General features: G+C 48.1%; 58 protein-coding genes, 1 pseudogene and 1 riboswitch (2 of these 60 cut by a window edge). Of the genes and pseudogenes, 36 read left to right on the top strand and 23 right to left on the bottom strand.

Annotation, left to right across the window (positions count from 1 at the left end):
- Nucleotides 1-289 carry the beginning of a DUF421 domain-containing protein gene (locus ACH32G_RS03915; RefSeq protein ID WP_016938292.1) on the bottom strand. It extends 425 nt beyond the left edge of the window, so the window shows 289 of its 714 coding nt (coding positions 1-289); its start codon is at nucleotides 287-289; the stop codon falls past the left edge of the window.
- A 141-nt stretch (nucleotides 290-430) separates the two neighbouring features.
- On the opposite strand from ACH32G_RS03915, the gene addB reads away from it, so the two are divergent.
- The 5 genes from addB (at nucleotide 431) to ACH32G_RS03890 (ending at nucleotide 12565) form a co-directional block, all read left to right on the top strand.
- Nucleotides 431-3931, top strand: a complete 3501-nt coding sequence (gene addB / locus ACH32G_RS03910; RefSeq protein ID WP_448814012.1) for a helicase-exonuclease AddAB subunit AddB — start codon at nucleotides 431-433, stop codon at nucleotides 3929-3931.
- Entirely contained in the window at nucleotides 3918-7622 is a 3705-nt protein-coding gene (gene addA / locus ACH32G_RS03905) for a helicase-exonuclease AddAB subunit AddA (protein WP_448814278.1), read from the top strand. Before addB ends, addA begins: the two co-directional genes overlap by 14 nt.
- 65 nt (nucleotides 7623-7687) lie before the next feature.
- Complete coding sequence (gene sbcD / locus ACH32G_RS03900) at nucleotides 7688-8860, top strand: exonuclease subunit SbcD (protein WP_415272621.1); 1173 nt, start codon at nucleotides 7688-7690, stop codon at nucleotides 8858-8860.
- On the top strand, nucleotides 8857-12249 hold the full coding sequence (gene sbcC, locus ACH32G_RS03895) for an exonuclease subunit SbcC (protein ID WP_448814011.1): 3393 nt from the start codon (nucleotides 8857-8859) through the stop codon (nucleotides 12247-12249). The genes sbcD and sbcC overlap by 4 nt, the downstream gene beginning before the upstream one ends.
- 16 nt (nucleotides 12250-12265) lie before the next feature.
- Entirely contained in the window at nucleotides 12266-12565 is a 300-nt protein-coding gene (locus ACH32G_RS03890; protein ID WP_188153886.1) for an HNH endonuclease, read from the top strand.
- A 38-nt stretch (nucleotides 12566-12603) separates the two neighbouring features.
- Here ACH32G_RS03890 and ACH32G_RS03885 read toward each other — a convergent pair whose 3' ends face one another.
- The 7 genes from ACH32G_RS03885 to ACH32G_RS03855 all read right to left on the bottom strand — a co-directional run bounded on the left by ACH32G_RS03885 (nucleotide 12604) and on the right by ACH32G_RS03855 (nucleotide 14933).
- Nucleotides 12604-12822: a spore germination protein gene (locus tag ACH32G_RS03885; protein ID WP_013351765.1), complete on the bottom strand. Its 219-nt coding sequence runs from the start codon at nucleotides 12820-12822 to the stop codon at nucleotides 12604-12606.
- 39 nt (nucleotides 12823-12861) lie between these two features.
- Entirely contained in the window at nucleotides 12862-13257 is a 396-nt protein-coding gene (locus ACH32G_RS03880; RefSeq protein ID WP_047476744.1) for a spore germination protein GerPE, read from the bottom strand.
- Entirely contained in the window at nucleotides 13257-13433 is a 177-nt protein-coding gene (locus ACH32G_RS03875; protein WP_016938285.1) for a hypothetical protein, read from the bottom strand. The genes ACH32G_RS03880 and ACH32G_RS03875 overlap by 1 nt, the downstream gene beginning before the upstream one ends.
- The gene (gerPC, locus tag ACH32G_RS03870; protein ID WP_016938284.1) at nucleotides 13430-14047 is read right to left on the bottom strand and encodes a spore germination protein GerPC; all 618 of its coding nucleotides are present in this window, start codon (nucleotides 14045-14047) and stop codon (nucleotides 13430-13432) included. The genes ACH32G_RS03875 and gerPC overlap by 4 nt, the downstream gene beginning before the upstream one ends.
- Before the next feature lie 34 nt (nucleotides 14048-14081).
- Complete coding sequence (locus ACH32G_RS03865; protein WP_198698660.1) at nucleotides 14082-14321, bottom strand: spore germination protein GerPB; 240 nt, start codon at nucleotides 14319-14321, stop codon at nucleotides 14082-14084.
- Nucleotides 14322-14333: 12 nt separating this feature from the next.
- Nucleotides 14334-14555 carry a spore germination protein gene (locus ACH32G_RS03860; protein ID WP_003155135.1) on the bottom strand — a complete coding sequence of 74 codons (222 nt, stop codon included), beginning with the start codon at nucleotides 14553-14555 and terminating at the stop codon, nucleotides 14334-14336.
- Between the two features lie 159 nt (nucleotides 14556-14714).
- Nucleotides 14715-14933, bottom strand: coding sequence for an aspartyl-phosphate phosphatase Spo0E family protein (locus tag ACH32G_RS03855; protein ID WP_016938281.1), 219 nt, complete (start codon nucleotides 14931-14933; stop codon nucleotides 14715-14717).
- 216 nt (nucleotides 14934-15149) lie between these two features.
- On the opposite strand from ACH32G_RS03855, the gene ACH32G_RS03850 reads away from it, so the two are divergent.
- Nucleotides 15150-16055 (top strand): fumarylacetoacetate hydrolase family protein, encoded by a 906-nt coding sequence (locus tag ACH32G_RS03850; protein ID WP_016938280.1) that lies wholly within the window; start codon nucleotides 15150-15152, stop codon nucleotides 16053-16055.
- Nucleotides 16056-16148: 93 nt separating this feature from the next.
- Nucleotides 16149-16505 (top strand): YisL family protein, encoded by a 357-nt coding sequence (locus ACH32G_RS03845; protein WP_016938279.1) that lies wholly within the window; start codon nucleotides 16149-16151, stop codon nucleotides 16503-16505.
- A 242-nt stretch (nucleotides 16506-16747) separates the two neighbouring features.
- On the opposite strand, the gene ACH32G_RS03840 is transcribed toward ACH32G_RS03845, so the two are convergent.
- Nucleotides 16748-17290 carry a DUF2777 family protein gene (locus ACH32G_RS03840; protein WP_095241032.1) on the bottom strand — a complete coding sequence of 181 codons (543 nt, stop codon included), beginning with the start codon at nucleotides 17288-17290 and terminating at the stop codon, nucleotides 16748-16750.
- Between the two features lie 175 nt (nucleotides 17291-17465).
- Here ACH32G_RS03840 and asnB point away from each other — a divergent pair, with 175 nt between their 5' ends.
- Both asnB and ACH32G_RS03830 read left to right on the top strand, forming a co-directional pair.
- Complete coding sequence (gene asnB / locus ACH32G_RS03835; protein WP_198698663.1) at nucleotides 17466-19307, top strand: asparagine synthase (glutamine-hydrolyzing); 1842 nt, start codon at nucleotides 17466-17468, stop codon at nucleotides 19305-19307.
- Between the two features lie 84 nt (nucleotides 19308-19391).
- The gene (locus tag ACH32G_RS03830) at nucleotides 19392-20135 is read left to right on the top strand and encodes a squalene/phytoene synthase family protein (protein WP_016938276.1); all 744 of its coding nucleotides are present in this window, start codon (nucleotides 19392-19394) and stop codon (nucleotides 20133-20135) included.
- Nucleotides 20136-20172: 37 nt separating this feature from the next.
- Here ACH32G_RS03830 and ACH32G_RS03825 read toward each other — a convergent pair whose 3' ends face one another.
- On the bottom strand, nucleotides 20173-21540 hold the full coding sequence (locus ACH32G_RS03825) for an MATE family efflux transporter (RefSeq protein WP_448814010.1): 1368 nt from the start codon (nucleotides 21538-21540) through the stop codon (nucleotides 20173-20175).
- 122 nt (nucleotides 21541-21662) lie between these two features.
- Between ACH32G_RS03825 and ACH32G_RS03820 the strand changes: the two genes are divergently transcribed.
- Nucleotides 21663-22526 (top strand): AraC family transcriptional regulator, encoded by an 864-nt coding sequence (locus tag ACH32G_RS03820; protein WP_099745127.1) that lies wholly within the window; start codon nucleotides 21663-21665, stop codon nucleotides 22524-22526.
- Between the two features lie 187 nt (nucleotides 22527-22713).
- Here the strand turns inward: ACH32G_RS03820 and ACH32G_RS03815 are convergent, their stop codons facing one another.
- The 5 genes and pseudogenes from ACH32G_RS03815 to ACH32G_RS03795 form a co-directional block, all read right to left on the bottom strand.
- Nucleotides 22714-23208, bottom strand: a complete 495-nt coding sequence (locus tag ACH32G_RS03815; protein ID WP_099745128.1) for a DinB family protein — start codon at nucleotides 23206-23208, stop codon at nucleotides 22714-22716.
- Nucleotides 23209-23361: 153 nt separating this feature from the next.
- Nucleotides 23362-23988 carry a pentapeptide repeat-containing protein gene (locus ACH32G_RS03810; protein WP_448814009.1) on the bottom strand — a complete coding sequence of 209 codons (627 nt, stop codon included), beginning with the start codon at nucleotides 23986-23988 and terminating at the stop codon, nucleotides 23362-23364.
- A gap of 183 nt (nucleotides 23989-24171) precedes the next feature.
- Nucleotides 24172-24300: pseudogene (locus ACH32G_RS03805) on the bottom strand (GNAT family N-acetyltransferase); the annotation flags it as partial.
- A gap of 78 nt (nucleotides 24301-24378) precedes the next feature.
- Nucleotides 24379-26220, bottom strand: a complete 1842-nt coding sequence (locus ACH32G_RS03800; protein WP_448814008.1) for a bifunctional homocysteine S-methyltransferase/methylenetetrahydrofolate reductase — start codon at nucleotides 26218-26220, stop codon at nucleotides 24379-24381.
- 89 nt (nucleotides 26221-26309) lie between these two features.
- A riboswitch (SAM riboswitch) is annotated at nucleotides 26310-26431 on the bottom strand.
- Between the two features lie 100 nt (nucleotides 26432-26531).
- Nucleotides 26532-27023: a YajQ family cyclic di-GMP-binding protein gene (locus tag ACH32G_RS03795; protein WP_012117263.1), complete on the bottom strand. Its 492-nt coding sequence runs from the start codon at nucleotides 27021-27023 to the stop codon at nucleotides 26532-26534.
- A 99-nt stretch (nucleotides 27024-27122) separates the two neighbouring features.
- On the opposite strand from ACH32G_RS03795, the gene ACH32G_RS03790 reads away from it, so the two are divergent.
- The gene (locus tag ACH32G_RS03790) at nucleotides 27123-28019 is read left to right on the top strand and encodes a CvfB family protein (protein ID WP_201025258.1); all 897 of its coding nucleotides are present in this window, start codon (nucleotides 27123-27125) and stop codon (nucleotides 28017-28019) included.
- 168 nt (nucleotides 28020-28187) lie between these two features.
- Here ACH32G_RS03790 and ACH32G_RS03785 read toward each other — a convergent pair whose 3' ends face one another.
- Nucleotides 28188-28310 carry a DUF3941 domain-containing protein gene (locus ACH32G_RS03785; RefSeq protein WP_414831457.1) on the bottom strand — a complete coding sequence of 41 codons (123 nt, stop codon included), beginning with the start codon at nucleotides 28308-28310 and terminating at the stop codon, nucleotides 28188-28190.
- Nucleotides 28311-28359: 49 nt separating this feature from the next.
- On the bottom strand, nucleotides 28360-29211 hold the full coding sequence (locus ACH32G_RS03780) for a DegV family protein (RefSeq protein ID WP_448814007.1): 852 nt from the start codon (nucleotides 29209-29211) through the stop codon (nucleotides 28360-28362).
- Between the two features lie 125 nt (nucleotides 29212-29336).
- On the opposite strand from ACH32G_RS03780, the gene ACH32G_RS03775 reads away from it, so the two are divergent.
- Nucleotides 29337-30179, top strand: coding sequence for a YitT family protein (locus tag ACH32G_RS03775; protein WP_003155101.1), 843 nt, complete (start codon nucleotides 29337-29339; stop codon nucleotides 30177-30179).
- A gap of 14 nt (nucleotides 30180-30193) precedes the next feature.
- Nucleotides 30194-30655 (top strand): BsuPI-related putative proteinase inhibitor, encoded by a 462-nt coding sequence (locus ACH32G_RS03770; RefSeq protein ID WP_016938266.1) that lies wholly within the window; start codon nucleotides 30194-30196, stop codon nucleotides 30653-30655.
- 36 nt (nucleotides 30656-30691) lie between these two features.
- Here the strand turns inward: ACH32G_RS03770 and ACH32G_RS03765 are convergent, their stop codons facing one another.
- The 3 genes from ACH32G_RS03765 to ACH32G_RS03755 form a co-directional block, all read right to left on the bottom strand.
- Nucleotides 30692-30889 (bottom strand): DUF3813 domain-containing protein, encoded by a 198-nt coding sequence (locus ACH32G_RS03765; protein WP_013351795.1) that lies wholly within the window; start codon nucleotides 30887-30889, stop codon nucleotides 30692-30694.
- A complete protein-coding gene (locus ACH32G_RS03760; protein WP_016938265.1) occupies nucleotides 30889-31038 on the bottom strand; it encodes a hypothetical protein in 150 nt (49 codons plus the stop codon). The genes ACH32G_RS03765 and ACH32G_RS03760 overlap by 1 nt, the downstream gene beginning before the upstream one ends.
- Before the next feature lie 85 nt (nucleotides 31039-31123).
- Nucleotides 31124-31936, bottom strand: coding sequence for a Cof-type HAD-IIB family hydrolase (locus tag ACH32G_RS03755; protein ID WP_448814006.1), 813 nt, complete (start codon nucleotides 31934-31936; stop codon nucleotides 31124-31126).
- Between the two features lie 120 nt (nucleotides 31937-32056).
- On the opposite strand from ACH32G_RS03755, the gene ACH32G_RS03750 reads away from it, so the two are divergent.
- The gene (locus ACH32G_RS03750) at nucleotides 32057-32824 is read left to right on the top strand and encodes a prolyl oligopeptidase family serine peptidase (protein WP_448814005.1); all 768 of its coding nucleotides are present in this window, start codon (nucleotides 32057-32059) and stop codon (nucleotides 32822-32824) included.
- Nucleotides 32825-32886: 62 nt separating this feature from the next.
- A complete protein-coding gene (locus tag ACH32G_RS03745; protein ID WP_003155088.1) occupies nucleotides 32887-33195 on the top strand; it encodes a metal-sulfur cluster assembly factor in 309 nt (102 codons plus the stop codon).
- An 83-nt stretch (nucleotides 33196-33278) separates the two neighbouring features.
- On the opposite strand, the gene fosM is transcribed toward ACH32G_RS03745, so the two are convergent.
- The gene (gene fosM, locus ACH32G_RS03740) at nucleotides 33279-33701 is read right to left on the bottom strand and encodes a FosM family fosfomycin resistance protein (RefSeq protein ID WP_016938262.1); all 423 of its coding nucleotides are present in this window, start codon (nucleotides 33699-33701) and stop codon (nucleotides 33279-33281) included.
- Nucleotides 33702-33920: 219 nt separating this feature from the next.
- On the opposite strand from fosM, the gene ACH32G_RS03735 reads away from it, so the two are divergent.
- The 10 genes from ACH32G_RS03735 to ACH32G_RS03690 all read left to right on the top strand — a co-directional run bounded on the left by ACH32G_RS03735 (nucleotide 33921) and on the right by ACH32G_RS03690 (nucleotide 45681).
- Nucleotides 33921-35357 (top strand): FAD-binding protein, encoded by a 1437-nt coding sequence (locus ACH32G_RS03735; protein ID WP_448814004.1) that lies wholly within the window; start codon nucleotides 33921-33923, stop codon nucleotides 35355-35357.
- On the top strand, nucleotides 35354-35896 hold the full coding sequence (locus tag ACH32G_RS03730) for an MFS transporter (protein WP_448814003.1): 543 nt from the start codon (nucleotides 35354-35356) through the stop codon (nucleotides 35894-35896). Before ACH32G_RS03735 ends, ACH32G_RS03730 begins: the two co-directional genes overlap by 4 nt.
- A 132-nt stretch (nucleotides 35897-36028) precedes the next feature.
- Nucleotides 36029-37066, top strand: a complete 1038-nt coding sequence (argC, locus tag ACH32G_RS03725) for an N-acetyl-gamma-glutamyl-phosphate reductase (RefSeq protein ID WP_448814002.1) — start codon at nucleotides 36029-36031, stop codon at nucleotides 37064-37066.
- A gap of 22 nt (nucleotides 37067-37088) precedes the next feature.
- Nucleotides 37089-38306 (top strand): bifunctional ornithine acetyltransferase/N-acetylglutamate synthase, encoded by a 1218-nt coding sequence (gene argJ / locus ACH32G_RS03720; RefSeq protein ID WP_016938258.1) that lies wholly within the window; start codon nucleotides 37089-37091, stop codon nucleotides 38304-38306.
- A 14-nt stretch (nucleotides 38307-38320) separates the two neighbouring features.
- A complete protein-coding gene (argB, locus tag ACH32G_RS03715) occupies nucleotides 38321-39097 on the top strand; it encodes an acetylglutamate kinase (RefSeq protein WP_099745134.1) in 777 nt (258 codons plus the stop codon).
- Entirely contained in the window at nucleotides 39094-40251 is a 1158-nt protein-coding gene (locus tag ACH32G_RS03710) for an acetylornithine transaminase (RefSeq protein ID WP_448814001.1), read from the top strand. Before argB ends, ACH32G_RS03710 begins: the two co-directional genes overlap by 4 nt.
- 68 nt (nucleotides 40252-40319) lie before the next feature.
- The gene (locus ACH32G_RS03705) at nucleotides 40320-41378 is read left to right on the top strand and encodes a carbamoyl phosphate synthase small subunit (protein ID WP_415272634.1); all 1059 of its coding nucleotides are present in this window, start codon (nucleotides 40320-40322) and stop codon (nucleotides 41376-41378) included.
- Nucleotides 41371-44463, top strand: coding sequence for a carbamoyl phosphate synthase large subunit (locus tag ACH32G_RS03700; protein ID WP_448814000.1), 3093 nt, complete (start codon nucleotides 41371-41373; stop codon nucleotides 44461-44463). Before ACH32G_RS03705 ends, ACH32G_RS03700 begins: the two co-directional genes overlap by 8 nt.
- Complete coding sequence (argF, locus tag ACH32G_RS03695) at nucleotides 44454-45425, top strand: ornithine carbamoyltransferase (RefSeq protein WP_415305101.1); 972 nt, start codon at nucleotides 44454-44456, stop codon at nucleotides 45423-45425. Before ACH32G_RS03700 ends, argF begins: the two co-directional genes overlap by 10 nt.
- Before the next feature lie 76 nt (nucleotides 45426-45501).
- The gene (locus tag ACH32G_RS03690; protein ID WP_016938252.1) at nucleotides 45502-45681 is read left to right on the top strand and encodes a YjzC family protein; all 180 of its coding nucleotides are present in this window, start codon (nucleotides 45502-45504) and stop codon (nucleotides 45679-45681) included.
- A gap of 36 nt (nucleotides 45682-45717) precedes the next feature.
- Here the strand turns inward: ACH32G_RS03690 and ACH32G_RS03685 are convergent, their stop codons facing one another.
- Nucleotides 45718-45903 carry a YjzD family protein gene (locus tag ACH32G_RS03685; RefSeq protein ID WP_016938251.1) on the bottom strand — a complete coding sequence of 62 codons (186 nt, stop codon included), beginning with the start codon at nucleotides 45901-45903 and terminating at the stop codon, nucleotides 45718-45720.
- Between the two features lie 261 nt (nucleotides 45904-46164).
- Between ACH32G_RS03685 and ACH32G_RS03680 the strand changes: the two genes are divergently transcribed.
- The 4 genes from ACH32G_RS03680 (at nucleotide 46165) to ACH32G_RS03665 (ending at nucleotide 48794) form a co-directional block, all read left to right on the top strand.
- Nucleotides 46165-46899, top strand: coding sequence for a hypothetical protein (locus ACH32G_RS03680; protein ID WP_342007578.1), 735 nt, complete (start codon nucleotides 46165-46167; stop codon nucleotides 46897-46899).
- A gap of 82 nt (nucleotides 46900-46981) precedes the next feature.
- The gene (locus ACH32G_RS03675) at nucleotides 46982-47548 is read left to right on the top strand and encodes a hypothetical protein (protein ID WP_415305102.1); all 567 of its coding nucleotides are present in this window, start codon (nucleotides 46982-46984) and stop codon (nucleotides 47546-47548) included.
- 88 nt (nucleotides 47549-47636) lie between these two features.
- Complete coding sequence (locus ACH32G_RS03670) at nucleotides 47637-48590, top strand: BMP family ABC transporter substrate-binding protein (RefSeq protein WP_045925324.1); 954 nt, start codon at nucleotides 47637-47639, stop codon at nucleotides 48588-48590.
- A 12-nt stretch (nucleotides 48591-48602) separates the two neighbouring features.
- Nucleotides 48603-48794 carry a ComZ family protein gene (locus ACH32G_RS03665; RefSeq protein WP_003155061.1) on the top strand — a complete coding sequence of 64 codons (192 nt, stop codon included), beginning with the start codon at nucleotides 48603-48605 and terminating at the stop codon, nucleotides 48792-48794.
- 29 nt (nucleotides 48795-48823) lie between these two features.
- On the opposite strand, the gene ACH32G_RS03660 is transcribed toward ACH32G_RS03665, so the two are convergent.
- Nucleotides 48824-49051: a hypothetical protein gene (locus ACH32G_RS03660; RefSeq protein WP_016938247.1), complete on the bottom strand. Its 228-nt coding sequence runs from the start codon at nucleotides 49049-49051 to the stop codon at nucleotides 48824-48826.
- 165 nt (nucleotides 49052-49216) lie between these two features.
- Between ACH32G_RS03660 and ACH32G_RS03655 the strand changes: the two genes are divergently transcribed.
- From ACH32G_RS03655 to ACH32G_RS03625, 7 genes are all read left to right on the top strand, one after another.
- The gene (locus ACH32G_RS03655) at nucleotides 49217-50155 is read left to right on the top strand and encodes a beta-ketoacyl-ACP synthase III (protein ID WP_016938246.1); all 939 of its coding nucleotides are present in this window, start codon (nucleotides 49217-49219) and stop codon (nucleotides 50153-50155) included.
- 23 nt (nucleotides 50156-50178) lie between these two features.
- Nucleotides 50179-51417 carry a beta-ketoacyl-ACP synthase II gene (gene fabF / locus ACH32G_RS03650; RefSeq protein WP_029575326.1) on the top strand — a complete coding sequence of 413 codons (1239 nt, stop codon included), beginning with the start codon at nucleotides 50179-50181 and terminating at the stop codon, nucleotides 51415-51417.
- Between the two features lie 85 nt (nucleotides 51418-51502).
- On the top strand, nucleotides 51503-52288 hold the full coding sequence (locus ACH32G_RS03645) for a DUF2268 domain-containing protein (RefSeq protein ID WP_016938244.1): 786 nt from the start codon (nucleotides 51503-51505) through the stop codon (nucleotides 52286-52288).
- Nucleotides 52289-52460: 172 nt separating this feature from the next.
- Nucleotides 52461-53447, top strand: coding sequence for an ABC transporter ATP-binding protein (locus ACH32G_RS03640; protein ID WP_016938243.1), 987 nt, complete (start codon nucleotides 52461-52463; stop codon nucleotides 53445-53447).
- Nucleotides 53444-54433: an ABC transporter ATP-binding protein gene (locus ACH32G_RS03635; RefSeq protein WP_016938242.1), complete on the top strand. Its 990-nt coding sequence runs from the start codon at nucleotides 53444-53446 to the stop codon at nucleotides 54431-54433. The genes ACH32G_RS03640 and ACH32G_RS03635 overlap by 4 nt, the downstream gene beginning before the upstream one ends.
- Before the next feature lie 77 nt (nucleotides 54434-54510).
- A complete protein-coding gene (locus ACH32G_RS03630; protein ID WP_045925326.1) occupies nucleotides 54511-56139 on the top strand; it encodes a peptide-binding protein in 1629 nt (542 codons plus the stop codon).
- Between the two features lie 66 nt (nucleotides 56140-56205).
- Nucleotides 56206-57045: the 5' portion of an ABC transporter permease gene (locus ACH32G_RS03625; RefSeq protein ID WP_016938240.1), read on the top strand. It continues 111 nt past the right edge of the window; only the first 840 of its 951 coding nucleotides appear in the window; its start codon is at nucleotides 56206-56208; the stop codon falls past the right edge of the window.

Here is a 57045-nt window from a genome sequence, read left to right as displayed (position 1 = left end):
TGGTCGGTTTGCCCGCAAAGAAACCCCTGGCAGTTCTGTTTTTCATAGAAAGATATGCGACAAGATAAATGATGACCACGAAAATCGTGTAAGCACTGACAGTAAAATGAATCGGCAGTTTTGTATTAAACGACAGATTGGCTGTGATGGCGCCGAGCGAGATGGCCGCAATGAAATCAAAAAGCGTCATCTGTGATATGGTTTGTTTTCCGAGTATCCGGGCGCCGATAAACAAAATGCTGAACGACAGAATCGTTCGCACAATCACTTCGAGATATTCTGACATCATATTTAATCCTTTTTGTCTTTAATTTGGTCAAAAACGATATGTTTTAAAACAGTCATCCCGTTTTTACCAGCAGATGAGATTGGTCATTTTCGTCAACTTTCGATAAAATGTAGAAAGATAAAAAGAGAGGGGTCTTCTAATTTGGGTGTTGAGTTTTTAGTAGGCAGATCGGGGAGTGGGAAAACGAGGCTGATTATCGACAGCATTCAAGATGAACTGCGCCGGGAGCCGTTCGGGAAACCGATCATTTTTCTAGTCCCGGATCAAATGACGTTTTTAATGGAATATGAGCTTGCTAAAACGCCGGATATCGGCGGCATGATACGCGCTCAAGTGTTCAGTTTTTCGCGTTTGGCGTGGCGCGTGCTTCAGCATACCGGAGGCATGAACCGTCCGTTTGTGACGACGACGGGTGTGCAGATGCTGTTGAGGAAGCTGATTGAAGAGCATAAGCACGATTTTAAAGTGTATCAAAAAGCGAGTGACAAAACCGGGTTCACTGAGCAGGTGGAACGGATGCTGACAGAGTTTAAGCGTTACTGTATTGAGCCTGAAGACGTCCGCCGCATGGCGGAAAGCGGAACGGCGTCAGAATATCGCGGGGAGCGGATGCTGTCTGAAAAACTTCATGACTTAGGCATTTTATATCAGCAGATGGAAAGAAGCCTCGCCGGCCACTATCTGCATTCAGAGGATTATTTGACGCTGCTCGCCCAGCAGCTTCCATTAGCGGATGTTGTAAAAGGCGCCAGAGTTTACGTCGACGGCTTCTATCAATTTACACCGCAGGAATTAAGGGTGCTGGAGCAGCTGATCATGCATGCTGAACATGTCACATTCTCGCTGACGGCGGACAGCCCTTCGGGAGAACAGGCACCGGATGAGCTCGATCTGTTCAGAATGACGGGAAGCACATACTATAAGCTTTATCAGACAGCAAAAGAATTGAATGCCGATATTTCCTGCAAGGAACTGCATGGCACGAAACGGCATCAGCATGTGCCGGAGCTTGCCTGTTTAGAATCGCAGTACGATGTGCGTCCCGCCGCGGCGTATACCGGCAGGCAGGAAGCGTTTACCGTCATACAGGCACAAAACAGAAGAGCCGAGCTTGAGGGTATTGCCCGGGAAATTCAATCACTTGTCCGGGACGGAGGATACCGGTACAGAGATATGGCGATTCTCATCCGCCAGCCGGAAGATTATAAAGATTTGCTGAAGGAAGTGTTTGCAGATTACGGGCTTCCTTATTTTATTGACGGAAAAGCTTCTATGCAGCATCACCCGCTTATAGAATTCATCCGTTCAAGTTTGGATGTCGTGAAGGGGAACTGGAGATATGAAGCGGTGTTCCGCTGTGCGAAAACCGAACTGTTATTCCCGCTTGATCAGCCGGTGCAGAAAATAAGAGAGCAGGTCGATCAGCTTGAAAACTATTGTATCGCCTACGGAATTAAAGGGGAGCGCTGGACGAACGGCGAGCGGTTTGTATACAGGCGCTTCGTATCGCTCGATGAGGATTTCGCGCAGACGGATCAGGAAATAGAGATGGAGCAAATGCTGAATGAGACGAGAGAATGGATGGCCGCGCCCCTCGTCCGGCTTCAAAACCGGATGAAAAAAGCGAAAACGGTTCAAAGCATGGCGGAAGCTCTTTATCTCTTTTTGGAAGACACCGATGTTCCCCTGAAGCTGGACCGGAAAAGGCAGCAGGCCGAAGAGGCCGGAAACATGATTGAAGCGCAGCAGCACAGCCAGGCATGGGATGCCGTTATCCAGCTTCTCGAGGAGTTTGCCGGCATGATGGGTGAAGATGAAATGTCTTTGGCGCTGTTCCAGCAAATGCTTGAAACGGGAACGGAATCACTTCATTTTTCTTTAATTCCCCCTGCGCTTGACCAAGTGTTTGTAGGGAATATGGACCTGTCAAGAACGTACGGCACGTCCTGCACGTTTGTCATCGGGGCCAATGACGGCGTTCTTCCGGCGCGCCCGGATGAAAACGGCGTGCTGTCCGATGATGACCGGGAGTGGCTGAGAGCGGTCGGAGTGGAGCTGTCTTCCGCGGGGCGTGAGCGCCTGCTTGATGAGCATTTTCTCATCTATATGGCGCTGTCAAGTCCGTCTGACCGTCTGTATGTGTCATACCCGATTGCCGATGCGGAAGGAAAAACGCTCCTGCCGTCAATTGTTGTAAACAGGCTTGGCGAGCTGTTTCCCGACCATCAGGAAAAACTGTCGGCTGCTGATCCCGAGCAGGTAAGCGAAGAAGAGCAGCTTCAGTATCTCGTCAATAAACAGGTGGCGCAGACGTATACGGCAAGCCAGCTCAGGCTGTGGACAAGAGAGTATGAAATCAGTGATGTATGGTGGAGCGCATACAATGTGCTGATGAAAGAGCCTGATCACCGGCGCGCGAAAAAGCTGTTTTCAAGCCTGTTTTTCCGCAATGAGGCGAAGCGTCTTGAACGTCCTGTTTCGCGCCAGCTTTACGGCGAGCACATTAAAGGAAGCGTCTCCCGGATGGAGGCGTTTAATGCCTGCCAGTTTTCTCATTTTGCCTCTCACGGGCTTCAATTAAAAGAGCGGCAGTTTTTCAAGCTGGAAGCGCCGGATATCGGACAGCTGTTTCACTCCAGCCTCAAGCTGATTTCAGACCGGCTTCGTGAGCAGAAGCTGGAATGGCGCGATCTGACGAAAGATCAGTGCCGGAATTTCTCCTATGAAGCGGTGGAACGGCTTGCGCCAAGGCTGCAAAAAGAAATTCTGCTCAGTTCAAACAGACACTTTTATGTGAAGGAAAAACTGCAGAAGATCGTCACGCGTGTCTCAGGCATATTAAGCGAGCATGCGAAGGCGAGCGGTTTCGTCCCGATCGGCCTTGAACTCGGCTTCGGGGGAAACGGTCCGCTGCCTCCGCTCACTTTCACGCTGAAAAACGGCTGTACGATGGAACTCGTCGGCCGGATCGACCGCGTGGATAAAGCGGAAAGTTCAAAAGGCCTGCTGCTTAGAATCGTGGATTACAAATCAAGCGACAAGGGGCTTGATCTGGCTGAGGTATATTACGGGCTCGCTCTGCAAATGCTCACGTACCTTGACTTATCGATTACACATTCAGCGGATTGGCTCGGCATGAAAGCGACACCCGCAGGCGTTTTGTATTTCCATATCCATGATCCGATGATTCAGGCCAGTCTGCCGATGGGGCTTGATGAAATCGAGCAGGAAATTTTCAAGAAATTTAAAATGAAAGGCCTTCTCCTCGGTGACCGGGAGGCAATCAGCCTGATGGACACGACTTTGGAGGAAGGACGTTCAAATATCATTAATGCCGGTTTGAAAAAGGACGGTTCTTTAAGATCCGATTCAGCCGCAGTCAGCGAACAGGATTTTCATCTCCTGACAGACCATGTGCGGCGGACATTTGAACAGGCGGGCGAAGCGATAACGGACGGGCTTGTGTCCATTACCCCGTATAAGCTGAAAGATAAGACGCCTTGTACGTACTGTGCGTTTAAATCGGTGTGCCAGTTTGATGAGTCTCTTAAGGAAAATGAATACCGCAGCCTGAAAGCGGAAAAAGACGGCACCATACTGGATTGGCTGAAAAAGGAGGCGGATGATGATGCAAATTCCTAAACCGAAAGACAGCATATGGACGGATGACCAATGGAGCGCCATCGTTTCTTCCGGCCGCGATATTCTGGTCGCTGCCGCAGCCGGATCAGGTAAAACCGCCGTGCTCGTGGAACGGATGATCAGAAAGATAACCGCGGAGGAAGATCCGGTTGATGTTGACAGGCTCCTTGTGGTGACCTTTACAAACGCCTCAGCAGCGGAAATGAAGCATCGGATCGCTGAAGCATTAGAAAAAGAGCTCGCCAAAAATCCGGGATCTCTCCATATCAGACGGCAGCTCTCTCTATTAAATCGGGCGAGCATTTCGACGCTGCACTCTTTCTGTCTGCAGGTGCTTAAAAAATATTATTATATGATTGATCTTGACCCGGGCTTTCGGATGGCTGATCAGACGGAAGGCGAATTGCTCGGAGACGAAGTCCTTGATGAGCTGTTTGAGGATGAATACGCAAAAGGGAGTCAGGCGTTTTTTGAGCTTGTGGACAGATATACGACGGACAGGCATGATTTGGATCTTCAAGATCTCGTCAAGCGGGTGTACGAGTATTCACGGTCTCATCCTGATCCTGAAGCGTGGCTGAAAAGCTTTGTCCGCCTATATGATGTGACGGAAGAAAGCAAAATGGAAGAGCTGCCGTTTTACGAGTATGTGAGAGAAGATGCTGAAATGGCGCTCTTCGGGGCAAAGCAAAAGCTTGAAAAGGCGCTTGAACTGACAAAAGCGCCCGGCGGGCCGGCGCCGCGCGCTGATAATTTTCTGGATGATCTTCAGCAGATAGAAGAGCTGATCAGCTGCCGGCATGACTTTGAGGCGCTGTATGAACGGGTTCCCGCGGTCACATTTAAGCGGGCTAAGGCGGTAAAAGGTGATGAATTTGACAAGGCGCTTTTGGATGAAGCGACCGATTTGCGAAACGGCGCGAAAAAACTGATCGAAAAATTAAAGACCGATTACTTTACAAGAAGCCCGCAAGATCATTTAAAGAGTTTAACAGACATGAAGCCTGTCATTGAAACGCTCGTTCAGCTCGTGATTTCGTACGGAAAACGATTTGAAGCGGCGAAACAAGAAAAATCAATCATTGATTTCTCAGATTTGGAACATTACTGTCTGGCGATTTTAACTGCGGCTGATGAAGACGGCCGGCGGGTGCCGAGTGAAGCGGCAGTTTATTATCAAGAGCAGTTCCATGAGGTTCTGGTTGATGAATATCAAGATACCAATCTTGTGCAGGAATCTATTCTGCAACTTGTGAAAAGCGGGAATGAAGAGGCGGGAAATCTGTTTATGGTAGGCGACGTCAAACAATCGATCTACCGTTTCAGACTTGCCGAGCCGCTGCTGTTTCTCGGGAAATATAAAAGGTTTACAGAAAGCGGGGAAGGCGCGGGACAGAAAATTGACCTGAACCGAAACTTCCGCAGCCGCTCCGATATTTTGGACAGTACGAATTTCTTGTTTAAGCAGCTGATGGGCGGCAAAATCGGCGAAGTGGACTACGATGAACAGGCGGCATTGAAGCTCGGTGCGTCGTATCCGCCGAATGACGCGGCGGAAACGGAACTGCTGCTGATTGACAGTGCTGATGATGCAGACAGCTCCGAGGATGCCGAAGATTTTGAAACCGTGCATTGGGAAGCAAAAGCGATAGCCGGGGAGATCCGGAAGCTTGTCTCATCTCCGTTTAAGGTCTATGACGGCAAAACCAAAACACACCGGAATATCCAGTACCGGGATATCGTGATTTTGCTGCGTTCCATGCCATGGGCGCCGCAATTGATGGAAGAACTGAAAAACCAGGGCATTCCGGTGTACGCCAATTTGACGTCAGGTTATTTTGAAGCCGTGGAGGTGGCTGCGGCGCTTTCGGTCTTAAAGGTGATTGACAACCCGTATCAGGATATTCCGCTTGCTTCCGTACTGCGCTCGCCCATTGTCGGCTGTGACGAAAATGAACTTGCGCTGATACGCCTGGAAAAGAAAAAAGCGCCGTTTTATGAAGCGCTGAAAGCATATATAGCGAACGGTGACAGACATGACGAGCTGTATCAAAAGCTGAGAACATTTTATGACAATCTGCAAAAGTGGCGGTCATTCTCGACGAATCATTCGGTAGCTGAGCTGATTTGGGAAGTATACCGCGATACCGGATATTTTGATTATGCAGGCGGCATGCCTGGCGGAAAGCAGCGCCAGGCCAATCTGCGCGTCTTCTATGACCGGGCGCGCTCGTACGAAGCGACGGCGTTCCGCGGGTTATTCCGCTTTTTGCGGTTCATTGAACGGATGCAGGAGCGCGGCGATGATCTGGGGACGGCGCGGGCGCTCAGCGAGCAGGAGGATGTCGTTCGGCTGATGACGATCCACAGCAGCAAAGGACTTGAATTCCCCGTCGTTTTCACCGCCGGACTCGGCAGAAGTTTTAATATGATGGATCTCAACAAATCATACCTGCTTGATAAAGAGCTCGGTTTCGGAACAAAGTATATTCATCCGGAACTCAGAATCAGCTATCCGACTCTCCCGCTTGTGGCGATGAAGAAAAAAATGCGCAGAGAGCTCTTATCAGAAGAATTGCGCGTGTTATATGTGGCGCTGACAAGAGCGAAGGAAAAGCTGTTTCTCATCGGTTCCTGCAAAAACCGGGAAAAACAGCTGGCCAAATGGCAGGCGCAAGCGGACAGGGCCGATTGGCTTCTCTCTGAATTCGACCGCTATCAGGCGGCATCTTATTTGGACTTTATCGGGCCGGCGCTTATCCGCCACCGTGACATGGAGGCGCACAGGCCGCCGGGTCTTTCGGCTCCGGAGGATATCGCGCACGACCCGTCCCGTTTTCACATCCGGATGCTGCAGCAAAGTGAACTGCTGGAAGATAACCCAAAAGAACGTGCTGAAGAAAAGAACAAACGTCTCAAGGCGATTCAGCAGGGCGAGCCGATTCCTGATTCGTTTTCATTTGATGATCAGGCGCGCCGTCTCCTTCAATGGGAATACCCGTACCGAGAGCTGACGGCTATCAGAACGAAGCAGTCAGTTTCTGAGCTGAAGAGAAAGCAAGAATACGAGGATGAATACAGCGGCCGCTCCCTCATCAAACCGTCAGGGGACACTCTTTTATACAAGCGTCCCAGTTTTATGATGAAAAAGGGGCTGACGGCCGCGGAAAAAGGGACGGCGATGCATACGGTGATGCAGCACATACCGCTGACGCACGTTCCGACTGCCGAAGAAGCGGAGCGGACGGTTCGGACGCTTCACGAAAAAGAGCTGCTGACAGAAGAGCAGCGGGACGCTATTGATATCGACGACATTATACAGTTTTTCGAAACTGAAATCGGGAAAGACCTTCTCGGGGCGCGGCGGATTGATCGGGAGGTGCCGTTCAGTATGGCGCTTCCGGCCGGCGAAGTGTACAAGGAAGCAAAAACGGCCGGTGAACCGCTGCTCGTGCAGGGGATTATTGACTGCCTCTACGAAACGGCGGACGGACTCTATTTGCTGGACTATAAAACGGATCGGATAGAGGGGAAATTCCGGAACGGATTTGAAGGCGCGGCCCCGATCCTGCAAAAAAGGTATGAAACACAAATCGAATTGTATACAAAAGCGATTGAACAAATTACAAAAACGAAAGTGAAAGGGCGTGCGCTCTATTTCTTCGATGGAGGTCACGTTCTTACACTGTAATAAGATCCGAAGCTCCTTTTTGGAGCGGATCTTTTTTTCTATCAGAAAAGTGAGGTGAATGCGGTATGCGCATTTTACATACAGCTGACTGGCATCTCGGCAAAACGCTTGAAGGCAGAAGCCGGCTGAGTGAGCAGGCCGAGGTATTGGAAGAGCTGAATACCATTGTCAAAGAAGAAAACATTGATGCGGTCATTATGGCAGGAGATGTATTTGATACGGTCAATCCGCCTGCGCTCGCTGAACAATTGTATTATGAAAGTCTTTCCGCGCTTTCTGACGGCGGAAAACGCCCGGTTGTCGTCATTGCCGGAAACCATGACAATCCTGACAGGCTGGCGGCGGCTTCTCCGCTAACAGATGAGCGGGGCATTCATTTAATCGGCTATCCGCGGACAGAACCGGTGCATATTGAGGTGCCGTCGGCGGACGAGCTGTTAGCCGTAGCTGCGCTGGCCTATCCGTCAGAAGCGAGATTAAACGAAGTGCTGTCTGATACGTTTGAGGAAAAGCTTCTTCGCGATCATTACGATGTGAAAATCAGAGAGGCGTTTGCCCGCATGTGCGGTCTGTGCCGGGATGATGCCGTGAAAGTCGCGGCGAGCCATATTTATGTCGCGGGAGGAAATCAGACCGATTCAGAGCGTCCGATTGAAGTCGGGGGCGCCTACACGGTCGCCGCTGAAAGCCTGCCGGCTGATGCGGCTTATGTGGCCCTCGGCCATCTCCACCGTCCGCAAACGATTAAGCGCGCCAAAACGGCTGCCCGCTATTCCGGCTCTCCGCTGGCATACAGCTTTTCAGAAGCCGGTTATGCCAAATCGGTGACGGTGGTAGAAGCGAAGCCTGGCGGAGAAGCGAAGTGGGAAGAGATTTTTCTGTCCTCGGGTAAACCGCTCGTCAAATGGAAAGCGCAGGGGCTGAGCGAGGTTCACGGCTGGCTTGATGAAGGGCGTGACCGGAATGCCTGGATCGATCTTGATATCCATTTGACGGATCAGCTTTCTCTTGAGGAAATTCACCGGCTGCGAAAGGCGCATCCCGGCTTTATCCATATCAGGCCGGTTTTTGAAGAAAAAGAGACAGGCAATGACCGGATTGAAGTGAAGCACATATCAATTGAGGACCGATTTAAGAAGTTTTATGAAAAACAAACAGGCGGCGCCGTGCCGGATGAGGAGATGATCAAGCTGTTTTTAGAGCTTGCGTCAGCAGATGATGAGGAGGATGCGACATGAAGCCGATTCTGTTAACGATAAAAGGGCTTCACAGCTTCAGAGAGGAACAGACGATTGATTTTGCCGGACTGTCCGGAGCAGGCGTGTTCGGAATTTTCGGCCCGACGGGAAGCGGGAAGTCGTCGATCCTTGATGCTATGACACTCGCTTTATACGGAAAGGTGGAGCGTGCCGCAAATAATACGCACGGCATCCTGAACCATGCCGAAGATCAGCTCGCCGTCTCTTTTACATTCGCGCTTCAATCAGGCCACCGGGTGTCCTATAAGGTCGAGCGCGTTTTTAAGAGAACGGATGAAACGAAAGTGAAAACCGCCCTCTGCCGCTTAATTGAAATCAAAGACGAACAAACCGTGCTTGCTGATAAAGCGAATGAAGTGAACAAAAAGGTGGAAGAGCTTCTTGGCCTGACCATTGACGACTTTACAAGAGCCGTCGTGCTGCCGCAAGGAAAGTTTGCCGAGTTTCTGTCGCTTAAAGGCGCGGAAAGAAGACATATGCTGCAGCGTCTTTTTAATCTGGAACAGTACGGGGACAGGCTTGTCAAAAAACTGCGGAAGCGCGCGCAGGAAGCGGCGGCGAAAAAAAATGAAATGCTTGCCGAACAATCCGGCCTCGGAGACGCGGGAGAAGATGCGCTGAAGCAGGCGGAACAGCAGTTTCACGAAGCGAACGAACGGCTTGAAGCAGCTGAGAAGAAACGGGTCCGGGCAAAAGAGCGTTTTGAAAGTCACCAGGAGATTTGGAACCTGCAGACAGAAAGAGATGAATATGAGCGCCGCCGGGAAAAGCTTGAGGAAAGGCGCCCGTATATCACGGATTTGACTGAGCGTCTTAAAGAGGCGGAAACCGCTCTCGTCCTTGAGCCGTATGCAGAACGCTATTCGGAAGCCGTACGCCGGCAGCAGCGCGCCGAACAGGAGCACGAACTGGCCAAACGGAAATCAGAGGCGGAAACCGCTTCATTTACCCGGCAAAATGAAGCCTATGAAGCGTGGCGGGTTCATAAGGCTGAACAAGAGCCGAAGCTTGTCAAGGAAGAAGAATTGTATCAAAGATTGTCAGCCGTTGAACAAAAGCTGCTTGAAGCAAAAAAAGAAGCGGAAAAAACAAAGGCGGAGCACCGCAAAAAAGAGGAAGAATACGAAGCCGCCTCGAAACAGCTGAACGCAGTGAAAGACCGCCTGATCCGCGGCCAAAACAGGCAGAATGAGCTGAAAGAAGAGCTGAAGGCAGTTCAGGTGACCGCTGATGAACGGAAAAAATGCCAGACCGCCGCACAGCTGTCAGCCGGCTTTCAGCAGACACAGGAACAGATCACGAAAGAACGGGCCAATCTGACAACGCAGATGAAGAACATGGAGAAGCTGAACGGAGAAAGCGAGGCGCTCAGCGCAAAAGCGAAAACGGAAGAAGAAGACATTACGCGCGCTTATCAAACGCTTCAAACCGTTTACCATATGGTCTGTGAAACGGAACGTTCACTAAAAGCCGCAGCCGAACGGGCCGGCAAAACGCAAGCCGACCTGCGCAAGCGCTCAGAGGAAGCGAGAACGGCTGCATTAACAAAAGAATTATCGGAAAAACTGATTGAAGGAAAGCCTTGTCCTGTATGCGGCTCGACGCAGCATGACCGTCTGCGCTCCGCTCATGAAACACATTCGCCAGATACGGATGTGCAGGAACGTTTGCAGCAGGTTGAAGCGCTGCTGTCCGAGGCGGCGGCTCTTTCTCAGGAAGTGCTGACAGCCAAGGTTGCATTAGAAGAGCAGTCGGGGCGTTTTACCGAAGAATGTCCGTTCCTGCAAAGCGCCCGGACCCCGGAGCTGGAAGCCGCTTCTTCCATCAGCGGCCGTCCGCTTGATGAAGCGTTCAGCGCCGTCCGCTTGGAATGGAAACAAATGAAGCAGGATATGCTGTCGGTAAAAGAGAAGGTCACGAGACTGATCAGCGCGTATCAGCAGACGGTGAAACAAGCGGAGCAGCTGGCTGAACGAATCCGCTATGAGGAAAAAGAAGCCGAGCGCCTCAGACATTCATTACAAGAGCTTGAATCGCTTTCAGAAAGCCGCTTAAATCAGTACAACGAAGTCTGCGGGGATATTCCGGTAAATGAGGTTGACGCCTGGCAGGCTTCGATAGACGATAAAGACCGGCAGGCGGAAGAGTTTGAGAAGCGCATTGAAACAAGCATCGCATTTCTCAAGGAACATGAAGAAGAAAAAGAGCGGCTGCAGGAGAAGAAGCATCAGCTTGAACGGGAACGGCTCGAGCTTCACTATGCATCAGAGCGCCTGCAGCAGGTGATTGACGAGTATGAACAAGAGCTCGGCACGGCAGCAGAAGAAACATCAATTTCCGCAAAGCTTGAAGCGGTGCGGCAGGAATTACAGCTGTTAAAAACGAAAGAACAGTCCTTATTCGATGCACTGAAGCAGGCTCAGCAATCACTGAATGACGCAAAAGGCCGGGAATCCGGAAGTCTCATGTCACTGCGGGACGCTGAATCCGCCCTTGAGAAAGCGCAAAATGACTGGCGCGTGAGATCAAAAGATACCGGGTTTGCCGAGCCGGACCAAGTCAAAAAAAGCCTGCTTCCGCAAACCCGCGCGGAGGAAATGAAAACAGAAATTGATGAGTTTCTGGACACCTCAAAGCAGCTTTCGGCAAATATCCGCCGTGTCACTGAAAAATTAGCTGACCGCCGGGTAACGGAAGAAGAATGGACAGCATCGGTTTCTCTGCTGAAGCAGGCGGAGGCTGAGTCAGCCGCAGCCATGGAGGAAAAGGGCGCCCAGGCAAAAGCCTTTGCGGTTATGCAAAAACAGCATAAGCGCTTTAAAGAAATTGAAGTCGAACTGAAAAGCTGGCAGACACAGATTGACAGACTTGATAAGCTGCAGTCTGTATGCAAAGGCAATACATTCGTCGAATTTTTAGCGGAAGAACAGCTGGAAAGCGTGGCCCGGGACGCCTCTGCCCGGCTCGGAGCACTGACAAGGCAGCGGTATGCCATTTTAGTCGATTCAGAAGGCGGCTTCGTTATGCGCGATGACGCGAACGGCGGCGTCAAACGGCCCGTATCAAGCCTTTCTGGGGGGGAGACGTTTCTGACATCGCTGTCGCTTGCGCTTGCTTTGTCCGCCCAAATTCAGCTGCGGGGTCAATACCCGCTGCAATTTTTCTTCTTAGATGAAGGATTCGGGACGCTTGACCAAGGGCTTTTAGACACCGTTGTCACAGCGCTGGAAAAGCTGCAATCGGATAATTTGTCCGTCGGGGTGATCAGCCATGTGCAGGAGCTGAGAGCGCGCCTGCCGAAAAAATTAATCGTTCATCCGTCTGAACCGGGCGGAAAAGGCACCCGGGTCACGTTGGAGATCATGTAAGAAAGGAGAAGGGATTATGGCCGATTCTGCCGAGGGCACATGTGAATTATGCGGCCGCCGCCATGTGCGGCTGACAGAGCACCACTTGACGCCTAAGGAAGAAGGCGGGACATTCCTTCCGACCGCAATGCTCTGCATCCCTTGCCATAAACAAATTCACGCCCTTTATACGAACCGGGAGCTTGCGGCAAGGCTTGCGGGAATAGAAGAGCTGCGGCATGATCCGAAACTTGCGCGGTTTGTGAAATGGATCAGAAAACAGCCGCCGGAAAAGCTTGTGAAAACAAAAAAAGCAAAAGAACGAAAAAAACGCTGAACAAAAAAGCAGCCCTCTCTTTAAAGAGCGGCTGCTTTTTATGCGTTTCCGGCCACATTCTGATCGCTGACATCGGGGTCTATATAGTTTGTCGCATTGACAACGTTGTTTAATAACAGGAAATCTCCGGTATTGCCTGCTCCCGAACCGAGCGCAGATTTAGAAGAGCTTTTTGGAGAAAGGTAAAAGGAATCACCAAAGTTTACGACTCCGCCCGATATGGAATTGATAGCTATAGGTCCGGTAATTGCTGGCATAAACGACACCCTTTATAGAAGTCTCACCGTCATTATATGTCAAGTCTGCGGCGATTGTGAGCTCGGTGACTCGATCTGCCTAATATGTTTCAGCCTCGAATCGCCCAGCACGACCGACGTCGATCCGATTTGAACCACGGACGCTGACGTTACCCCTTGGACTTTCACATTTCTTACCCGAATCGAAGGGTTTTCATGGCTGAATGCACTTTGAACCCCCGTTTCCGGTAACGGCATGACGGCCGGCTGCCGAAAGATCTGGTATTCTTTTGTGTTAAACGAGCCCTCATCGTCTCTGTATACAGCAACACTGCGCTGATCGGCCAATACTTTGACCTTCATATTGATTTCATTCGAATCGCCTGCTTGAAAAACACTCCCCATCCCGATTGCATTGACTTTGGCGCTCCTGAGGCGTGAAATCCGCTTTAACATTATTCCGGCGCCAGCGGCACAAGAGGCCCGATAATGAGAGATTCCGGAGGCGTGTCAAAGATGGAGGACAGATAGACGGAATCGGTATCGCCGATTAATAATAAGGCTGAACTGGAAACACCGGTAGACCGGATGTCGCCGACTTCAATATTCCGGTTAATCACTGTAAAAATCATGACGGATCATCACCTTTCATTTCACCTGGTATGTGTTTAATAAAATGCTCGACGGCCCTGACAATATCACGCTTCACGTGTTCGGCAATCTGCTCGGCGTATTGCGCTGGCGGCGTGTTTTCTTCTTTCGGGACTTGGGACAGATAATACTTAATCCGGCTGTCCATCTGCTTTCTGATATCTTCTATAATATGATATTTGTTCGTTTCGTCCAGCCTGCTCTCATACTGTGTTTCGAGCTGTTCTAACAGCACGGGGATTTCTTCATTCAGGTACATATCGACGTTTTGACGGATTTGCTGCATTTGCTGGCCCGCCTGTTCCTGCTGCATCATTCCGACCTGCGGAGATGTCTGGCCGACTTCAAAATTTTGCACGGCATTCGGATCAGTCGGATTCAATCCGATATTCAGCGTTCCTTCCAGCCGTTCAATTTTCAGCTGATCAAATTTATACTCGAGCCGATCAATCCTTGTGGAAGGCTGCTGTTTCAGCGTTGATATTTCACTCTGAAATTCTTTCAGCTGCCGTTCGAGCTCCTGAATCTGAAGCGCCTGCTGCTGGACGAAGGAATTTAAATTCTGCAGGTAGGATGAAACCGATTGATCATACATGACATTCACCTCGCGTCTCGTTTCTTTCATTAAACTACCGACTTAGCGGTGGCTGAAGCGGTACAAATGATGAGGCGCCGGGGCCTCCCCCTGTTGTTACAGTCTGCTGCCCCGCGGTGACAGGCGGCGCCGGCTCTACATAACTCCCTGTGTTATACAGATTGGAAAGAGATTTAATTGAACCGGCGCTCCCGATTTGCAGTATGGAGGAATTGCTGACAGATTCTACACGCATGTAATTGATATGGATCGACTGATTGACGTAAAAATTCATACGGCGCCTCCTTTATGCGTTACCTGCCATCGGCTGATCGATTACATCATTATCGTACACATTCGTTGAATTCCTGTAATTCGTCAGTGTGAGATTGTCTCCGGTATTAAAGCTGCCCGCTCCGGCAAATGTCTTAACCTCTGCTTTTGGAGAAATGGTGATGCAGTCGCCTATATGAACGACTCCGCTCGTACCGACGGCATTAATTTTAAACGCTCCGACAATTGCGGGCATACGAGCACATCCTTTTCGTGAAGATTTTAATGAAATACACTCCAGGAGCTTATTTGGGATGCCTGCCTAAAATAGCTTATGACAAACGCACATTTTTGTGAGCGGAAAAAACTTTAGACATAAAAAAACAAATGGTTCAGATCTATATACATATCATGTTTATGAGAAAGCCTGTTTTTTTCCTGCTGTGTAATCCGGCTGAATCTGTGCGGCCGGGTTCATCCCGCCGTCTTTCGTTTGTTGGATGAGCCCGCCCCGGCACCCGTTTAAGAGGCTGTCCAGCTCCTGGCTGCACCTGATGGTCTCCGTCGCATTGATTCCGAATTTTTGCGCTGTCTCGAATAAAGTCAATCTTTTTTCTTCAATTTTTCTGTTCATCGTGCGATCTCCAATTCTCGATTATTTTGGAAAACATAGGATGATAATAGTATAACCTATTTTGGCTGGGAAGGTTTTATTTCGTCAATATGACTAAAAAAGTGACAATTTTTGATACTCTTTTACGATGATATTCAGCCTGTTCAAAAGAGGAATTTCCCGCCTGCAGAAAGAATACATAAAAGATGCCAGATTTAAAAATGATGGGGGATTAACATGAAATTTGCGACAGGGGAACTGAACAGCCGGAAATTTGTCGGTCTGATCATTGATGATGACAAAATCTTAGATCTGCAAAAGGCTGAAAAGAAACTGTTTGAACTTGAGACGATTCCGGGTTCGCTGATCGAGTGCATTCAAAAGGGGGAAAAGTTTGTCAATCATGCCGGACAGCTTGCGGAATGGGCGAAAAAACCGAATGATGAGTCGGGTTCATTTATGTATGCGCTGTCTGACGTGAAGCTCTGCGCGCCTATTCCGAGACCTTCAAAGAACGTGATCTGCATCGGGAAAAATTACCGTGATCATGCCGTTGAAATGGGAAGCGAGGCGGATATTCCGGAGCATCCCATGGTCTTTACAAAAGCCCCGACCGCCGTTACGGGTCACGGAGAAACGGTGAAAAGCCACTTGGACGTAACGGAGCAGCTTGATTATGAAGGGGAGCTTGCGGTTATCATATCAAAAAGCGGATCGCACATCTCCAAAGAACATGCGCTCGATCATATATTCGGCTATACCATAGTAAATGATATAACAGCGCGCGATCTGCAGAAAAAGCATCAACAGTTTTTCATCGGCAAAAGCCTTGATACGACATGCCCGATGGGACCGGTTATTGTACATAAGTCAGCTGTCAGTGATCCGCAAAGCCTGCAAGTTGAAACGCGGGTCAACGGGGAACTGCGCCAATCAGGATCAACGGGCGACATGATTTTTCCGATTGCTGAATTAATCGAGACGCTGTCAAAAGGAATGACGCTTGAAGCCGGGGACATTATCGCGACGGGGACGCCGTCCGGTGTCGGGAAAGGATTTAAGCCGCCGACATTTTTACAGCCGGGAGACCGCATTGATATTACAATTGAACCGATCGGCACGCTGTCGAACCAAATCGGATAATTGAGTGTTTTTCTTGAGAATGATTATGCTCACAGCGGCTTGTTGTGGTACCATAAGTGAGGCAGATTGATCTGATAGGGGGAATTGAACATAATGACACATTGGCATATTACTTCATGGGTCGTTGCGCTTATCCTGGTGTTTGTCAGCTACGGGCTGTACGGCTCCGGAAAAGCGAAGGGCGCAAAAATAACGCATATGATTCTGCGCTTATTCTACATTATTATTATTTTGACCGGCGCTGAACTGTTTGTCCGTTTTGCGAATTGGAACGGAGAGTATGCCGGAAAAATGCTGCTCGGCATCATTACCATCGGACTGATGGAAATGCTCGTCATCCGCAAGAAAAAAGGCAAATCGACCGGAGGACTGTGGATCGGTTTTATTATCGTGCTCATCCTGACGGTGCTTCTCGGCCTTCACTTGCCGATCGGCTTCCGCATATTTTAATCAATCGCTTGAAAACCCGGATGCAATCCGGGTTTTTTATTTATGCATACATTCTGCGCAACTGGGCCGCTGAATGAGAAATGCAGTGACAGGGGGATGCTGATGAGGCGAAGGAGATGTGCAGGATGCCAAAAGCGTCAATCACTCTTGTGACCGCAAAAGCTACGGCTGTGAAGGGTAAAAGCGGGCGTCAATCAGCGTAAAAAACAGGCGGCACCTCTTTAAAAGGCACCGCCTGTTTTTTACGCTGTTCCGCCGTGTTTGGCCGCTGAATACATAATGGAGCGCCGCCCGTCAGATGCCGTCCATTCAAATCTGTCATGCTTACCCGGGCTGCCGCGGTGATGCTGCAGGGCGCATTGGGCGTCATCTGCCGAAAAGTGATAAAACGAGACCCCGTCACCGGAAAACAGCGGCTGATTGTAGGAAAATACGCAATCATATACAGACAGGCCGAACCCGTGCAGATGGCTGAGAAACAGCAGAAACGTTTCATCGTCCAGCGAATCGAGCAAGGTTAACAGCGGCCGTTTGACTGCCTTCTCATACCGGATCTCTTCTCCGCCGAACAGGGCAACCGTGTCTGCGCCGATTTCGGCTGAAGCGCCGTGAATCTGGGCCGGCTGCCATCTGCCGTCACGTTTCATCAAGACGGCTGCGTTTCCTAGACTGTCTGCCAGCAGGATATCGCCCTCATCGTTTTCGACGAGACAGATGCCGTCTTCTATTATCAGAGTGCCGCGCCCCCATTTGTTTTTTTCTGAGAAAAGCTGTTTTCGTTTCATATCCGTGCCGGTCTCCTTTGTTTGTTTCTTCTCTTCCGTTCTTTCCAAATCAGGCTTGTCTCATACAACTCTTAGTGGGACAAATCAACTATCTGCGTTTCTTTGCATAAACTGGGTAAAGTGCTGATAGAAACGAATTTGATACCGACAGAAACGGGATTGGAGCTGATATCACATGTGTGGAATTGCGGGTTGGGTCGATTTTCAAAAGCAGCTCGTCCAAGAGAAACATATTATGAACAATATGATAGACACTCTTTCAAAACGAGGGCCTGATGATTCAAACGTCTGGGGAGAGCCCCATGTTTTATTCGGACATAAACGACTTTCGGTCGTAGATATTGAAGGCGGCCGCCAGCCGATGGGCTGCACGCATCAAGGGGAAACATACACCATCATTTATAATGGCGAGCTGTATAATACGGAAGAATTGAGGAGGGAGCTGCAGGCGAGGGGCCACCGTTTTGAGCGGACCTCTGATACAGAAGTGCTGCTGCACAGCTATATTGAGTGGCGGGAGGAGTGCGTTGACCGCTTAAACGGTATTTACGCTTTTGCCATCTGGGATGAAAAACGGGAGCGGCTGTTTGGGGCAAGAGACCGGCTCGGCGTCAAACCGTTTTTTTATAAAGAACACGGCTCTTCCTTTCTGTTTGGATCGGAATTGAAGGCCATCCTTGCCCATCCGGATGTGAAAGCCCGCACAGACAGCAGCGGACTTGCGGAAGTTTTCGGGCTCGGGCCGTCCAGAACACCGGGCTGCGGGGTATTTAAAGGAATTCACGAGGTGCGTCCCGCTCATGCGTTCACTTTTTCAAAGGACGGTTTGTCCATATGGCGTTATTGGAATGTAAAAAGCGAAAAGCATACAGACAGCTTCGATGACACCGCAGCTCACATTCGGTACTTATTTCAGGATGCAGTAACGCGCCAGCTCGTATCTGACGTGCCGGTTTGCACGTTTTTGTCCGGGGGGCTTGATTCGAGCGCGATTACCGCGATAGCCGCCGCTCATTTTGAGAAAGAAGGCAGAGACCCCCTCCATACTTATTCCATTGATTATGAGGAGAACGGCAAATTCTTTAAAGCGAGTTCATTTCAGCCGAATGATGACGGCCCGTGGATCGATAAAATGACAGCTGCATTCGGCACACAGCACCATAAGTGTGTGATTACGCAGGATGAGCTGGTTGAACATCTGGAGGAATCCGTTCTCGTCAGAGACCTGCCGGGCATGGCGGATGTTGATTCCTCGCTGCTGTGGTTCTGCCGTGAAATTAAAAAAGATTTTGTCGTGAGCCTTTCCGGGGAATGCGCGGACGAAATTTTCGGCGGATATCCATGGTTTCACACCGCGGCGGAAGAAGACGGATTTCCTTGGATGAGATCCACTGAGGAGAGAATCACCCTCTTGGACGAAAAATGGCAAAAACGGCTGAACCTAAGAGAATACGTGAATGCGAGATATGAAGAAACCATTGCGGAAACGCCGCTGTTAGACGGTGAGACGGGAATAGACAAAGCGAGACGGCAGCTTTTCTACTTAAATATGCTTTGGTTTATGACAAATCTGCTCGACCGCAAAGACCGCATGAGCATGGGGGCAAGTCTGGAAGTGCGGGTGCCGTTCGCCGATCACAGACTTGTAGAATACGTCTGGAACATCCCTTGGGAAATGAAAATGCACGGCAACAGGGAAAAAGGCATTTTGCGGAAGGCGCTTGAAGGGCTGCTTCCGGAAGAGGTTCTGTACCGCAAAAAAAGCCCTTATCCGAAAACCCACCATCCGAAATACACACAAGGGGTCACAGAGTGGCTGAAAACGATTTTGCAGCATAAAGATTCCGTGCTTCACACCCTGCTGGACAGAAAGAAGCTGGAAATGCTGCTGGAGACAGAGGGTTCGTCTTTTCAGGTTCCGTGGTTCGGCCAGCTGATGAAAGGCCCGCAGCTGATCGCCCATCTTGCCCAGATCCATACATGGTTTGAGGCGTATCGTATCGATATAGAAGAATAACAGTGCCGCGACCGGTTTCCGCTGAGGATATCGGTCTTTTTATTGTGAAACATATGGTACACTAAAAAACAGAGGAGTGATACCATGACCGAATACGAAACATGCGCGCAGCTTGCCGAGGCGCACTTTCCTTTATATAAACGGATCTTTTCATCTCTGCCCCCAAAAAACAGAGGGGCCGCGTGGGCGGTGCTGGCTTTGTTTCATGAAGCTGAGCAGCTTGCGGATGTCCGGGAGTTTGAGGGATTTGAACAGGCAGCACAAGACTTTATGAACGGGACAGGCGCCGACGGCTTTTTGTGGAAAGCGCTCGCCGATGTGAAGCAGCAATTTGCACTCGAAGAAGAACCGTTACGTGAGTTTATCGCCGGTCAAAGGTCTGACAGAGAAAAAGAGACCTGCCAAGAGTTTGACGACCTGCTGATGTACGCGGGCCAAACAGGCGGAGCCCTCGGCCTACTTCTGCTGCCGGTTTGCGCTCGCCGAAATCAAGAGAAACTCCGCCATGCAGCCGTTTCATTAGGAGCTGCCATTCAGCTGAGCCGGGTTCTCATCGGGGTCTGTGCGGATGAGCGGATGAAAAAGCGCCTTCCGCGTCAGGTGATGGCGCAATTCGGCTATACGGAAGAAGAGCTGGAGAACTGCACGATCAACAAAGCTTTTGTGAATGTATGGGAGTATATCGCATTCGAAGCCGAGGCGTATTTTGAGGAGGCGTCTGAAGAGCTGGAGCTGTTTCCGTTATACTCAAGGCCCGCCGTTACCGGTTTGCTGACTCATTACCGGTCAGAGCTCGAAAGCATGAGAAAACGGCTTTCTCAAGCATAAAAAAAACGCCCCGGCTTCATAATGAAGCTTCGGGCGTTTATGCAATCCCTTTTTGAATCCAAATCCGTGACCGCCATCTTCTGTACATGAGAATGCCTCTGACCCATTCATCCGCGATAAATGAAATCCAAATCCCCATAAGACCCAATCCGAAATGGATGCCGAACAGGTAAGCGAGAGGCAGACCGATGCCCCACATGGAAATCATCGCCATATAGACGGGGAATTTTGCATCTCCGGCAGCCCGGAGCGAGTTGATGATAATGACATTAAATGAACGGCCGGGCTCAAGAATGATCGTCATGGCAATCAGCATGCTCGCCGTCGCAATAATATCAGGGCTGCTTGTGAAAATTCCGATCAGCTGCTTTGAAAACAAGGTCATGATAACCGATGTCATTGCGGCAATGCCAAGCGCCCAGTACAGGCTTTTCATACAGCGGTCATAAGCGTCGTCAAACTGTTTGGCGCCGATGTACCTGCTGATCAAAATCTGAGTGCCTTGGCTGATCGCCGTTCCAAACAGCAGGATAAACATGGTGATGTTTTGTGTATATACCTTTGTTGTAAGCGCCTGGGCGCCCATAATGGCGATAAAATAAGTGACAACCATTTGTGAAATGTTATAAGACAGCTGTTCACCTGCAGACGGAATCCCGATTTTCAGGAGTTTCCGCAAGTGCTCTTTATGAACATGAAAGATCTTTTTCCATGTCAGACCGAGTCCGATACGTTTTTTGACGATCACAACCATAGCGATCAGTCCGATGATCCGTGCGATGGACGTTGACATCGCAACTCCGGCGACGCCCAGCACCGGCAGGCCGAGCGGCCCGAAAATGACAAGAAAGTTTCCGGCAATATTTAATATATTCATCCCAATCGTAACGAACATCGTATCTTTCGTATGGCCGTAGCTTTTTAAAATGGCGCTGAACGTCATAATCAGTGCCTGAATAAATGACAGCCCGCCGACCACCTGCAAAAAGACTTTGGCATCCGGCATCAATTCATCGGAAAGACCCATGACATGAAGCAGCGGAACGGCCGCGAAAAACACGGCGGCGCTGATGGCGAGACTGATGACGAAGTTCGCTCCTATCGATACATAAGCCACTTCCTGCGCTTCTTTTTTCTGTTTAGAGCCTAAAAACTGCGAAATCACAATTGTCGTACCCGTTGCGATAAAGCTAAACATCACGATAATTAAATTTAAGATCTGATTGCTGACGCCCACGGCCGCCACACTGTTGTCAGAGTATTGGCTAAGCATAAGAGTGTCGGCGTTTCCCATAAACATATATAATGAAACCTCAATAAAAATCGGCCAAGTCAGCGCGTATAATGAGAGTTTGTGATCAGAAGATTGTTTGAATGCAGCCCGTTTTAAAAGCGCTTGTTTCATTTCTTTTAACCCCTTTCCTGACAAAATCAACGTTTAACAGTGTACCTCCATTTTCTTATAATAAAAAGGGATAGAAACGAAACTTCTTGCAAAAATCCGACTTAAAAAGGAGGGCCGAAAATATGACCTTTCTCGAGTTCACAGTCCCTCCGTTCCCGGTCTTTATCGCTGCGGGAGAAGGGGTGTTCAAAAAAGGCGAAACCCATGTGAGACGGGTCTTCCCGGTGTTTGATCTGCTGTATGTGAAAGAAGGCGTCCTTCACATTACAGAAAGCGAAAACGCCTTTTCCGTTGAAGCCGGAGAATATATTCTGCTCTCTCCCGGCCTTGAACATTACGGAACAAAAGGCAGTGAAGAAACGACCTCCTATTCGTGGCTTCATTTTGAGGGAGCGGATTATGAGGTGGCGGAAACAGCGGGTAACAACTGGGCGGAGCTGAGGCGGAAAAAAGGCAGTTTTGAAGAGCCGGCCCGCTATCGCCTGTCCTTGCCGCAAAAAGGAAAAGTGAGGCGCCCGCAGTTTATGGCCGGGCAATTCAGTGTCTTGACAGATGACAGCGCTGAGAACTCCGACCTGCCGCTGAGAAAGCAAATTTTGTTTGAGGAGCTGCTGCTTCACCTTCAAAAGGAAGCGTTCCAAATACCGTCCGCACAGGAAAGAGTCGCATGGGAGGCCGCCCGGTACCTTCAGGAGCACTATCAGGAGAAAACAACCATCAAAGCGCTCTCTTCGGCTCTTCATTACAATCAAGACTATGTGACCCGCTGTATGCAGCAGGTGCTCGGCGTCACGCCCGGCCAGTATACGAACAAAGTCAGAATGACGGAGGCGAAGCGTCTTTTGTCCGCAACCAATGACAAAATGGGGGCGATCGCGGACGCCATCGGCATGGAGGACCCGACCTACTTTTCTAAGCTGTTTAAACAGATTGAAGGCATTTCGCCGCTTGAATACCGCAAATTCGTAAGCCGGAAAACGGACTGACCTAAAACCAGAGAACAGAAGAGGGATCAGCAAGCATGAAGATGCCACGATTAACTTAGAAATCGGGATCGTAGCCACGGAATCTTTTAAAACCGGAAGGCCTGTAAAGCTTACCCCAGGCGCTTCCAGCTATGCCTTATGATAGATTCGAAGTAAAAAAGCAAAGGCTCAGCTGGCCTTTGCTTTTTTATGATTCGTATGAAAAAAAAATGTAGTCAGTCGGCACGCCTTTATACCCCATTTGATGAAGCATCGCCGTTATATTGCCGCGATGGTATGTGCCATGATTCACAACATGGCGGATCACATCGGCATATGTCGTCTGGAGCGATCCCAGACGCGGATGGGAAATGGAGATCGGACTTTCCGGGTTCTCCAATTTTCTTAAAAATTCTTTGTATTCTTTGTCCAGCTCAGTCATTCTATGTTCAATCGCCGCAAAATCTCCGTCGAGCTTTTCAAATTGGTCAAATTGCGAGACGATTTGTTCGTAAGTTTCTCCGTAAAGCACGTGAAGCCAGATGAAATCAGCCCGGTATATATGCACAAGCACGGCGTTCACAGTCGGAAAAACACTTTGCAGTTTCTGCTGTATGCTTGCCTGAGGCACGGTCTTCAGATGCTGGATGACTTCCTTATTCGCCCATCTGTGATAGTGATAAAGCTTTACAATGTCTGACACTCCAATTCCCCCTTTTCCTTTCGATACATTCAACATGGCTTGGGAGAATTCCTTTTATCTGAGTAGAAAGCGCCGCAAAATAAAAAGCCGCACCCCACATTACCAATGCCGAGCAGCCGGCCTCCTGTATACGCCGTTTCGTTTGATAAAAGGTCACGTCACAATGGCCCCGAGCGCTTCTGCGAATGTAACGGCATGCGCCGGAGAGATTCGGCATCCTTTCAGCTTCTCAAGTGAGACATGCAGGTGATCAAATGTGCACGTGCTGATATCCATGTTAAAAAGGGACGTGCCGATGAAGTTTGCGCCGTTCAGATCACATGCCTCAAGATCTGTGTGTTCAAGCGCGGCATCATTCCACTCGCTTTCTGTAAGAGTGCACGTGTCGAACCGGACATGCTTCATATTGGAATAGCTGAAGGAGCTGTAATTTGCGAGGCAGTCTTCAAACTGTACGTTGCGCATGGCGGAATCGGCCAGATTCAAGCCGAGAAGTTTTGAATGCTGAAAGACCGTTCTATGGATGATGCTTCCGCTGAAATCTGCGTTTGAAACATCACATTTTTCAAACAAGACATCCGTACATTCCATATGTCTGAAAGAGACATCTGTAAAAACGGTATTTCTGAAAATGACTTTTTCGGCGCGCAGGCCGTGCAGTTTGCCGCTTATGATGCCGTTTTCAATGACCGCTTCTTTGATCTGATCGTCTTGAAGCGCTTCAGCGAAAGAAAGCACCGGCAGCTCTTTCGGGATTTTCGGTTTTTGGATCGTATTCATCTCATACTCCCTTTTCATAAAAAATAGCTGATCAGCAGTTGACAGATATCGTTTCATACCCGGTGTCCTTGCCGAATTGCATGTTGCTTCATGAACAAAGGGTAATAAAAAAGCGGGGAGGCGTCAATACGGAAGCTGATGAAAAAGCCCTCAGAGGGTGCTTCTCTGGGGGCTTTTTCTGTTTCAGGAGAGTTCTTTATACATGATCACATGGGGGCCGATGCCGGGTATGTCAAAGGGGCCGCCGGTGCTTTGCCAGCCGAGCTTTTCGTAATATCCCTTTACGTGACATCTGGCGTTGCACCAGACAAGCGCCGCCATGCCGCGCGGTACGCCGTGTCTTCTGCTGTGATAAAAAGCCGCCTGTCACATCAGGCGGCCTCTTGATTATCAATGTAAATATACATCGGCCCGCTTTTCATCCTTTTGCTTAATATAAGCAGCGAGCTCTGACGTCAAATCAGAACGGAGAAACGGGGTGATTAAATAAATTCCGTTGAACAGTTCACACGCCGTGTCAAGAAGCGACTTGGCGATGGCGAGGCCCTCGGCTTTCTGCTTCCGTTTGTCTTCGCCGGCGAGCGCCATTTTTTCGCGGATGCTGTCAGACAGCTTAATGCCCGGGATTTCATGATGAATGAACTCTGCATTGCGGCTGCTCGTTAACGGCATGATTCCGATATACACCGGTGTTTTGAGATGTTTTGTTTCATGATGAATGTCAATGAGCTGCTGCTCTGAGTAGACAGGCTGAGACACGAAGTAGTCAGCGCCGCACTCGATTTTTTTCTCCAGCCGTTTTACGGCCTTATCCAAATGACGGACATTCGGGTTAAATGCCCCCGCTACGGAAAAGTTTGTTTTCTTGCCGAGCGGTTTCCCCGATAAAGAAATGCCCTCGTTGAATTGTTTAATCAGCCTGATCAAGTCAAAGGACGTTAAATCATAGACGGAGGTAGCCCCCGGAAAGTCGCCGATTTTTGAAGGGTCGCCGGTGATAGCTAAAATGTCGGTAAGCCCGAGCGTATCCAGTCCCATTAAATGTGACTGAAGGCCGATGATGTTGCGGTCTCTGCATGTAATATGGACGAGAGAACGGATATCAAGGCGCTCTTTCAGCAATGAACCGCAGGCGGCATTGCTGATTCTCGGTGTCGCCAATGAATTGTCGGCGAGCGTCAGCGCTTCTATGCCGGTTTCCTTTAATTCAGCCGCCGCTTGCAGAAATTTGTCAAAATTCAATTTTTTCGGCGGGTCAAGCTCTACGATAATTGACCGTTTTTGCGCGGCGATTTCGTTTAAACTCGGCTCGGTCCGTTCATCCCGGACGGAGATGACTTCTTCTTCCCGTCTGATTTTCACTTCTTTATCAGTGACCGGTGAAAGTCCGCGCACCGCTTCAGCCATGGCTCTGATATGGTTGGGCGTCGTGCCGCAGCAGCCGCCGATTATGCGAGCGCCCTGAGTGCGGAATTGTACGGCGCTTTCCCGGAAATAGGCATCGTCCGTATCATAAACAAGCCGGCCTTCTTCTAAGGACGGAAGGCTGCTGTTCGGATAGACCGATAAATAAGCGTCACGGAAAATCGGCACTTCGGTGAGCGCTTCAATCATGTGGTACGGGCCGAGCCGGCAATTGATTCCCGTTATATCAGCGCCGAGATCGGCAATTGACCTGAGAGCTTCCCGAAGCGGCGTTCCGTCCTGAAGCACGCCCTGTTCGTGCATGGATACGTTCAGCATGATCGGAAGTTCCGTTTCTTTTCTGGCGATCTTCAGCACTTCGCGCGCCTCTTCTAAATCATAGTATGTTTCCAAAAGCAGGCCGTCCGGCTCTTCGTGCAGCAATAAATAAAGCTGCTCCCGAAAGCTGCGTTTAATCTCTTCAAGGCTGTAGGCGTTTTTGTTAAAGGTGCGGATGCCGCCCATCGTTCCCAATACATAAGCGCCGTCTGAGGAAGCGCGCGCGATTCTGACCGCCTCCTGATTGATTTTTTTCGTTTCATCCTCAAGGCCGTATCTGGAGAGCTTAATAAAATTCGCGCCGTACGTGTTCGTCTGGATGATATCTGCACCGGCTTCCACGTATGCCTTATGTATCCGCTTGATCTCATCGGGCTTAGATACATTCAGTTCCTCAAAACATCTGTCAATGCCGTAGGAGTAGAGGAGAGTGCCCATCGCGCCGTCTCCGATTAAAATCCGTTCTTCTAAGTCTTGTAATAGTCCCATTGTTTGCCTCCTTCATCACATTCAGCAAGGAAAAAAGAGAAATAAAAAAAGTCTTCTTAAGAAGAAGACTTTGTAATCATTTGTCTCTCTTCTTATCTTCCAAGCTGTTTTTAGCTTGCTGGATTTAGCACCTTGGTCATGGTTTGGGTAAACCACTACACCGGTTGCTGAAGCGTCGTCGGGCCAGTCCCTCGGCTTCTCTTGATAAGAACGTTCATGTAATTGTCATGGGTTTCCAAAACTTAACTGTGAAAATCCCTTTCTCCAAATTTACCGAAAATAGAGACAATAATCAATAGGAATCACATAATTTATCTGAAATTAATAAATTGAACGTCAATCGGCAGGTCTGCTCCGCGGACGGCTGCAATAATCTGCTGCAGATCATCTTTATTTTTTCCGGTGACGCGCACTTGGTCGTCCTGAATCTGCGACTTAACCTTCAAGCCGGAGTTTTTAATCACCGCGTTGATTTTTTTTGCGTTGTCTTTATCAATGCCCTGTACAAGCTTCGCGCGCTGGCGCACCGTGCCTCCCGATGCATTTTCGATTTTGCCGTATTCAATGTTTTTCGTCGGCACATCCCGTTTAATCAGCTTGCCGCTCAGCACATCCTTGAGCTGATTCAATTTAAACTCATCATCAGAAATCAGAACGAGTTCTTCCTTTTCTAAAGTCACATCGCTTTTAGATCCTTTAAAGTCATAGCGCGTGCCGATTTCTTTCAGCGTCATCTGAATCGCATTCTGCACTTCAGGAAATTCAACTTTGGATACAATATCAAAAGAACTTTCTTTTGCCATGAGAAAACCTCCTATAACATTTCACTTATGTGTTGATTATAGTAGAATAAAGAGAAATGTCCAACAGCACAAAGCATGAATTTGTGCGAATTGGAAAAAATGAGAAAAACATCAGCCTCTGACGGGCGAAGCAGGAAGGACGATAACATGAAACCAGGGCAGCAGCTCACGCTTAGTATAGATCACCAGACCGATTTCGGTTATTTTTTAACGGACGGCGAGGATACGGTTCTTTTACATAACAGTGAAATCACGGAGGATATCGAAGACAGAGATGAAGTGGACGTATTTATTTACGTCGACCATCAGGAAAGACTCGCGGCGACAATGAAAAAGCCGCTCATCAGCTTTTATGATTACGGATGGGTGGAAGTGACGGACGCAGTGGAAGATATGGGCGTATTCGTCGACGTCGGTCTGTCGAAAGACGCGCTCGTCGCAACGGAGCATCTTCCTCCGTACAAATCCGTCTGGCCGCAAAAAGGCGACAGACTGTATTGCATGCTGAAGGTGACAAGCCGCGGACGCATGTTTGCCAAGCCGGCGCCTGAGGATATCATCAGTGAATTATTTACGGATGCAGAGGAAGACGTCATGAATAAAGACTTGACAGGCACGGTGTACAGACTGATCGCATCTGGCTCTTTTCTGATTACAGATGAAGGCATCCGCGCATTTATTCACCCTTCAGAAAGAAAGGAAGAGCCGAGACTCGGCAGCCGCGTGACAGGGCGTGTCATCGAGGTGAAGGAAGACGGCTCCGTCAACATGTCGCTGCTGCCGAGAAAGCAGGACGCGCTTTCGGTTGACGCAGAAGAGATTCTGACCTATCTGAGATCAAGAAACGGCGCAATGCCTTACGGAGACAAAAGCCATCCTGACGATATCCGCGAACGGTTTCATTTAAGCAAAGCCGCCTTTAAGCGGGCGCTCGGGCACCTGATGAAAAACGGCAAAGTGTATCAGGAAAACGGCTGGACATACGAAAAACAATAAATGTTCTGCAAAAACATCGGTGAACAAAAACCGATGTTTTTTATTTCCTCAAAACGCTATATCCTGTATTTATTTATCAGGTCCGCCGGTTTACTATGTAACTGGCGCACTTATGGCCGTACAGAAAAAACAGCCCTCTTTTTCCAAGGTAAGAGGGCTGTTTTGCATTTACAGATGGTCCGGTTTTTTTGAATTCTGTTTTTTTCCCGCCTGCCGGTTTTTTTCGGCAAGCCGGTTCTTTTTTTGATTTAAGGCGTTATTATCCAGCGGTTTTTTGTCATCATCTTTCATGCGGCAAAGCCTCCCTTCTTTACGATAGGATGCCCGCCGGCATTGGAAATTATGGCTTCAGGAAAAAAATCGCGAGCGTTCCCGGCCCGGAATGGGCGCCGATGGCGGAACCGATTGAATGAAGAATGATCTCTTTCGGACCGAACGCATCTTCAATCATCTCTTTCATGCGAAGCGCCGTCTCTTCATTGTCGGCATAGCTGATTCCGACCGTTTGATCCGGCCAATCGCCGCCTTCTTCCTTCATCATTTCTAAAATCCGTTTAAACAGTTTCTTCTGTCCGCGCAATTTTTCGAGCGGCACGAGTCTGCCGTCAGCCACATGCAGGATCGGTTTGATGTTCAAAAGCCCGCCGACAAAAGCGGACGTTTTTGAAATCCTGCCGCCCCGCGCGAGATAAGCGACATCATCGACCGTAAATATATGTTTCATCCGTGCGCAAAAGCTCTTTACAGACGTTTCGATTTCTTGTATTGTATTCCCGTTAACACAGAGTGTTTGCGCATGCATCACCGCGAGGCCGCATCCCAATGAAGCGCATTTGGAATCTACAATCCGTAAATCAAAATCGGGAAATTCCTCTTTGATTTCATTGGCGACCATCACGGCCGTCTGATAAGTGCCGGAAAGACCTGAAGAAAAGGCAATGTAAATCGCCGGCTCTCCCAGTTCCGCGTATTGTAAAAATACTTTTTTTATCGTATCCGGTGATGCCTGGGATGTTTTCGGGACTTTCCCATCCCGCATCGCTTGAAATATATGATCCGCCTGAATGGTGACCGCGTCCTCATATTCGTTTCCGTCGAGTGTTACGTGCAGCGGAATGAACCCGATCCGGTTTTCTTCAATGTAATATTTCGGCAGATCAGAGGCGCTGTCAGCAATAAGGTGAACTGTCATCATAATTCCCTTCTTTCCATTTGGTGAGAGTGATGCCAACTATATCATATAAATGTGGCAAAATAGTGTTCAAAACTTTGTTTTAAGGGAAAAGCTAATAATGAAAATGAGCGGAGGAGCAAGCCATGGTACTTGAACAAGTAAAAAAATTAGCAATCGTCGTCATCGGCGCGTTTCTATATGCGGCGGGGCTGAATTTATTTCTGATACCGGCGAATGTATATGCCAGCGGTTTTACCGGTGTCGCCCAGCTGCTGTCAAGCGTCGTTGATCAATACGCCCCTTTTTATATTTCGACAGGAGTTCTCATGTTCCTCTTAAACATTCCCATCGGTGTGTTAGGATGGCTGAAAGTCGGCAGATCATTCACCGTATACAGCATATTAAGTGTAGCGCTGACGTCCGTCTTTATGGGAATTCTCCCGGAAATGAGACTGTCGCACGATATTCTCCTGAATACCGTATTCGGAGGAGTCATCTCAGCCATCGGCATCGGTTTAACGCTGAAATTCGGCGCGTCTACAGGGGGTCTTGATATCGTGTCGATGGTGCTGGCCAAATGGAAGGATAAACCGGTCGGCACGTATTTCTTCATTTTGAACGGGATTATCATTTTGACGGCAGGATTATTGCAAGGATGGGAGAAAGCATTATATACCCTTGTCGCTCTTTATGTCACAACAAGGGTGATTGACGCCATTCATACCCGCCACATGAAACTGACCGCTATGATCGTTACGAAAAAAGCCGATGAAATCAAAGAAGCGATTTACGGAAAAATGGTCCGCGGCATTACGACGGTGCCGGCAAAAGGCGCTTACACAAACGAACAGAAAGAAATGATGATTATCGTCATCACGCGGTACGAATTGTATGATCTTGAGAAAATCGTGAAAGAGGTCGACCCGAAAGCCTTCACAAACATCGTGCAAACGACGGGGATCTTTGGTTTCTTCAGAAAAGACTGATAGGAGCGGATAGAATGAAGTGGCTGTTTGGCCTGTTATTACCGGTCATTTTACTGATCGGGTGCAGCAGTCAATCCGGGCAGAAGGAGCCCGCTGAGGAGGTATCCGGAGAGATGAATGAACAGCAAGCGGAATTAGCCGTAAATCCTGTGCAGACGGATCAGCAGATCGAATTTCAAATGTCTTTAAAAAACAAAAGCGAAAGTCCGATTGATTTCACATTCAGCTCAGGCCAGAAATTCGAATTGACCGTACATGATCAACAGAACAAAGAACTGTACCGCTATTCAAAAGACAGAATGTTTACCCAGGCGTTTCAGACCATGACTTTAATGCCGAATGAAACGTATGACTTTTCAGATGTGTGGAAAAACGCGTCCGGACCGGGGACATACACGGTCACCGTGACGTTTTTAGGAAAGTCCGATCAGATCGGAAAAAGACTGAAAACGGTAAAAACATTTGAAGTAAAATAAAAAAGCGGCGCCCTCGTCCAGACGGGGCGCCTTTTTTTATTGCAATTTCTCCAGCTGATCCTGAAATTGGTGCAGCTGCTGACGTTCTGCATCCGTCGAATTGGCGTACGCGGAAGACACGGCATTTTTGGCGCGTGAGACAGCTTTTTCCCGGTCGCCGTCCTCGAAACCATTAGCAATCATGACAGCCTGCTGGACAAATGACTTGGCTTGAGAGAACAGTTCGTTTCTCATTAAAAGTCAACCTGTCTTTCGGCTGCGTCTTTTGCTGCATCATGCTGTGCTTCCTCTAATGTAGACCGATATGGAAATCTTGCGTCATGAAGACTGACAGAGTCCTTGCCTTGCTGAATAAACCGTTTTGATTTGTTTCGTTTACCCATTGCAATGTCCCCCTTCCATATTTAGACGAGATGAGTCGTCTGTTTTAGTATGGGCGGAAGGCTTCGGGTTATGAGCGGGAAAATCTCATAGGGAGAAATAGGATTTTAAAAACCCGGCGATTCCGTCCGCTTCATTTGAACCCGTGACGCGGTCAGCAGCCTGTTTGACTTCATCCGTGCCGTTTCCCATCGCGACGCCGCACCCGGCGAACCGGAGCATTTCAAGATCGTTGTCTTCGTCGCCGAACGCGATGATCCGTTCTCTCGGCACTTGGTAATAGTCGCTGATTTTCTTCAATCCGACTGCTTTATTCATCCCGTGTTTAATAATTTCAATCACATGCCACGGAGCTGCCCATCTTCTGTGGTCAATGACCTCGGCGTGCACATCGGATAAATGCGCGCGTATGTCCGCCACGTCCTCTTCCTTCGCGTGAATCAATACGGACGTCACATCCTCTTTGACCGTTTCACGCAGATCACCGAACGTGACATTCGCCGTATTCATATGAAACGCCTCGATTAGATGCTCATCATGATAATGAAAATACACATCATCAATGACCTCAGCGAGCACATTATGTATTTGATAGGTCTCTGTAAGTTCGGCAAGCTGTCTGACCACATCGACAGATAAAGACGTATGGTAGCGTCCCCATGACTCGTCTTTCGGATGGTGGACAAACGCCCCGTTAAAATTGACAATCGGTGTTGTCAGCCCAAGCTCGTCATAATACATCGAACTGGAACGGAAAGGGCGGCCGGTTGAGATGCAGACATGATGGCCCGCTTCTTTCAGCGTCTGAATCGTCCGTGCCGTTCCAGGGGAAATGGTTTTATCATCTTTTAATAATGTTCCATCCAGATCTAAGGCGATGAGAGAAGGTTTTGTCTCCATAAATAACTCCTTTTGTCATATGATTTGCTGTTTTTATCTTATGTACAGTGTAGCTTTTTACCATCTTTATTGTCTACATGTTACACTTATGATTATGGTTATCCTAAGGAGGGAGTCAACGTGATTCTTATTGATCATCAAACCGTATCAGGCATTCCGTTTTTACATATTGTAAAAGAAGAAAATCGGGACCGTCCCGCTCCCCTTGTTTTCTTTATTCACGGTTTTACAAGCGCGAAGGAACATAATCTTCATTTCGCTTACCTGCTTGCTGAAAAGGGCTTCAGAGCCGTGCTGCCGGAAGCTCTTTACCACGGTGAACGCGCTGAACAGCTGTCAGCGGAAGAGCTCGCTGTCCATTTTTGGGACATTGTATTAAATGAAATCGAGGAGCTTGACGTGCTGAAAAAGGATTTTGAAACGCGCGGTCTGATTGAAGACGGGCGGATCGGTCTTGCGGGCACGTCAATGGGCGGGATAACGACATTCGGCGCGATGGCTGCGTATGATTGGGTCAAAGCCGGGGTCAGTCTGATGGGAAGCCCGAACTACACGGCATTTTTTCAGCAGCAGATTGACCACATTCAAAAGCAGAATATCGACATTGACGTCACAAAAGAACAGGTCGATGAACTGTTTGCGCGGCTCAAACAGTTCGATCTCAGTCTGGAACCGGAAAAACTCCGCAGCCGCCCGCTGCTGTTCTGGCACGGCGTTCAAGACAAAGTCGTTCCGTATGCACCGACCCGAGGCTTTTATGAGTCGATTAAACCGCATTACAGCAGCCGGCCGGAGCATCTTCAGTTTCTGAAAGACGAACGGGCTGATCATAAAGTCCCGAGATACGCTGTTTTAGAAACAGTCGCCTGGTTCGATAAGCATTTATAAAGCACAAAGGTGTTAACAAAAGCCGTTTTTACGTTATACTGAGGAAAAAGGAGTGATGGAACGTGGAAGAAGCATTAAAAGAAAACATCATGGGCGCCTTGGAGCAGGTCGTTGACCCTGAGCTAGGCGTCGATATCGTCAACCTCGGCCTCGTATACGACGTCGATATGGATGACGACGGCCTGACACACGTTACAATGACACTGACATCAATGGGGTGCCCGCTCGCTCCGATCATCGTCGACGAGGTGAAAAAAGCGCTCGCCGACATTCCGGATGTAAAAGAGACGGAGGTCCACATCGTCTGGAATCCGCCGTGGACAAGAGACAAAATGTCACGCTACGCAAAAATCGCATTAGGGATTCAGTAATAAGAAAATGCACCTCGGATTTTAGGTACATCCTAAAGTTTGGAGGTGCTTTTCTTTTGTCTGCATTTACAAGTAAAAAACCTTTATATATAAAACGTCATATGGGGTTTATCTTTTTTGTAATAAGACAGTCTGTCTTGGAGTGTGCCTGTATGGAATTCAAATTTATGTCCATCGGGATCAGTAAAATAAATTGATTTTTGATCCTGCTGATCTCTGGGCCGTCCGTTTAATATATTTACATTTAGATTTTCTAACCTTTGATGTATTGCATCAAAATCGCTTGGATCAATTGAAAAAGCCGTATGTGTGTAGGATTTATGTATTTCATTTCTTGGAATATCTGCCTCTAAGTTCAGCGCAAGCCAAAGCCCATTCAGATCAAAATATGCTGTTTTTTGCCCTTTAACCAGGAGCTGTGCATGAAATACTTTTTCATAAAATTCTATGGATTTTTCCAAATTTGAAACAGAAAAAAGAAGATGATTGATTCCTTTTATGTTCACGTTCCCACCTCATTTAACATGTTTATTATATATAAAGAGTATATACCAACTAAAAAAATTTTCGGCGGTCGCTGCAGGCCGGCGTGCGGAAAAAAGGGCAAATCACTAAAAAACTCCGAGTGTCCGGCATTCGGGGTTTTTTTCGGTATCGGGATAAAAAGGAAAAAAGAGGGCGGAAGTCGTGATATAATAGACCGGCTGCACGCGAGGGAGGAACATATGAAGAAAAAAATACTTCTCATTATCCTTAGCATCCTAGTTTATACGGTGCTGTTCGCTGTTTCTGTCTTCCACAAAGAGCGGCATCAGCAGGCGGAAACAATGACGGATGTCAGCCGTCTCATGCCGGTGAAAATTAAGCAGACGGTCAAAGGAAAAGAGAAAGAAACATTGGTCGAAACGATTAAGGAAGCAAAGAGAAAGCATCTGAAGATTTCGATCGCAGGCGCCCAGCACTCAATGGGCGGCCAGACGTATTATGAAGACGGTATCGTTCTCGACATGACGGGGTACAACAAAATACTCGGTCTCGACCGAAAGAAAAAAATCATCAGAGTGCAGGCGGGGGCGACGTGGAATGATATTCAGCGGTATGTCAATCCGTACGGGCTCGCGGTAAAGGTCATGCAGTCGCAAAACATCTTTACGATCGGCGGCTCACTGAGCGCCAACGCTCACGGCCGGGATATCCGGTACGGTTCGCTGATTGATACGGTTAAATCGTTTCATCTTTTAAAGGCGGACGGCAAAATCGTTACGGTCACCCCGAAAGATGACCTGTTTTCAGCCGTCATCGGCGGGTACGGCCTGTTCGGTGTGATTCTTGACGCAGATATTGAGCTGACAGATGATGAGCTATACGAAATGAAAACGAAACGCATGAACGCTGATACATACAGTCAATATTTTACCCGGCATGTACAGCACAATCCTGCCGTGCGCATGCATCTTGCGCGGATCGCAACAGGGGATAAAGGCTTTTTGCACGATATGTATGTGACTGATTACACGCTCTCAGACAATCAGACTGAATTAAAGCAGCACAATGACCTGAAAGAAGATGAGCATCCGGGGCTGACAAAATTCGCGCTCGGCCTCTCACGCCGGTATGACTGGGGAAGAAATTGGCTCTGGTCGGCCCAGCAGTCTTATTTTCTCAGCCAAAACGGCGTGAAAATCTCCAGAAATAATGTCATGAGGTCAGAATCGAAATTTTTGGAATATGAAAACACGGACAACACCGACGTGCTTCAGGAATACTTCGTGCCCGTCGGCGAATTTGCGCCGTACATTCATGATTTGCACACGGCGCTGTCACACGAAGATCTCAATCTCGTAAATATTACGATCCGCTACGTGCAAAAAAATGAAAAAGCCGACCTGTCATATGCAAAGGATGATATGTTTTCGCTCGTTCTATTAATCAATGAAGGGTTTTCAAAAGACAGCCAGGCGAGTGCGGCGCGGATCGTCAGAAAAATGACGGACACGGCATTGCGCCACGGCGGCAGCTATTATCTGCCGTATATGCTGTACCAAACGAAAGAGCAGATGCGCGAGGCGTATCCGAAGACCGACATGTTCTTTCAGAAAAAGCGCAAGTATGATCCGGATGACTTATTTATGAATTATTTTTATCAGAGGTACAAATCATGAAACACAATCATTTAAAATGGCTGATCCTGTCTCAGAGCAGTGTCTTTTTTGCCGGCAGCCTGATCTTTCCTTTTTATATTTTATTTATTAAAAACATCGGTTCCAGCTACACGCAATTCGGTCTCTCATACGGCTTGTTCGGCCTGAGCGGCGCTTTGATCCATCCGCTGCTCGGCCGGCTGTCGGCAAGACTTGATCCCCGCTGGTTCCTTATGGCAAATTCGTGGGGCATGGCAGTGCTTCTCCTGACGCTCCCGCACATCACCGACGTGCACCAAGTTTATGTTGTGCAGGTGCTTTTGGGCCTGTTCGGCGCCATGCAAAAACACGGCGAAAAAATAGTGATCGCCGATTACACCGACGGCGGGGAGCGGGGGAAAAAAGTCGGCAGCTACCATTTTTGGACGGCCGTATTTTCTGCTGCCGCCATCATTCTGGGCGGCTTTCTCGCTGACTTCTTTACGGTTCACATTATTTTTTACGCAAGCTCTGTGCTGTTTTTTATAAGCGGTTTTATGATGCTGAAGAAAACAGGCTGATTGAATCAGCCTGTTTTTTTGTCGGCAAAAACAGATGGAAAATGAATAAAAAATATTAAATATACAATTGAATTAATTTTTATTCATGTTATAATGTTAAATAATTTCACAAAAACCAAGAAGGTGAACCCGTTGAAAATTGGTATTATAGGCGCAACTGGCTATGGAGGCGCCGAACTTGTCAGGATTCTTAACCATCACCCTTATACAGATAATTGTATATTATATTCATCGAGCGATGAAGGAAAGGCATATGATGCTTCATATCCGCATTTGAGAAATATAGCGCCGCAATCACTTCAGCCGCTTCATATAGAAACGATTCGCAACGAAATTGATGTGATGTTCATAGCCGCGCCGCCCGGCGTTTCCGGGGAGTGGTCGCCGAAGCTGGCGGAGGCAGGCATTCCGGTCATTGATCTTTCCGGCGATCTGCGGATTCAAAACCCGGCCGTGTATGAAAAGTGGTATAAGCGGCAGGCCGCTCCGGAAGAAACGATTCAAAACGCGGTTTACGGTTTAGCCGAACTGCAAAAAGAAGAAATTCAGAATGCAAAGCTGATTGCCAATCCGGGGTGTTTTCCGACGGCTGTGCTTCTCGGGCTCGCTCCGCTGGCGAAAAATAAGCTTTTACAAGATTCATTTCTGATTGTTGATGCGAAGACAGGCGTATCCGGCGCCGGCCGAAAAGCTTCCATGGGCACTCATTATTCTGAGCTGAATGATAATTTCAAAATTTATAAGGTTAATGAGCATCAGCACACTCCGGAAATTGAACAGCAATTGGCGGCATGGCAGCCCGGCACAGGTCCGATCACGTTTTCCGCTCATTTGGCGCCGATGACAAGGGGCATTATGGCGACGATGTATACCGACGCCCCTCCGGGAATGTCTTCTGCACAATTAAGAGAGTTTTATTCCGAATTTTACAAAGATTCATATTTTGTCAGAATCAGGCCGGAAGGTGAATTCCCGGCGACGAAAGAAGTGTACGGCAGCAACTTTTGTGACATCAGCGCCACTGTAGATGAACGAACAAACCGCGTGACCATCGTTTCTGTCATAGATAATCTGATGAAAGGCGCCGCCGGGCAGGCGGTTCAAAATTTAAATATCATGAATGGCTGGCAGGAAGAAACGGGACTTATGATGACGCCAGTCTATCCATAGAACGAAAGAGGGATTCAAAAATATGATTCAGCTGAGTGAGAAAATCACGAAAATCAAAGGCGGCGTATCTTCGCCGAAAGGGTTTGAGGCAAAGGGCGTCCACTGCGGGCTGCGCTATTCAAAAAAAGATCTCGGGGCGATTATCAGCGAGACGCCTGCAGTCAGTGCAGCGGTATATACGCAGAGCCATTTTCAGGCAGCACCCTTGAAAGTGACGCAAGAGAGCTTGAAAAAAGAGGCCGTGCTTCAGGCTGTTATTGTCAACAGCGCGATTGCCAACGCCTGTACGGGAGACCAAGGTTTAAAGGATGCTTATGAAATGCGGGACGGCTTCGCAAGCCAGCTCGGGATTGAGCCGGAGCTTGTTGCGGTTTCATCAACCGGGGTGATCGGCGAGCTGTTAGACATGGAAAAAATCCAGGCGGGCATTGAGCAGCTCGGTCAAGCGCCTGCAGTGTCCGGAGCTTTTGAAGAAGCCATTTTGACGACGGATACAGTGACGAAACAGACGTGTTATGAACTGGTGATCGGCGGAGACATCATCACGATCGGCGGAGCGGCGAAAGGCTCCGGCATGATCCACCCCAACATGGCGACAATGCTCGGCTTTGTCACAACGGATGCAGCCGTGGAAGAACAGGCGCTTAAAAACGCGCTCAGAGAGATCACGGATGTTTCATTTAACCAAATCACCGTTGACGGAGAAACATCGACGAATGACATGGTGCTCGTGATGGCGAATGGCTGCGCCGGGAATGATTGTCTGACGGAGCAGCATTCCGACTGGCCGGCTTTTAAAAAAGGGCTGAAGCTTGTATGCGAAGACCTTGCCAAAGATATTGCCAGAGACGGTGAAGGAGCGACGAAATTAATTGAAGCCAAAGTCGAAGGCGCGAAAAATAATCTTGAAGCGAATATCATCGCCAAAAAAATCGTCGGTTCAAGCCTTGTGAAAACCGCCGTTTACGGCACTGATGCCAACTGGGGGCGCATCGTCGGCGCAATCGGTCACAGTGCGGCAAGCGTAACGGCCGAACAAGTGGAAGTTTTCCTCGGCGGTCAGTGTCTGTTTAAACACAACGAACCTCAGCCGTTTTCAGAGACTGACGCCAAGGAGTACTTATCAGGTGATGAAATTACGATCGCAGTCCGCCTGCAAGAAGGCGCCGGCAGCGGCCGGGCATGGGGCTGTGACTTAACCTATGACTATATCAAAATCAATGCGAGCTATCGCACATAACAAAGGGGAGCGGCATGAAGAAAACCATTGTTTTTAAGTGCGGCGGCAGCGTGATCCGCGAGTTATCCGCCGCTTTTTTTCAAAATGTAAAAGAGCTTATGCAATCGGGCTGGAACATTGCCGTCGTGCATGGCGGCGGTCCGGAAATTTCACAAATGCTGAAAACATTGCAAATTGAAACGGAATTTGTCGATGGGCAGCGGAAAACGACCAAACCGGTGCTGGAAACAGCCGAAATGGTCTTGTCTGGAACGGTCAATAAATTTTTCGTAACCGAACTCGCGAAAAACGGGCTGAAAGCTGCGGGAATCTCAGGAAAGGACGGCGGTCTCCTTCAAGCATCCTATCTTGATCAAGACAAATACGGAGAAGTCGGTGAAATCCAAAAAACCGATCCGTCCATTATTCAAGCACTAATGAAAGAAGGCATCATTCCCGTTATCGCTCCGCTTTCCATGACAAGTGGTTTCGAAACGCTGAACGTCAATGCAGACGCAGCAGCTTCGGCCGTCGCTTCAGCCTTACAAGCCGATAAACTTTTATTTGTCACGGATGTCGAAGGAATTATGGATGGAGAGAACCGGTTGGATACTTTGACGCCGCGGGAGATTCAGACTCTCATCGATGGCGGCGTCATTTCGGGAGGGATGATTCCGAAGGTGAAGTCGGCATTATCGGCACTGAGTGAAGATGTCGCGGAAGTCATGATCGTAAACGGAAAAGGAGCTTTTTTCACCGATCAAGCCTTCCAAGGAACAAAAATCGTCAAGGAAAAGGAGAGCGTGTCATGAGCAGCTTATTTCAAACCTACAGCCGCTGGCCTATTGATATCAAAAAAGCGAAAGGGACAATCGCAGAGGATGTAAACGGAAAAACGTATCTGGATTTTATTCAGGGCATCGCCGTTTCCAATCTCGGCCATTGTCATGATGCAGTGACAGAAGCGGTCAAAGAACAGCTTGACAGCGTATGGCACGTTTCCAATCTGTTTGAAAATGACCTTCAGGAAAAAGCCGCGGCAAAGCTTGCCGAACATAGCGCGGGGGACCTTGTTTTTTTCTGCAACAGCGGGGCTGAAGCGAATGAAGGCGCCATTAAGCTTGCCCGTAAAGCAACGGGAAAAACAAAAATCGTGACATTCCGGCAATCCTTTCACGGACGGACATATGCGGGAATGGCCGCCACCGGACAAGACAAAATCAAAGCCGGTTTCGGACCGATGCTCCAAGGATTTCACTATCTTCCGTTTAATGATCCGTCAGCATTCAGCACGCTTTCAAAAGAGGATGATATCGCCGCCGTCATGCTTGAGACGGTGCAGGGAGAAGGGGGAGTCCATCCCGCCGACCCGGAATTCATCGCAGCCTTACAGACGTTTTGCAAAGACAGACAGGCGCTGGTTATCATAGATGAGATTCAAACCGGAATCGGCCGGACGGGGAAAGCATTCGGCTATGAGCATTTCGGCATCTCTCCGGACATCATCACCGTTGCGAAAGGCCTTGGAAACGGTTTTCCCGTCGGAGCCGTTATCGGCAAAAAGAAGCTTGGCGAAGCCTTCACGCCGGGTACGCATGGTACGACTTTCGGCGGCAATAAGCTTGCCATGGCAGCTGTGAATGCAACCTTGGACATTGTGTTTCAGCCGGACTTTCTCAAGGCTGCGGCCGGCAAAGGCTCTTTTTTAAAAGACCGGCTGAAAAGTGAGCTGACAGGGCCTTTTGTAAAAGATATCCGCGGAAAAGGGCTATTAATCGGCATTGAATGCGCAGGTTCCGTTTCCAGCATTATCGGAGACCTGCAGGAACGCGGACTTCTCGTGCTTCCGGCCGGACCGAATGTCATCAGGCTGCTCCCTCCGCTTACGGTTTCTGAAGAGGAAATGCTCTCGGCCGTCAGTATGCTGAAAGCAGCGATAGAAGCGCATACCGCAGTGAAACGATAATTTTTTTCGCTATAAGAGTATAAAAATTCATGTTTTTAATTAATTATTCATCAAGAGGTGGGCTTTAGATGAAAGGCTATTTAGTATTGGAAGATGGAACATCATTTGGCGGTGATCTTGAAAAAGAAGCATGCTGCGTTGGCGAAGCGGTTTTTTTCACCGGAATGACGGGTTATCAGGAAGTGCTTACGGACCCGTCATATAAGGGCCAGATCATTGTTTTTACGTATCCGCTGATCGGAAACTACGGAATTAATGAAAAAGACCTTGAGAGTAAGATTCCTCAAGTCAAGGCCGTTGTCGTGTATGAAGCGTGTGAACATTTTTCTCACCATGAAGCAGTCTCAAGTTTGAGAGAGTTTTTAAATAAATGGAACATCCCGCTTTTAACCGAAGTGGACACACGGGCCGTCGTCAAAACCATCCGCTCCGGCGGCACGATGAATGCTGCCGTGTCAACAACAGGAGAAGTTCCGGAGGCATCCGGAACAGAAAACCCGGCTGAGCTGGCGCAGGCCGAAGAGATCACCTCTATGGGAGACGGAGACAGGCATATTGCGCTGATTGATTTCGGCTATAAAAAATCAATCGCTTCGTCGCTTGTAAAGCGCGGCTGTAAAGTAACGGTCGTTCCGTATCACCAGATGAACGCCGTTTATGATATTCGGCCTGACGGAATCGTGCTTTCAAACGGACCTGGGGACCCGAAAGCGATTGCTCCGTACATGGACCGGATTAAGGCTTTACTGAATGCTTTCCCCGCACTCGGCATTTGTCTCGGACATCAGCTGATTGCCCTCGCTTTCGGAGGGAATACGTATAAACTGCCGTTCGGGCACAGGGGAGCCAACCATCCCGTTATTGACCGGAAAACGAAACGGGTGTTTATGACAAGCCAGAACCACAGCTACGTCGTCGATGAAGCATCAATTGACCAAAATGAGCTGTCGATCAGATTCCATCATGTCAATGACACATCAGTGGAAGGGCTCATTCACAACCGCCTTCCCGTAATAAGCGTACAGTTCCACCCTGAAGCTCATCCCGGACCGGCTGAGAGCGAGTGGATATTTGATGAATTTCTAGAGAAAGTGATACCAGCAAGGAGAGAAATCGCTCATGCCTAAAGATACAACCATTTCCAGCATATTAGTCATCGGCTCAGGCCCGATCATCATCGGCCAGGCGGCTGAATTTGATTATTCAGGAACGCAGGGATGCATGGCTCTGAAAGAAGAAGGATACCGTGTTATTCTCGTCAACAACAATCCGGCAACAATTATGACGGATGAGGCGTTTGCTGATGAAATTTATTTTGAACCGCTCACGACCGAAAGCATCGAAGCCATCATTGAAAAAGAAAAACCGGACGGCCTCCTTGCCAATTTGGGTGGCCAGACGGCGTTGAATTTAGCTGTTAAGCTTGAAGAAGCAGGCGTGCTGAAGAAGCATAATGTCAAGCTTTTAGGAACATCAGTGGAGACCATTCAAAAAGGCGAAGACCGGGAGCGGTTCCGGGCCCTGATGAAGGAGCTCGACCAGCCCGTTCCGGAAAGCGAAATCGTCGACAACGAAGAAGATGCCCTCCGCTTCGCAGAGTCTATCGGATTTCCGGTTATTCTGAGACCGGCGTATACGTTAGGCGGAAAGGGAGGCGGAATCGCGAAAACGAAAGAAGCATTTCAAACGCTGATTAAACAGGCGCTGTTGGCAAGCCCGATCAGCCAATGCCTCGTCGAAAAAAGCATCGCCGGTTTTAAAGAAATCGAATATGAGGTCATGCGTGACAGAAATCATACATGCATCACCGTCTGCAACATGGAAAACATTGATCCCGTCGGCGTGCATACAGGAGACTCGATCGTAGTCGCGCCGTCCCAGACGTTAACGGATGAAGAATATCAGATGCTCCGTTCTGCAAGTTTGGCGATTATTTCAGCGCTTGATGTGGTCGGCGGCTGCAACATTCAATTTGCGCTGGACCCGTTCAGCAAACAGTACTATGTCATTGAAGTGAACCCGCGTGTCAGCCGCTCTTCAGCTCTCGCATCAAAAGCGACCGGCTATCCGATTGCCAAAATGGCGGCGAAACTTGCCGTCGGCTATACGCTTGATGAACTGAAAAATCCGCTGACGGGCTCTACTTATGCAAGCTTTGAACCGGCGCTGGATTATGTCATCGTCAAGTTCCCGCGCTGGCCGTTTGATAAATTTAAACATGCCGACCGCACACTCGGAACGAAGATGAAAGCGACGGGAGAGGTCATGGCGATCGAAAGAAACATGGAAGCAGCCATTCAAAAAGCGGCCGCCTCCCTTGAGCTGAAAACGATCGGCACCCGCCTTCCTGAACTCGGCGGCTTTACGGTCAATCAGCTGTGGGACTTAGCGGTAACACCGGATGACCGGAGATTCTTCGTCGTCATGGAACTGTTAAGCCGCGGTGTAACGATAGAAGACATTCATTCTAAAACGAAAATTGACCCGTTTTTCCTTCATGTATTCCAAAACATCATCACATTGGAAAACAAGCTGATGGAAGAAGGAGATCATCTGTCTGTCCCGCTTTTAAAGCAGGCGAAGGTAAAAGGCTTCACGGACGTCATGATCGCGTCTCTTACGGGAAAAACGGAAGAAGACATCCGCGCTCTCAGAAAGAAAGCAGATATCGTCCCGTCGTTTAAAATCGTAGATACATGCGCCGCTGAATTTGATGCCAAGACCAATTATTTCTACTCCACCTATCTCGGAGAAAGCGATGGAGATATCAGCCGAAAAGAGAAAAAACGGGCGCTCATTATAGGATCAGGCCCGATCCGTATCGGTCAGGGAGTGGAATTTGACTACAGCGCAGTCCACGGCGTCCTGACCCTGCAAAAGCTGGGCTATGAAACGATTATGATCAATAACAATCCGGAAACGGTAAGCACCGATTACGAAATTGCCGACAGGCTCTATTTTGAACCGCTGACATCAGAGCATATTTTAAACGTGGCGGAACATGAAAACATTGATTTTGCCATCGTCCAGTTTGGGGGACAGACCGCTATCAATGCCGCTGAATCACTGGAAAAAGCGGGCGTTCAGCTGCTCGGAACATCCTTTAGAACCCTGGATGCGCTGGAGGATCGGGATCTGTTTTATCGGCTGCTTGATGAGCTTGATCTGAAACATGCCAAAGGGGAAACGGCTTATACGAAAGAAGAAGCCGCGGAAAAAGCAAGCCGCATCGGGTATCCCGTGCTGATCCGTCCGTCTTATGTCATCGGGGGGATGGGCATGATCATCGTGGATTCAGAAGCGCAACTGTCAGACCTGCTGGAAAAAGAAGCGGGCATGCCGTATCCGATTTTGATCGACCAGTACATTACAGGAAAAGAATTGGAGATCGATCTGATTTCCGACGGACATGAAGTATTCGTTCCGACTTACACAGAACACATTGAACGGGCCGGCGTCCATTCGGGCGACAGTTTTGCGATTCTGCCGGGTCCGTCCGTCACACTTGATATGCAGCGGGATATAAAAAAGGCTGCCGAAAAAATTGCGGTAAAACTGGGTTTCAAAGGCATTATGAACATTCAGTTTGTCATTGATGACAAAGGGGATATTCTCGTTCTTGAAGTGAATCCGCGGGCAAGCCGCACGGTTCCTGTCGTATCAAAGGTGATGGGAGTGCCGATGATCCCGCTTGCCGCCAGACTGCTGGCCGGCGCTTCCCTTAAAGACCTCAAGCCCGAGGTTCAAAATCAGCATGGAACGGCTGTGAAATTCCCGGTATTTTCTTCTCATGCCATTCAGGATGTTGATGTAAAGCCGGGGCCGGAAATGAAGTCGACAGGAGAAGGGATGTGTGTCGCGTTTGACGCAGAAAGCGCCCTGAAAAAAATCTACGCGCATGTCTGGGAGAAAAAAGGAAGCGTCTATCTGGAAGGCGGAGATGAGGAACTGGCACGGCAGGCTCAAGCTGCGGGATTCACCGTGTGCAAAGACTCTTTTCAGGCCTGGGCGGATCGGAAGGATAAAGCGGTCCATATTAATTTCAATCATTCTGAAGAAGCGCGCAAACAGCGGATTGAAGCCATGACGCACGGCGTGACGGTCTTTACTGAACCGGAAACCGCAAAGGCATTTTTAGCAAGCGGCTCCGGCAAACCTCAGCCTGTATCACTTAAAGATCTTTATCAAAAGGATGTGGCATCATGCACATAGTAAAAGCGGAACATACATTAACCCATTTGTACGGCAAAGATTTTCTTTCCTTGAAGGATTTCAGCCCTTCTGACATTAACGGGCTTCTGACAGAAGCTTCATTATTAAAACAGCATCCGATACAGCCGATTTTTCAAGGAAAAACATTGGCGATGATTTTTGAAAAATCTTCAACCCGCACGCGTGTATCATTTGAAGCGGGAATGGCTCAGCTCGGAGGAACAGGACTATTCCTTTCAAGCAGCGACCTGCAGCTTGGACGGGGAGAGACGGTCGCGGATACGGCGAAGGTGCTGTCCGGATTCGTTGATGCCATTATGATCCGCACCTTTGAGCATGAAAAAGTCGAGGAACTTGCCGAACATGCACACATTCCCGTCATAAACGGGCTGACCGACCGGTACCACCCGTGTCAGGCACTCGCGGATCTGTTAACGATACAAGAAATAAAAGGAGAGCTGAAAGGTGTAAAAGTCGCCTATATCGGTGACGGAAATAATGTGGCGCATTCACTTATGATCGGCTGCGCAAAAATGGGCTGTGACATTGCGATTGCTTCGCCGAAAGGCTATGAAGTAGAGGAAGAGGCGGTAAATGCCGCAAAAGAAGCTGCGGCTGTTTCCGGAGCGGAGATCATCCTTACCGAAAATCCGCGGGAAGCGGTGCGGGATGCAGACGTGATTTACTCCGACGTCTTTACGAGCATGGGACAGGAAGAAGAGATGCAGCAGCGGCTGAACGTGTTTGCCCCGTACCAAGTCAACGCCTCACTCGTCAGTCTCGCCAAACCTGACTATACCTTTTTGCACTGTCTGCCCGCGCATCGGGAGGAAGAGGTCACGTCCGAGATAATTGACGGCCCGAACTCTGCGGTATTCCAGCAGGCGGAAAACCGGCTTCACGCGCAAAAAGCGCTCTTGAAAGCTCTTCTTTACAAACAGGATGAACAAAAAAACCGCTGAGCCTCATTCAGCGGTTTTTTAATATTTTCCCGCATACAAGCGCATACTACATGAAAAAGAAAAAGGAGGAAATGACGTGGGACAGCAGCATCAATTCCGACCGGGACAAAAAGCGCCGAATAACGGTGTGTACGTTGAAATCGGCGAAACGGGAAGTATGGTCAAAAATCCGCAAAAAATCAAGCTTACAGCGGGAGAAATGTTTCCTGAGACTTCAAATCACAACAGATTATGGACATATCAACGAAAACCGTGAACACAAAAAAACCTGCTGAATAGCAGGTTTTTTTAATTAATGCTGGCTTGCATCCTGTTTGACAGGCATGACTTCCGCAAGAACAAACACAAGCACCGCGATAACCACGGCGATAACGGATGATTGCTTGAAGTTGTATGCCGCGCTGTTCATGGAGGCGATCAAATAACAGGCCATATGTGTTAAAAGGAACGTCCAAATAAAACCGATAACTAACCGCACGTTTCCACCTCGTCCTTCATTTTATTCTACGTTGTATCATACCATACATAAGGCGCGGGCGGAAGGTCAATTTCGCATCAAAAAGCCCCGCCCTAAAACTGACTTTTTCCCGCCTGTCCGGCCGTCTGACAGAAAATACGGTCACCGCACCGGTATAATAGCCAAAACATAGAAGCAACTAGGGGTTTAACTGATCCGTTTTCATTCTTCTTACATATGATAGCCAATAGAGAGACTAGGAGTAAAAGGAGGCGGAAAGGCATGGGGATAACGGAAAGATTTTTCCAACTCGGATCTGAGCTGAACGTCATCCATCTGCCGTATCGGCCGAACGGCTTCTGTATCTTTATTCTTGGGGACAGAACTCACTTTGTCAGCGGGGATTCAAGCTTTTGGCTCGAACATGAAGGGAGAAACCAGCTGTTAAATACGCTGCGTGACAGAGGTTATACAATCTTCAACAGCAATTTATACGGCAGGCACTGGGGATCGGAAAAAGCCGCCGCTTACGCCAGGCAGCTGATTCATTATGTGCTGAAACAAGAAACCCTCAACCCGAAGATACACTTGCTTGCAGAAGGCATGGGCGCTCTCATCGCCGATCAACTGCTGCAATCTTCGCCGGAGCATATCCGTTCAGCAGCAATGTTAGATCCTTGTCTTGACCTTCAAGCCCATTTTGAATCAGAGAAAGAAAATAAGTTTTTTTATAAGCAGTTTCTGAGAGAAACGGCTCAAAGCTTCGGTGTTTCTGAAAAAGAGGCAAGCTCGCTGACCTATCAGACCATCACCGGCTGCCGCACCAGCGTGCCGGTACATATATGGCAAAGAACGACCGGAGCGCCGTATCCGTATACCCTGCATGCGAACGCATATAAAGAAGCCCGAGAAAAGACCGGATGCAAGACTGATATCACGTACCACATGCTTGAGAATCCGGCGCGGATGTACAGAGCCATCTGCCGCTTTTTCCGCAGTCATGAAAAAGACCTGTAGTGAATAGTATACAACAGCCATCTCTTTTCAGAGGGCTGTTTGGCTTGTGCGTGAATGAAAAACCGGAAAGGCGGCATATATGATGAAGACAGCGCTGATCATTGGAGCAGATGAATTTCTCGGCCTTTCATTATGCGAACGGATGATGGATGAAGGTGTGCATGTTGATGTCATTTTGGATGAGCCGGAGGACAAAACGAGGCAGCTGTATTTAGAAGAACGTTTAATGTGGCTCGGGAGAAACGGGCTTTTTCAAATCATAGATGAAATCGGTGATAAGGAATACGATCGAATCTGCGTTCAATACGGGAGCGGATGTCTGCCTGAAGACAGAACGGAGCCTTTATATTGGATTGTTTACAACGAGGATCACGGAGACTGGGAAAAAAACGGCCAGCGGGACACGGTTAAAACGATTATTCTTCCGCCGCTTTACGGACCGTGGACGGAAGCGAAAGAAGATGGCGAAAGCAGGGTCTTTTTAGAAGACGCAGTCTGCGGTCTGATGAATAAGCTTCAGGCGGACGGCACAGAGGACGAAAATCAGGTTATTACCCTGGAAATAATAGAAAAAACGCAAAAAACAGAAGCGGAAGAAAAAATTCAAGAGTGGAAAAGACAGTTTTCATCAATATTCGACAATTTTTAAGAAATACCTTCCATGTTATGTGCATTACCGCTACAATAAATGTATATCAATTATACATGTTATGAGTAAAAAAGGGGTTGAACACGGCTTGATCACCAGGCTTGTCATGGTCTTTTCTGTCCTCCTTTTATTGAGCGGATGCGCACAAGCTCCGTTTAAAGGGAAAATTGAGAAGGTCGGAATGCTTTTTCCCGATACCATCAGTGACCTGGTATGGGGCACAAAAGGTTACAAAGGTTTATTAGCGATACAATCTGAATTTAACGTTGACGTTTATTATAAAGAAAATATCAGATCTGATGAAGATATTTTAAAAGCGATAGATGATTTGCATAAAAAAGGAGTCAATCTTTTATACGGGCACGGAAATGAATACGAGGAAATCTTCAATATGATCAGTAAGGATTATCCCGACATGGAATTCGTCGTCGCAAACGGAACGGCGAAAAACGATAATGTCACAAGCGTTCATCTTATGGGAGAAGCGATGGGCTTTTTTGGGGGAATGACGGCCGCCCATATGTCAAAAACGAATGAGGTCGGCGTCATCGCCTCGTTTTTATGGCAGCCTGAGGTAGACGGCTTTATTAAAGGAGCAAAATATGAAAAGCCCGATATCACCGTCAATACTGAATTTACGGACCATTGGGATAACGGCAATGAAGCACTGCATCTTTATAAGAAGTTAAAAGCAGAAGGCACGGATGTTGTATATCCGGCCGGAGACGGGTATAATGTTCCTGTCATTCAGCAAATTAAAAAAGACGGGCTTTACGCCATCGGCTATGTCGCCGAGCAATCGAACCTGGGCAAAAACACGGTGCTGACAAGCACCGTGCAAAATGTAGACAAAGCCTATACAATAATCGCCGAGCAATATAATAACGGCACGCTCAAGAGCGGAGATCACGACTTCGATTTCAGGGAAGGAGTCGTTGAAATGGGGACGTTCAGCCCTCTGGTGGACAAAGCATTTCAAGACAAAATCTCAGACCTTGTAAAAACGTATAACCGAACAAATGAACTGCCGTCAAATGAATAGAGGTGGATACACATGCAGCATGAAAAGTCTCTTGAATTTATGCAGATCGCAATGAAATACCTGCCGGAAGCAAAGGCGGAGCTTGAGAAATCCGGCATTGATCTGTCTATGGAAATGATTCAGCCGTTTATGGATCTATTTACATCGGTCATGGCGGAAGCGTATGAGCTTGGCAGATCTGATGCCGGAGAGCTGAATAAATAAAGAGAGCCACTTTTTCATGAAGTGGCTTTTCACATGATTTTTTTCTTTATAGCGGATACCATCGATCCAAGCCCAAGGTCTTTAAATACTGGCTTTAATTGATCCAGGGAGTTCATGATGGAACCGAGCTGATTCATGACGTGATTGTAATCGATCTCCTGCTCTTCGTTTTCTTTCTGAGGCTGCTCCGGGTTTTCTTCCGGTTCTTTATCCCGGTCCCCGGAATTGCCGAACATCATTTTAGTGAAAATATCCATAATAAAGCCTCCTTTCATCTTCCTTTTATACTATGAAGATCAGGAGCCGATAGTTTAGACGAATATATTGCCAACAGAAAAAAAATAGGGTAGAATTAGTACCTGATACTAATAATTGATCATAACTAATTAGTTTTAAATTCATTATAAAAAGGAGTATTTCCTATGAAAGCTGGAATTCTTGGTGTCGGCCGTTACATCCCGGAAAAAGTGCTGACAAATCATGATCTTGAACAAATGGTAGATACATCGGACGAGTGGATTCGTACGAGAACAGGTATAGAAGAAAGAAGAATCGCCGCTGAAGATATGTATTCATCCGGCATGGCCGCTGAGGCTGCGCAAAAAGCGCTTGATCAGGCGGGCATTTCCGCTGAGGAGCTTGATATGATCCTCGTGGCGACGGTCACTCCCGACCAGTCTTTCCCTACCGTATCCTGTATGATACAAGAAAAGCTCGGGGCCAAAAAAGCGTGCGCGATGGATATCAGCGCCGCATGTGCGGGTTTTATGTATGGTATCGTAACCGCCAAACAATTCATTGAATCGCAAACATACAAACATGTCCTTGTGGTCGGAGTCGAAAAGCTTTCAAGCATTACTGACTGGGAAGACCGCAATACGGCTGTTCTGTTCGGGGACGGGGCCGGAGCGGCTGTCATCGGACCGGTCAGCGACGACAGAGGCATACTGTCATTTGAGCTCGGAGCAGACGGTACAGGCGGTCAGCACTTGTACTTAGATGAAAAAGGGCATACAATCATGCATGGAAGAGAAGTATTCAAATTCGCCGTCCGGCAAATGGGAGAATCAAGTGTAAATGTCATTGAAAAAGCCGGTCTTTCCAAAGAGGACGTAGACTTTTTGATTCCCCATCAAGCAAACATCCGCATTATGGAAGCGGCACGGGAACGTTTGGAGCTTCCGGTTGAAAAGATGTCTAAAACAGTCCATAAATATGGAAACACATCCGCAGCATCCATTCCGATTTCATTAGTAGAGGAACTGGAAGCAGGTAAAATTAAAGACGGCGATGTCATCGTCATGGTCGGTTTCGGCGGAGGATTGACATGGGGCGCCATAGCGGTGCGCTGGGGACGATAGAAAAAAGGTGAGGTGCACACATGATGAGTAAAAAAAGAGTAGTCGTTACAGGACTTGGAGCCTTGTCTCCGCTTGGCAACGACGCCGAAACAAGCTGGAAAAATGCAATTAGCGGCGTATCCGGAGTCGGACCGATCACACGTGTGGAATCGGATGAGTATCCGGCGAAAGTAGCTGCTGAACTGAAAGATTTCAATATTGAAAACTACATGGATAAAAAAGAAGCGAGAAAAATGGACCGCTTCACGCAATATGCTGTCGTAGCCGCGAAAATGGCTGTTGAAGATGCCGGTCTGAACATCACAGAAGAGATCGCGCCAAGAGTCGGCGTTTGGGTCGGTTCCGGAATCGGCGGCCTTGAAACGCTTGAATCCCAATTCGAAATCTTCCTGACAAAAGGGCCGAGACGGGTCAGCCCGTTCTTTGTTCCGATGATGATTCCGGATATGGCGACAGGCCAAATCTCAATCGCTCTCGGAGCAAAAGGAGTTAACTCCTGTACGGTGACGGCATGTGCGACGGGGACAAACTCTATCGGTGACGCGTTTAAAGTCATTCAGCGCGGCGATGCCGATGCGATGATTACGGGCGGAACGGAAGCGCCGCTGACAAGAATGTCATTTGCGGGCTTCAGCGCAAACAAAGCCCTTTCTACAAATCCTGATCCGAAAACGGCAAGCCGCCCGTTTGATAAAAACCGTGACGGCTTTGTCATGGGAGAAGGCGCGGGGATCGTCGTACTTGAAGAGCTTGAGCACGCGCTTGCCCGCGGTGCGAAAATCTACGGAGAAATTGTCGGTTACGGCTCAACGGGTGATGCTTACCACATTACCGCGCCTGCCCAAGACGGGGAAGGCGGTGCGAGAGCGATGCAAGAAGCAATCAAAGATGCGGGCATCAAGCCTGAAGAAATTGATTATATTAACGCTCACGGCACAAGCACGTACTACAATGACAAATACGAGACAAAAGCCATTAAGACCGTTTTCGGCGATCATGCGTACAAGCTTGCCATCAGCTCAACAAAATCAATGACGGGCCATTTGTTAGGCGCTGCCGGAGGAATTGAAGCCATCTTCTCCGTCATGGCGATTAAAGACAGCGTTATCCCGCCGACGATTAACATCGAAACACCTGATGAAGAGTGTGATTTAGATTATGTACCGGACAAAGCGCGCGAGCAGGATGTTAACATCGTTCTCAGCAACTCGCTCGGATTCGGCGGACATAATGCCACTTTGATCTTTAAAAAATATCAATAATACAGTTTTTTGACCGGCTGCCTGAAAAAGGCGGCCGGTTTTTTTTGTGCGTGCATATGATAACAACAAGAGGAGGCGAACCGGTATGAGCGTCAAGCAGACATATAAATGGATGGAAAAGGCGGCATCCATGAATGATTTGGCCCCGCACCTTTTGCCGCTTTTTTCAGGGGCCGAAAAGAAAGAGTGGAAGCCGATACTCGGGATGCTGCAAAACCACGGAATGTTCCGCCATCTGAAGGACGGCGTTAGGACCAGTAAACGGCTGAAAGAAAGAGGAAGCTACAGCCATATCCAAAAGGAGGAAGCTTATTTAAAGGAGAAGTGGAACGGGCCGGACGTGCCGATCGTTGTTTTGCCCGTTGATGAACGAAACCGAAAAATCCGTCTGGAATTCGGGTCAAAATCCGGTCTTGCTTTCCGGGACAAAATGTTTCTCTTCTTATCGTCGGATAGTTCCAATTCAGCTGTTTCCGCCCTTATGACACATGAATATAATCACGTCTGCCGGTTAGAACATGTGACAAAGGACGAAAAAGATGAGACATTACTTGATACAATCATGATGGAGGGGCTGGCAGAATATGCTGTATATGAGCGATTCGGCTCAAGTCTTACGGCGGAATGGACGTCCTACTACACGCCTGAGCAGCTTGATTTTCTGTTTGAAAAAAGAGTCAAGCCGAACCTTCGATTAACGAGAGACAGCAGAATGTTTTCACAGCTCTTATACGGAAAAGGATACTTCCCCTCAATGCTTGGTTATGCCGTCGGATTCAATATTGTAAAAAAATATTTAACCGATCATCAAAAAACAGTAAAAGAAGCATTGGCCATCCCTTCAAAAACCTTTCTGGAAGCAACGCTTTAAAAGATTAAAAGAATGGTAATTATTTAAGGATATTACATTTATCCTAAAAAATTCTTGCTTTTGTAATAATGATGTAATAATATACAACTATAAAATTTTTGACTATTCTATATTTTGTGATAGCGAAACGTATGTTTCCCTCTGCTGCAGCGGAATGAGAAAGGGGCGTATCATGAGCACACTATTAGAAGTGAATAATTTAAAGACCTATTTTTTCAGAAAGAAACAGCCGATTCCCGCAGTCGACGGGGTGGATTTTCACATTAACAAGGGCGAAACCGTCGCCCTTGTAGGAGAATCCGGCTCGGGCAAAAGCATCACCTCGCTTTCTATTATGGGACTTGTCCAAGGCTCGGGCGGGAAAATTGTGGACGGCTCGATTAAGCTGGAAGGCAGGGACCTGGCCTCCTTCACCGAAAACGAATATTGCAAAATCCGCGGAAATGACGTCTCTATGATCTTTCAGGAACCTATGACTTCTCTAAACCCGGTGCTGACCATCGGCGAACAAATTACCGAAGTGCTTGAATACCATAAAAAAATGAGTAAAAAAGAAGCCGCGAATAAAGCCGTTGAGCTTCTCAAGCTCGTCGGATTCTCAAGAGCGGAACAAGTAATGAAAGAATATCCGCACCGCCTTTCCGGGGGGATGAGACAGAGGGTGATGATCGCCATTGCGCTCAGCTGCAACCCGAAGCTCCTGATAGCCGATGAACCGACGACAGCGCTTGATGTGACGATACAAGCCCAAGTATTGGAGCTGATGAAAGACCTCTGCAAAAAATTCGATACTTCCATTCTGCTGATCACTCACGATTTAGGCGTCGTTTCCGAAGCCGCCGACAGGGTGATCGTGATGTACTGCGGACAAGTCGTTGAGAGCGCGAGCGTGGAAGACTTATTTTTAAACCCCCTTCATCCGTACACGGAAGGGCTGTTAAACTCCATACCAGTGATAGACGGAGAGATTGATACATTAAAAGCGATCAAAGGCAGTGTCCCGACACCGGATCATCTTCCGGAAGGCTGCCGATTCGCTCCGAGGTGTGCAAAGGCGATGGACAAATGCAAAACGGGGCAGCCTGAGCTGATAACACATGAAAGCGGCCGTTCTGTAAGGTGTTTTTTATATGAGGAAGAGGGTGCCCAATCAAAATGACAGCTGTGAGCCAAGAAACGATATTAGAGCTGAAAGACGTAAAAAAATATTTCCCGATCCGTTCCGGTTTTTTTCAAAGAAAAGTCGGAGACATAAAGGCTGTCGACGGTGTTTCTTTTTCACTGAAGCGCGGCGAGACGCTCGGCATCGTCGGTGAATCAGGATGCGGCAAATCAACGGCGGGAAGGACGATGATCCGTTTATACAAACCGACAGACGGCCGGATTCTTTTTAAGGGCCAGGATATTTCCGGCTTATCAGAAGAAAAGCTGAGAAAAAGCGTCCGCAAAAACATCCAGATGGTATTCCAAGATCCTTTCGCATCCCTTAACCCGAGGAAAACGCTGCGTTCCATTATTAAAGAGCCGTTCCAGACTCACCATATGTACAGCATTCGCGAGCGTAACGAGAGAGTAGAGGAGCTGCTGGCGAAAGTCGGTCTCCATCCGAGCTTTGCGAACCGCTATCCGCATGAATTTTCCGGAGGGCAGCGTCAGCGGATCGGGATTGCGCGGGCTTTAACATTGAATCCCGAGCTGATTATTGCGGATGAACCCGTATCCGCGCTTGATGTCTCCATTCAGGCTCAGGTCATCAATCTGATGGAAGAACTGCAGGAAGAATTCAACCTGACCTATTTGTTTATATCCCATGATTTAAGTGTTGTCCGCCATATCAGTGACAGAGTCGGCGTTATGTATCTGGGAAAAATGATGGAGCTGACCGATAAACATGAGCTGTACGACAATCCGCTTCACCCCTATACGCAAGCGCTGTTATCTTCAGTGCCCGTCACGAGAAAAAAAGACGCCGTCAAGCGGGAACGAATCATCCTGAAAGGAGAACTGCCGAGCCCGGCAAACCCGCCGAAAGGCTGCGTGTTCCACACGCGGTGCCCGATGGCCAAACCGATCTGTAAGGAACAAATCCCGGCATTTGAAGAAGCCGCTCCCGGCCATTACGTCGCCTGCCATTTATACACCTGAAATGACAAGCATCGAGAGGGGGTATGCCGGATTACATAACCTGTTTGCTGCATATATATCACGAAGGGGGAATTGATATGAAATTACGTAAAACCGCACTGATGATGCTAAGTGTTTTTATGGCGCTCGCCATCTTCCTGTCAGCCTGCTCCGGCTCAAAATCCACAAACACCGAATCCAAACCGGCCGGAAAACCGCAAAAAGGCGGAGATTTGGTTGTTGGGTCAACTGGGGAACCAACGCTTTTTAATCCTCTTTACTCCACCGATGTTGCAAGTTCCGATATTGAAGGAATGATTTACAGCACATTATTAGAAACTGATGAGAAATTGAACGTCAAGCCGTCGCTGGCTGAAAAAGTAACAGAAGCTGACGGGGGATTAACGTACAACGTAAAACTTAAAAAAGGCGTAAAATTCCATGATGGAAAAGAGCTCACGGCCGACGATGTAGTGTTCACCTACAGTATTCCTCTTAACAAAGATTACAACGGTGAGCGAGGCTCAGGTTTTGAGTCACTTAAATCCGTAACGAAAAAAGGAAAATATGAAATTCAGTTTAAAATGAAGAAAAAAGATGCCTATTTCTACAATGTCGTTCTCGACAGTTACGGCATTTTGCCAAAACATATATTGGGTAAGGTTCCGGTTGCTGATCTGGGAGAGAATGAATTTAACCGTAAAAACCCAATCGGCTCCGGTCCGTTTAAGTTTGTTGAGTGGAAAAAGGGTGAGTATGTCAAACTGGAAGCAAATGATGAATACTTTGGCGGCAGACCTTATCTTGATACAGTGACAGTCAAAACAATTCCTGATTCCAACGCGGCCGTGGCCCAGTTAAAAGCGGGAGACATTGATTTCTTCGTTGTGCCGGGCACAGATTTTGATACGGTTAAAACGTTTGGAAACGTAAAGGTTAAATCTGATCTTGGCTTAAACTACAGCTATATCGGCTGGAATGAGAAAAAAGAGCTTTTTAAGGACAAAAAAGTGCGTCAGGCATTGACTTATGCTCTTGACAGACAGGCAATGGTGGATCAAGTGCTGAATGGAGACGGTAAGGTAGCAAATGTTCCTGAAAGTCCGCTGTCATGGAATTATCCGAAGTCTAAAGTGCCGACATTTGATTATAATCCGAAAAAAGCAAAGCAGCTGTTAAAAGAAGCCGGATGGGAAGACCATGACGGTGACGGCTACCTTGATAAAGACGGAAAAAAATTCTCTTTTGAAATTAAAACGAATCAAGGCAATAAAATTCGTGAAGATTTAGCGGTTGTCGTTCAGCAGCAATTAAAAGAAGTAGGAATTGAGGCTAAGCCGCGGATTGTTGAATTCAGTGCGTTAATTGAACAGACCAGTGCCCCTAATTGGGATTATGACGCTCTTCTTCTCGGATGGAGTCTTGCTACGTTCCCGGATCAGTTCTCCATCTTCCATTCAAGCCAAGCTAAAAACGGGCTGAATAATATTTGGTACAAAAATCCGAAAGTCGATAAGCTGCTTGAAGAGGCGAAGTCAATTACTGACAGAAAAGAATACCAAAAGAAATATGAAGAGATATACAAATTGATTGCGGAAGATCAGCCGTACAGCTTCTTATTCTATTACAACTATCACAGAGCGATGCCGAATAATTTACAAGGCTATGTATTCCACCCTAAAAATGACTTGTACAATATTGAAAAATGGTGGCTGGACCAAAAATAGCAGAAGCCCTTGAGAGGGAAGGAGTTTCCTTTCCTCTCTTATCCTATTTAAAAAGGGGACAAGAACATGGTTACATATATTTTACGGCGAACATTAATGTCCTTGCCGATTCTCTTAGGCATTACAATTTTGTCGTTTGCTATCATGAAAGCAGCGCCCGGAGATCCGATGTCGCTCATGATGGACCCTACAATCAGTCAAGCGGACAGGGCGAAATTCATTGAAAAATACGGGTTGAACGATCCGGAACCGGTTCAATATGTGAAATGGCTGGGGAATATGCTGAAAGGCGATTTCGGGACTTCTATTGTGAAGAAAGGCACCCCTGTTTCTGAACTTATCTTATCCCGCTTACCGAATACGATTGTGCTTATGCTTTTCTCAACCCTTGTCGCTCTTCTGATTTCTATTCCATTTGGTGTTTTGTCAGCGAAACGTCCTTATTCAAAATTGGATTACGGGATAACTGTTACTTCATTCTTGGGGCTTGCCATTCCGAATTTTTGGTTCGGTTTGATTTTAATTATGGTTTTATCTGTGAATCTTGGGTGGTTTCCCACTGGCGGAGTAAGCACTTTGAATGCGGACTTTAACATATTTGACCGTTTGCATCATTTGATTCTGCCTGCTTTTGTGCTCGCAACGGCAGACATGGCTGGAATAACGAGATACACAAGATCCAGTATGCTTGATGTGTTAAAACAGGATTATATACGCACGGCGCGTGCGAAAGGATTCAGAGATAATAAAGTGATTTTTAAGCACGGTTTGCGAAACGGACTTCTTCCTGTCATCACTATTTTTGGTCTGATGATACCGTCATTTATCGGGGGAGCGGTAGTTGTAGAACAGATTTTTACTTGGCCGGGTCTCGGCAAATTGTTTATTGATTCAGCCTTTTCACGA

The sequence above is a fragment of the Bacillus sp. CIS52 genome (assembly GCF_053545315.1).
Note: the sequence above shows the minus strand (reverse complement) of the source record. Positions and strands in the feature narration are given on the sequence as shown.

Excerpts from the sequence above, each read along its gene's own strand:
- addA (WP_448814278.1), top strand. The coding sequence starts at position 3,918 with ATGCAAATTCCTAAACCGAAAGACAGCATATGGACGGATGACCAATGG.
- sbcD (WP_415272621.1), top strand. The coding sequence starts at position 7,688 with ATGCGCATTTTACATACAGCTGACTGGCATCTCGGCAAAACGCTTGAA.
- sbcC (WP_448814011.1), top strand. The coding sequence starts at position 8,857 with ATGAAGCCGATTCTGTTAACGATAAAAGGGCTTCACAGCTTCAGAGAG.
- ACH32G_RS03890 (WP_188153886.1), top strand. The coding sequence starts at position 12,266 with ATGGCCGATTCTGCCGAGGGCACATGTGAATTATGCGGCCGCCGCCAT.
- ACH32G_RS03885 (WP_013351765.1), bottom strand. The coding sequence starts at position 12,822 with ATGCCAGCAATTACCGGACCTATAGCTATCAATTCCATATCGGGCGGA.
- ACH32G_RS03880 (WP_047476744.1), bottom strand. The coding sequence starts at position 13,257 with ATGTTAAAGCGGATTTCACGCCTCAGGAGCGCCAAAGTCAATGCAATC.
- ACH32G_RS03875 (WP_016938285.1), bottom strand. The coding sequence starts at position 13,433 with ATGATTTTTACAGTGATTAACCGGAATATTGAAGTCGGCGACATCCGG.
- gerPC (WP_016938284.1), bottom strand. The coding sequence starts at position 14,047 with ATGTATGATCAATCGGTTTCATCCTACCTGCAGAATTTAAATTCCTTC.
- ACH32G_RS03865 (WP_198698660.1), bottom strand. The coding sequence starts at position 14,321 with ATGAATTTTTACGTCAATCAGTCGATCCATATCAATTACATGCGTGTA.
- ACH32G_RS03860 (WP_003155135.1), bottom strand. The coding sequence starts at position 14,555 with ATGCCCGCAATTGTCGGAGCGTTTAAAATTAATGCCGTCGGTACGAGC.
- ACH32G_RS03855 (WP_016938281.1), bottom strand. The coding sequence starts at position 14,933 with ATGAACAGAAAAATTGAAGAAAAAAGATTGACTTTATTCGAGACAGCG.
- ACH32G_RS03850 (WP_016938280.1), top strand. The coding sequence starts at position 15,150 with ATGAAATTTGCGACAGGGGAACTGAACAGCCGGAAATTTGTCGGTCTG.
- ACH32G_RS03845 (WP_016938279.1), top strand. The coding sequence starts at position 16,149 with ATGACACATTGGCATATTACTTCATGGGTCGTTGCGCTTATCCTGGTG.
- ACH32G_RS03840 (WP_095241032.1), bottom strand. The coding sequence starts at position 17,290 with ATGAAACGAAAACAGCTTTTCTCAGAAAAAAACAAATGGGGGCGCGGC.
- asnB (WP_198698663.1), top strand. The coding sequence starts at position 17,466 with ATGTGTGGAATTGCGGGTTGGGTCGATTTTCAAAAGCAGCTCGTCCAA.
- ACH32G_RS03830 (WP_016938276.1), top strand. The coding sequence starts at position 19,392 with ATGACCGAATACGAAACATGCGCGCAGCTTGCCGAGGCGCACTTTCCT.
- ACH32G_RS03825 (WP_448814010.1), bottom strand. The coding sequence starts at position 21,540 with ATGAAACAAGCGCTTTTAAAACGGGCTGCATTCAAACAATCTTCTGAT.
- ACH32G_RS03820 (WP_099745127.1), top strand. The coding sequence starts at position 21,663 with ATGACCTTTCTCGAGTTCACAGTCCCTCCGTTCCCGGTCTTTATCGCT.
- ACH32G_RS03810 (WP_448814009.1), bottom strand. The coding sequence starts at position 23,988 with ATGAATACGATCCAAAAACCGAAAATCCCGAAAGAGCTGCCGGTGCTT.
- ACH32G_RS03800 (WP_448814008.1), bottom strand. The coding sequence starts at position 26,220 with ATGGGACTATTACAAGACTTAGAAGAACGGATTTTAATCGGAGACGGC.
- ACH32G_RS03795 (WP_012117263.1), bottom strand. The coding sequence starts at position 27,023 with ATGGCAAAAGAAAGTTCTTTTGATATTGTATCCAAAGTTGAATTTCCT.
- ACH32G_RS03790 (WP_201025258.1), top strand. The coding sequence starts at position 27,123 with ATGAGAAAAACATCAGCCTCTGACGGGCGAAGCAGGAAGGACGATAAC.
- ACH32G_RS03785 (WP_414831457.1), bottom strand. The coding sequence starts at position 28,310 with ATGAAAGATGATGACAAAAAACCGCTGGATAATAACGCCTTAAATCAA.
- ACH32G_RS03780 (WP_448814007.1), bottom strand. The coding sequence starts at position 29,211 with ATGACAGTTCACCTTATTGCTGACAGCGCCTCTGATCTGCCGAAATAT.
- ACH32G_RS03775 (WP_003155101.1), top strand. The coding sequence starts at position 29,337 with ATGGTACTTGAACAAGTAAAAAAATTAGCAATCGTCGTCATCGGCGCG.
- ACH32G_RS03770 (WP_016938266.1), top strand. The coding sequence starts at position 30,194 with ATGAAGTGGCTGTTTGGCCTGTTATTACCGGTCATTTTACTGATCGGG.
- ACH32G_RS03765 (WP_013351795.1), bottom strand. The coding sequence starts at position 30,889 with ATGAGAAACGAACTGTTCTCTCAAGCCAAGTCATTTGTCCAGCAGGCT.
- ACH32G_RS03760 (WP_016938265.1), bottom strand. The coding sequence starts at position 31,038 with ATGGGTAAACGAAACAAATCAAAACGGTTTATTCAGCAAGGCAAGGAC.
- ACH32G_RS03755 (WP_448814006.1), bottom strand. The coding sequence starts at position 31,936 with ATGGAGACAAAACCTTCTCTCATCGCCTTAGATCTGGATGGAACATTA.
- ACH32G_RS03735 (WP_448814004.1), top strand. The coding sequence starts at position 33,921 with ATGAAGAAAAAAATACTTCTCATTATCCTTAGCATCCTAGTTTATACG.
- ACH32G_RS03730 (WP_448814003.1), top strand. The coding sequence starts at position 35,354 with ATGAAACACAATCATTTAAAATGGCTGATCCTGTCTCAGAGCAGTGTC.
- argJ (WP_016938258.1), top strand. The coding sequence starts at position 37,089 with ATGATTCAGCTGAGTGAGAAAATCACGAAAATCAAAGGCGGCGTATCT.
- argB (WP_099745134.1), top strand. The coding sequence starts at position 38,321 with ATGAAGAAAACCATTGTTTTTAAGTGCGGCGGCAGCGTGATCCGCGAG.
- ACH32G_RS03710 (WP_448814001.1), top strand. The coding sequence starts at position 39,094 with ATGAGCAGCTTATTTCAAACCTACAGCCGCTGGCCTATTGATATCAAA.
- ACH32G_RS03705 (WP_415272634.1), top strand. The coding sequence starts at position 40,320 with ATGAAAGGCTATTTAGTATTGGAAGATGGAACATCATTTGGCGGTGAT.
- ACH32G_RS03700 (WP_448814000.1), top strand. The coding sequence starts at position 41,371 with ATGCCTAAAGATACAACCATTTCCAGCATATTAGTCATCGGCTCAGGC.
- argF (WP_415305101.1), top strand. The coding sequence starts at position 44,454 with ATGCACATAGTAAAAGCGGAACATACATTAACCCATTTGTACGGCAAA.
- ACH32G_RS03680 (WP_342007578.1), top strand. The coding sequence starts at position 46,165 with ATGGGGATAACGGAAAGATTTTTCCAACTCGGATCTGAGCTGAACGTC.
- ACH32G_RS03675 (WP_415305102.1), top strand. The coding sequence starts at position 46,982 with ATGAAGACAGCGCTGATCATTGGAGCAGATGAATTTCTCGGCCTTTCA.
- ACH32G_RS03665 (WP_003155061.1), top strand. The coding sequence starts at position 48,603 with ATGCAGCATGAAAAGTCTCTTGAATTTATGCAGATCGCAATGAAATAC.
- ACH32G_RS03660 (WP_016938247.1), bottom strand. The coding sequence starts at position 49,051 with ATGGATATTTTCACTAAAATGATGTTCGGCAATTCCGGGGACCGGGAT.
- ACH32G_RS03655 (WP_016938246.1), top strand. The coding sequence starts at position 49,217 with ATGAAAGCTGGAATTCTTGGTGTCGGCCGTTACATCCCGGAAAAAGTG.
- fabF (WP_029575326.1), top strand. The coding sequence starts at position 50,179 with ATGAGTAAAAAAAGAGTAGTCGTTACAGGACTTGGAGCCTTGTCTCCG.
- ACH32G_RS03645 (WP_016938244.1), top strand. The coding sequence starts at position 51,503 with ATGAGCGTCAAGCAGACATATAAATGGATGGAAAAGGCGGCATCCATG.
- ACH32G_RS03640 (WP_016938243.1), top strand. The coding sequence starts at position 52,461 with ATGAGCACACTATTAGAAGTGAATAATTTAAAGACCTATTTTTTCAGA.
- ACH32G_RS03635 (WP_016938242.1), top strand. The coding sequence starts at position 53,444 with ATGACAGCTGTGAGCCAAGAAACGATATTAGAGCTGAAAGACGTAAAA.
- ACH32G_RS03630 (WP_045925326.1), top strand. The coding sequence starts at position 54,511 with ATGAAATTACGTAAAACCGCACTGATGATGCTAAGTGTTTTTATGGCG.